Consider the following 46,706-nt stretch of genomic DNA (forward strand, 5'->3'; position numbering starts at 1 on the left):
GTCACGGCATATTCCCCGGGTTGCGGCGTAAACGCCTTACCCGGGCTACGGGTTAACAGCAATCTGCGGCCCTGTAGCCCGGCTAAGCGCAGCGCAAGCCGGGAAGAAGCCGCAATAATACCCCGTCGCGGAATATTCCCCGGGTTGCGGCGTAAACGCCTTACCCGGGCTACGGGTTAACAGCAATCTGCGGCCCTGTAGCCCGGTAGCCCTACTCCTCGCTCACGACCGGCTTAACTCTTACCGCAAACAGCACTATCACCATGGCGCTGACCAGCAGCACGCCGCTGCCGACAAAAACGCCGCTCGCGCCGTTGAGATCGAATACCGCACCGCCGCCAGCCGCACCGGCGCTAATCGCCAGCTGAATAGACGCCACCAGCAGGCCGCCCGCGCTTTCAGCTTCATCCGGCACCGTAGTGGCAAGCCAGGTCGACCAGCCCACCGGCACCAGACCAAAAGCAAAGCCCCACATCGCCACCAGCAGACCGTCCAGCAGCGCGACGTGGCCGAACGTTACCATCATCAGCGCCAGCACGCTCATTGCCAGCGGCACCAGCGCCAGCGTCAGGCGCAGGCTTCGGGCCAACAGATGTCCGGCAATCGAGGTGCCGATAAAGTTCGCTACCCCAAAACCGAGCAGGATCAGAGAAACCCCTTCGACGCTGGCCTGCGCCACGGTTTCGAGGAACGGACGCAGATAGGTAAAGAAGGCGAAGTGGCCGCTGAAAATCAGAATTGTCGCGAGCATGCCGCCAATCATACCTGGCCGACGCAGCACCTTAAACAGGGTAGCGAAGCTGCCGACGCTCTCCGGACGCATGGAAGGAAGAACCCACAGCTGCCAGAGCAGCGCAACCACACTCGGCAGCGCACAGATAAGAAATACGTTGCGCCAGCCGATCAGCGCGCCGAAATAGCTGCCCAGCGGCGCGGCAACCACCGTCGCGATGGAAACGGCGGAAAAGATAATCGCCAGCGCTTTCGGCACCATCGCCGCCGGAACCAGACGCATGGTGGTCGCGGTCGACATCGACCAGAAGCCGCCGATGGCGATCCCCAGCAGCAGGCGCCCAAGCAGCAAAAACTCCAGCGAACCGGCGAAGGCCACCATCATGCTGGAGATAATTTGCAAAACGGAGAAGAACATCAGCACCCAGCGGCGGTCAATATTTCGCGTCGCGGTGGTGATCAGCAGCCCGGTAACTAACGCCACCAGCGCCGTCGCGGTCACCGCCTGCCCCGCCATACCTTCGCTAACGCCCAGGCTTGCCGCCATCGGCGTTAACAAACTGGCAGGAAGAAACTCGGCGACAATCAGGCCAAACACCCCCAGCGCCAGCGCATAGACGGCGCGCCACGCGGGCCTGGCGTTGGTCTGGCTCTCTTCAGCTGCAATGCAGGAACTCATAAACATCTCTCCAGAACAATTAACATTTCGTTAAGGTTAGGCGGTTCTGTTCGGACGATCTATGATGCATACTCCTTGATTATTGATAATTCGTCCGGGAATGATGTTATGACTCAGCACGCCCTCGATCTCACCAGCGAACTTCTGCGCGGCATGCGCCTTTCCGGCGTCAACTACCGCCGCATCGAAACCTCCCGTCCTTTTGGCGTCGAATTCGGCTTCGTACCTGGTAAAGCGCAGTTCCACTTTATCAGCCGGGGACCGGTACTGCTGCGCATGGTCAGCGGTCAGCGCCTGATGCTGCAGAGCGGCGATGCGCTGTTTATTCCGAACGGCGATGGTCACGTGCTGCTCTCCGATGACCAGGCAACGGTGGTTAACTTGTCCAGACTGCCCAGCGAACCGGTTTGCGGCTCGGTAAGCTGCGTCAAAAACGCCTGCGACGACGCGAAAAGCGACAGCGCCATTATCTTCAGCGCCTGTATGGACTTTGAGCTGGGCGGTATGCAGCCGCTGGTCAAAGCGATGCCCGAAGTGATGCTGGTCAGCAGCCTGCTGACCAGCCGTCCGGAGATCCCGCCGATGCTGGCGGCCATGGAACGCGAAAGCCTCACTCGACAGGCGGGCTACGCCGGCATTCTGGCGCGGCTGGCCGATGTGGTCGCCGCGCTGATTGTCCGCGGCTGGGTGGAGTGCGGCTGCGGCAACGCCACCGGCTGGGTACAGGTGCTGCGCGATCCTAAGCTGGCTAAAGCCATTTACGTTATGCATCAGCAGCCGGGCATTAACTGGAAAGTCGAGGATCTGGCCCGAGAGGCGGGAATTTCACGTTCGGTATTTGCTGAACGCTTCCTCTCCGCCACCGGCACCACGCCCGCCCGCTATCTCACCGAGCTGCGTATGCGCCTCGCGGTGCAGTACATTTCCCATGAGGGTCAGGCGCTGGAAAAAGTGGCCTTCAGGCTGGGGTACAGTTCTCATGCCGCCTTCAGCCGCGCCTTTAAACGCATTATCGGAAAGGCGCCGGGCGCGCTGCGCGATCTGTCGCGGGAAGAAGGATTTTAGCACTGTCCCAGTTCACGGGTGCGCCTGACCGCCGCCAGTACGCTGCGCTGAAGCCCAGCGGCAAAATCGCTGTTGTTCAGCTCATACAGACCGTGGATCCCGACGCCCGCCGGGGAGTTGTTGATATCCAGAAGCTGGCGCGGATGCTTTTGGCTTTGGCGCAGCATCTCGACCGCGCCGAGCAGGTTTTCCAGCACCACCTCCGTTGCCTGGGGCCGCGGCAGCCCCGCCAGTACGCCGGCATCGGTAAGGGACTCAATAAAGTAGTAAATATAGTTAGGGCCCGCGACGCCAAAGCCGGTAAAGATATCGATCAACCGCTCAGGCAGATACAGCACTTTGCCAAAGCCGCGCAGAAACGGCTCGATCTCAGCCGCGCTGGCGTGGGGGTTTAAGGTCACGCCGCTATAGCCAAATCCGGTATCGGTCAGGGTATTGGGGATCGCCCTGGCAATCGGCGTTGCCGCACCAAACAGGGAGGCCAGCTTTTCCAGGGTCACCCCCGCGATCAGAGAAACCACCGTCGTCGAGCCGTTTAGCTGCGGGCGCACGCGGTTCGCCACCCCCGCCAGATCGTCCTGCGGACGGATCCCCAGCACCAGCAAAGCGGCTTCGTTTACGCCACCGTCGCCCGACAGCCGATAACGGGCGCGCAGAGCCTCGACTCGCGCGCTGTCGATATCCTCCAGCGAGATCGCGTCCGCCCGCAGCGCACCGTGGCTTAATGACGCGCGAATAATCGCCTCCGCCATCTGTCCGGCGCCAAAAAAATGGACCCTGGTCATGAGTCTTACTCCTTATTCAAAAAGATATTCGCCGTTGCCAACGCGAAAGCGTCGGCCTTTGAGCGCCGGGTCAGCAACGCGAAACACCAGTTCAGTCAGTTGGTTCGCCGCGCCCTGACGGAAAAGAAACTCTCGACCGCCCACCGCCAGCCCCTGCTCGCCTTGCGGGGCAAAGCCAAACAGCAGCTGCCAGCGGTCGCGCACCGCCTGAGGATGCTGTACCGTGAAAACCGCGCGCTGCAGTTCAATCTCCCCCAGAGGATGCGGCGCAGCGAGACCCTGTGCCTGCAGGCGGCTCAACCGGGCGTCATCCTCTTCCCCCCATTGCAGAATAAAGGGATAGACCAGGCCGTCAAAATCGCCGTCAATGGTGAAGATCCGCCAGCGGATAACGTTGCCCTGCGGATCGTCGCGCTGGCCGTTGACGATCGGCGAAACCCGCAGGCCCTGCTCGTGCAACTCCGCATGCGTGCGCTCAATATCGTCGCTACGCAGCGCCACCCGATACAGCGCTTCATTATCCGGCAGCAGCCGCGACGCATCCCGGCAGAGTAAAAACGTCTCCGCGGCGGAAAGCAGCTCTGCATCATCGGCAATCGCCAGAAATTCGATATAGGTCAGGCCGAAATAGCTCAGCGCATTCCTGGTCCCCCAGCCCGGGTGGCGCCCACCGGCCACCGCGTTGAGCTTTTGCCCGCTCAGCGCCTGAATCGCCGCTTCCGGCTGATTAACAAACTGGACCGCGTGGTCCCACGTTAAGGTTGCCATTCGCCCTCCCGCTCCTCTGCCTGATAAAAACGCAGCCGACAGGCGGCATCGCCGCGAGCCAGCGCGGTCTGCACCTCTAAATGCAGCCCCGGAAACGCGTCGGTTAGCGCACGATCGCCTTCCATGCAGATATCGCACAGCGTCTCAATTTCGCTGGCGCCTCGCCCCTGCTGCCGCCAGCAGTTGACATAGGGACAGTAGTGAAACAGGACGATAAATTCGTCCCGGCTGGCGCTAACGGGCTCCATCTCATAAACCTGAGATTCCAGACCGCGGGTAAACAGCCCGGCAAACTCCTGCAAATCTTTTCGATCGCGCATTTGCGCGCGCAGCTTATGCCCGATATCGCGGCCATAGTGGCGTATTGCTTCACGGACAGAATCATCCGCGATATGGCGTTGTCGGCTTTCGTCCAACAGGTAACCGATCGTTGCCGCGCGTTTTTCAGTAATGGCGCGCAGCGCCAGGGTTACCTCATCGTTTAAGGTGGCGGCGTTATGCGCCGGTTCCGAGTTTATTTGCGTCATGCGCTTATTCCCAGTCGGTATTCACTTTCACGTCGCTGGCGCCCGGCAGGGCATACACATCTTCGGCGTACCATTTCCGCGAGAGCTCAGCGAGCGTGCCGTCCTTTTTCAGGGCGACCAGCTGCGCGTCAATCGCTTTGATTAGCTGCGGATCGGTATTTTTTTTATACAAATAGACGTTAGGAAACAGGCCGACAGAATCCGACGCTTTCAGATTAAGATTTAGCGCCTTATTTAACGCCAGCAGCGCGCCAATGGGGTAAATCGCCGCATCGTATTCCCCGGAGGCTACCGCTTTAAAGATATCGGCGGCGGACTGCTCGCCGTTGGGCTGCAGGTTAATTTGTTGGCCTGGATGTTTTTTATTGTAGTTTTCAATCACCGTATAACGGGCGTCGGAGGTATGAATCGGCACCAGCTTTTTCTTCCCGCTGGCGAGATCGCCGAGATTATGTATATCGTTCTCATCGTTACGCACAATCAGGCGCAAATCGCTGATCCCTGTCGGCTCGCCGGAGTGGTCGTATTTTTCCGCCCGCTCTTTGGTGAGATAAAAGTGATCCGCCGCGAGGGTATAGGCGCCGGTCGATAGGCCGACGATCATCGCATCGCGCGAGACCGCATTGAAATGAAACGTATAGTCGGTTAAACGCTGGTCCAGCACCTTTAACAGGTCGCCATCGTAACCGGTAATATTGTTGTTATCGTCAACAAAGCTAAAGGGAAAACCGTTAGCATTGACGACAACCTCAACCGTTTTCGCGTTTGCGCTTTTTTCAACCGCCTGCGCGGCGTTCATTCCGATTGCCAACGCCAGCGCACTCACCAGTAAAATTTTATTTTTCAAAATACCTTCCCCAAAATGATAACCGTGAAACACTCTTTTCTGCGTTTCCTTGCCAGCGGGCGCTCAGAAACCTTTCTGCACTGCGCAATGCTCTGGCAATCGCCAGGCACAGCACGATATAAATCACCAGCACGACGCAGTAGGCTTCGACAAAATGAAACCCGCGCGCGGCGGCGATATTGGCTTTCGCCATCAGATCAACAACGGTGATGGTGTAAACCAGCGAGGTGTCTTTAATCAGATCGATCAGCACGCTGGTAAAGTTCGGCAGCGCGGATACCGCCGCCTGTGGAAAAATAATGCGTCGGAACTGCGTGAATCCGCTTAGCCCGATTGACCATGCGGCCTCGCGCTGCCCCTTATCAACCGCATTCCATCCCGCGCGAAAGGTTTCGGCGAAATAAGCGCTGAAGATCAGCGACAGCGCGGTGACCGCCGCCGCCAGCGGCGAGAGTTTATAGCGGTACATCGTGTCCTGCGGGCCGCCGAACAGCCCGGCGGCAATCCACGGCCAGACGTAAAAAAAGAAATACAGCATCACCAGGACCGGGACCGAACGGCCAAAGGAGAGGAATACCCTCGCCAGCCATTGAACGCCGGGTACCTGACGAATAATCGCCCACGCCAGCGCTGCGCCCAGCAAAGTGGAAAACAGTAAGGATAATAACGTTATCGTCAGGGTGACCGGCAGCGCGCTTAAAATAAACGTAAAATTGTCGCGAATGAACGCCAGGCTAAACATGTTAATTTATCACTCCAGCAGGAACTGATATTTCTTTTCAATACGAGTGGTAAAATAGAGAATAATACTATTCAGCACCCAGTAGACGATAATAACGCTAATAAATGCCGCGACTTGTTTCGCCCCGTAGCTATTTTGCGAAATCTTTTGTGCCCGCCCAAAAACATCCACAATACCAATAATATTGACCAGCGAGGTCATTTTCACGAGATTAATTAAAAGATTGCCAAAGACGGGAATAGCAATAATAAGCCCTTGGGGGAAAATAATCCGCCGTATTCCCTGATGCCAGGGAATATTCAGGCTGATAATGGCCTCTTTCTGGCCACTATCCACCGCGCGCCACGCTGAACGCATCATTTCTGCAAAGTAGGGACTGATGCTGACCGAAATAGACAGCACCGCAAAGGTGGTATCGCTAATCCACAGCGGCGGCAGCGCCAGCGCGGTCAAAATTAATTTGCCGCCGAAGAAAAACAGCAGGATCAGCAGCGCCAGAGGCGCGCCGCGCAGAATGTCGGTATACCCATTTGCCGCCGCGCTGAGCGGCCTAAAGCGGCTAAACTGCAGCAGCACAATCAGCAGCGCGATCGTTAAACCAAGCAGCAGCGACGCCAGCGTTATACCGAGGGTCACGGGTAAATTTTCCAGCAGCTTCGGCACTATTCCGGCGATATCCGGCCAGCTAAACAGCGGGTTATTGTTCATCATCAGCCTCAGGCATGATAGTGCAGTTGTGCAAGAAACGCCCGGGTTCGGCCCTGCTGCGCCGCGCCAAATATCTGTTCCGCCGGGCCCTGTTCAACGATTTCGCCGTTTTCCATAAATACCACCCGGGAAGCGACCTGACGGGCGAACGCCATTTCGTGGGTCACGATGATCATCGTCTGGCCCGCGGCGGCAATGGTCTGAATAAGCTCCAGCACTTCACCGACTTTTTCCGGATCCAGGGCTGAGGTCGGTTCATCCAGCAGCAGAACGGCGGGGTTAATGGCCAGCGCCCGCGCAATACCGATACGCTGCTTTTGGCCGCCGGAGAGACTGTGCGGATAGTGGTCTTTTTTATGCAGCAACCCCACCTGCTTTAAGAGTCGTTCAGCAATAGCCAGCGCCTCCTGCCGCGGGCGTTTTTTAGCGTATATCAGTCCTTCGGTAATATTTTGCAGTGCGGTGAGGTTATGAAAAAGATTCCACGATTGAAAAACCATAGCGGTTTTTGAGCGTAGTTTTTCAATCTCCTTTTTTCCCGCTTTTGCACAATCCAGCGCCACATCATCTATTCTTATTTGCCCGCTATCGGCAGGCTCTAAGAAATTAAGCGTACGTAATAGCGTGGTTTTCCCCGAGCCGCTGGGGCCAATAATGCAAATAATCTCGCCGGAATGAATGCTGAGCGATACCTCTTTTAGCACTCTTTCACCGGAGAAGCTTTTACTGATCTTATTGAGCGTTATCATAATGAGATATTCGTGAATAATGATTATTTGCCGCACACCGGCATTTATTGCTGTACAAAAACTATATTGCCGCCGTTCAGATGATAGCAAACAAGAAAATCATCTATCGAAAGTCAAAAAATAACTTTTTATATATTTGTTATGACAATGAGGCTTGATTGTAATCAAACCTTATTTGCAAAACAGGATTGCGGTAACCGATACTTCATTCAAATTTATTGAATAATGAGAGCAAATTGTTTCGATTTTAATCATCGCGTCGTCGACCTATCATTTATCACATCGGGGCAACAACGCTCCAACACTAACAAAACGTTTAAGGAATACGACCATGAAATCCATCAAAACTTTCGTTGCAGTTGCCGCACTCTCTATGATCTCTTTCGGTACGTTTGCGCAGAGTATCAGCGCCAGCGCTTCCACACTGGACCGCGCAGAAGCCAAAATTGCCGCTCAGGCCGCAGAGCAAGGCGCCTCTTACAAAATCACCAGCGCTCAGTTCAATAACCGCGTGCATATGACCGCAGAACTGACGAAATAAAATTTGAAACATTGCCGGGCCGCCGGAAGACACAGGCGACAGCGACAACACGATGAAATAAGGAACAAAATATGAAAAATATCGGCGTAGTCACCGCACTGCTGTTAGCCGCTACACTTTCGTCCGGGGCGATGGCCGCAGAGAATAGCTTTGCGCGTCCGGAGGCAGGTTCAAATATCGACACGTCCGTGCATCAGAATCATATTGATGTCAGCCATGCCTTTGATAAAGAGAGCCTGACCGCAGGCAATCTTCAGTAACACACAGCCCAGGGCGCGCGTGGAATTATCCGCTGCGCGCCCTACTTTTTCTGCCAGTGTGCCCACGGATTATCCGCCGGCGCTTCCGCTTTTGCCGTATCGGTATCGGACAACGAATCGATATACAGCGCTTCCACTTCTTTACGCGCCCACGGCGTGCGGCGTAAAAACTTCAGGCTCGACTTAATACTCGGCTCGCTTTTAAAGCAGTTGATGTTGATGCGTTTCGCCAGTTCGGCCCAGCCATATTGCGCGACCAGCGCGTTTAACAGCGCTTCCAGCGTGATGCCGTGCAGAGGATCGTTTGGGTGCTGCATTGCGTCTCTTTACCTGAATTAAAAATTTCGCTCACCATACTGGCTCCCGACGCCAATCGCAACAGCCCCGCCTCCCCCTTATCCAAAATTCGCAAAAGCACAGAACCCTCCACGGTCATAAATTAGAAAAGAACGTTATTGGTTGATTATTTTCGCTTAAGGCAAGCTGGCTTCAACCACCCGACTGAGGAATCGATCATGCGCTGTTGTTGTCCCCGAACCCTGAATCTGAATCGACGAAAACACCTGAATACCGCCTTCGGAGAACACAATGAACGCGACAACCTTACCGATACTGGATCTGGCCCGCTACGCGGACCCCGCTGAAAAAGCGGCGTTTCTCGCCGACCTGCGCCACGCCGCCCGCGATATCGGTTTCTTTTATCTGATCAACCACGGCGTCGATGAGTCGCTGCAGCAGGCCGTGCAGCAGCAATCCCGCGCCTTTTTTGCCCTGCCCGACGATCAAAAGCAGAGGGTGGCAATGATTCACTCTCCGCATTTTCGCGGCTACAACCGCGCCGCTTCTGAATTAACCCGCGGTCAACCCGACTGGCGCGAGCAGTTCGATATCGGCGCCGAGCGCCCGGCCCTGCAGCTTAGCGAACGCGCGCCGCGCTGGCAGCGCCTGCAGGGGCCGAATCTCTGGCCAGAGGCGTTGCCCTCGCTCAAACCCACATTACTGACCTGGCAACGGGAAATGACCCAGGTTGGGATCACCCTGCTGCGCGCCTTCGCCGAAGCGCTGCGCCTGCCGCTGGATGCCTTCGATGGCCTGTATGGCGATAAGCCCAATGAACATATCAAGCTGATCCGCTATCCCGGCCAGCAGGAGACCCAGAGCGCCCAGGGCGTTGGCGCGCATAAGGACTCCGGCTTCCTCAGCTTCCTGCTGCAGGATGAGCAGAAAGGATTGCAGGTCGAAGTCTCCCCTGACCGCTGGATTGACGCGACCCCGCTGGCGGGCAGCTTTGTGGTGAATATCGGCGAGCTGCTGGAGCTGGCAACCAACGGCTATCTGCGGGCAACGGTGCACCGGGTCGTTTCGCCGCCTGCCGACCAGCAGCGGCTGTCGATCGCTTTCTTCCTCGGCGCCCAGCTGGATGCCGTGGTCCCCGTCTACACGCTGCCCGACGAGCTGGCCCGCGAAGCCCTCGGACCGGATAGCGACCCGCAAAACCCGCTGCTGCGCGAGGTGGGCTGGAATTACCTGAAAGGGCGTCTGCGTTCGCATCCTGATGTCGCCGAGCGCTACTACCAGGATGTTTTTCGCGAACGCGCCGAGCAATTGATCGTGTAGACCCTAAATAATTCGGGTTGCAGGCAGGCGGCAAGTCAGTGAATCCCGATGAGCTTACTCTGGTAAGTGATTCGGGTGAGCGCGCGCAGCCAACGCACATGCAACTTGAAGTATGACGGGTATAAACATAACAACAACACAAGGAATAAGATGATGAAATATGCCGCATTTAAACTGGCAGGGGTTGCACTGTCTCTCTCTCTGGCATGGAGTTCCGCCCAGGCCGCCGCGCTGCGCGTCGCCGCGGACCCGGTGCCGCACGCCGAGATCCTTAACTACATTAAGAAGATCGATCCCAGCCTCGACCTGAAAATCGTCGAACTCACCAGCGGCGTTAACGCCAACGAACTGCTGGCCAACGGCGATGTCGATGCCAACTACTTCCAGCACGTCCCCTATCTGAAAGATCAGGAGAAAGCGCTGGGCAAAACCTTCGCCGTCGCGGCGACCGTCCATATTGAGCCGCTGGGGATCTATTCGCGCAAGCATAAAGATTTTAAATCGCTGCCCGAGAACGCCACCGTGGCGGTACCGAATAACACCACTAACCTGAGCCGCGCGCTGTTCCTGCTGCAAAATCAGGGTTTGATTAAGCTGGCGGCAAAATTTACCGACCCGGCGACCACCCTGGCGACGCCGAAAGATATCGTGGAAAACCCGAAGCACCTGAAAATCCTTGAGATTGAATCACCGCAGATCCCGCGGTCGCTGGATGACGTTGACCTGGCGGTGATAAACGGCAACTACGCGCTGGAAGCCGGGCTGGTGCCGGCCAAAGACGCGCTGGGTCTGGAGAGCGCGACCAACAACCCGTACGCCAACATTCTGGTGACAACGCCGGCGCTGGCGAACGATCCGCGCATCAAGGCGCTGGCCAAAGACCTCACCTCGCCGCAGGTCGCCGAATTTATTCGTAAGCAGTATAACGGCTCGGTGATCCCGGTAGCTCCTCAGTCATGATTGAGATTGTCGGGCTGAGTAAAACCTATGCCGGAACAGGCCGACCGGCGCTAAACGATGTCTCTCTGCAGGTGCCGAGAGGAGCCGTTTACGGCATCCTCGGCCGCAGCGGTGCAGGCAAAAGTACGCTGATACGCTGCCTGAATCTGCTGGAGCGGCCCACGTCGGGCCGCATTATTGTGAACGGGAACGATATTACCCGGATGGATAAAACCGCGCTGCGCGAGTACCGGCTGCGTACCGGCATGATCTTCCAGCACTTTAATTTACTTCACGCCCGCAGCGTCGCCGACAATGTCGCGGTGCCGCTGGAGATAGCCAAAGTGCCGAAAGCCGCCCGCCAGGCGCGGGTGGCGGAACTGCTGGAACTGGTCGGGCTGGCGGATAAAGCCGCCGCCTTTCCGTCACAGCTTTCCGGCGGGCAAAAACAGCGCGTGGGGATCGCCCGCGCACTGGCCGCGCGGCCGGATGTGCTGCTGTGCGATGAGGCCACCAGCGCCCTCGACCCCGAGACCACGGCCTCGGTGCTCAGCCTGCTGGCGGATATCAACCAAAAGCTGAACCTCACTATCGTGCTGATCACCCATGAGCTGGAAGTGGTGAAAACCCTCTGCGACCACGCGGCGCTGCTGGAGCACGGGGAGATTATTGAAAGCGGCAGAATTGCCGATTTGCTGGTGGCGCCATGGTCGCGGCTACGGCAGTCGCTGCTGCACGATCCTCAGGCAGAGCGGGATTTCCTCGCTCGCCACGGTTTTCACGGGAGGCCATTATGCGGAGTAGCATGAGTTGGGAAGATCTCTGGCCGCTGCTGCTTCAGGGCACGGTAGATACCGTTTATATGGTCGGCCTGGCGGCGCTGTTTACCGTGCTGCTCGGGCTGCCGACCGGCGTGCTGCTGTTTGTTTCACGCCGCAACGGCCTGGCGCCGATGCCGAAGCTCAACGCCGTGCTGGGCGCGATTATCAACTTTGGTCGTTCGCTGCCGTTTATCGTGCTGCTGATCGCGCTGATTCCGTTCACCCGGCTGATTATTGGCACCACTCTCGGCAGTACCGCCGCGGTGGTTCCGGTCACCATTGGCGCCTTTCCGTTCTTTGCGCGGCTGACGGAGAACGCGCTGGATGAAGTGGATTACGGGCGTATCGAGGCGATTTTATCGATGGGCGGCAATATCTGGCACGTGATCTTTAAATCGCTGCTGCCGGAAGCGCTGCCGACGCTGCTGGCAGGCATCACGCTGACCATCGTTATGCTGATCGGCTTCTCTTCGATGGCGGGCGTGATTGGCGGCGGCGGACTGGGCGATCTGGCCATTCGCTACGGCTATCAGCGCTTCAATAACGAGGTGATGTTCGGTACCGTGCTCATTCTGGTCGCGCTGGTGCAGGGCGTGCAGATGGCCGGCGACCGTCTGGTCCGCGGCCTCGCCCACCGTCGTTAACAATAAGCGGGTGGCCGCGCGCCATCCGCGATTAAAACCCGCTTTCGCGCACCAGGGTGCGTATCAGCTCCGCTGCCGGCAGCTCGCGAATCAGGCTCACTCCCTGCCCGGCCCAGTGCGCACCGTACTGACGATCTCCCTGCGCTTTCGCCGCCGATGCCAGCGCCTTCCCGGCGTCATAAGCCACGGGATAAGCCGGAATCAGCGGCGGATCGTTTATTTCACGCCAGCCGTTAACCAGACATCTCGCCGGGCGTCCGGAAATGGCCGAGGTTAAAACCGTTTGCCCATCAGACGCGCTTTTAAGGGCCTCACGGTATCCGCCATCCGTGGACGATTCAGGGCACAGCAGAAACGCCGTCCCTAGCTGCGCCCCGTCTGCGCCCAGGTTCATTACGCTGTTAATTCCCGCGCCGTCCATCACGCCGCCAGCGGCGATAAGCGGAATATCGGTATGCCGTCTTATCGTCTGAACCAGAGTAAAGGTGCTCATCTGCCCGTCGGGCGCCAGCGGATCAAAGATGCCGCGATGGCCGCCGGCCTCGTAGCCCTGCGCCACCACCATATCGATTCCCTGCTCTACGGCCAGCAGCGCCTCTGCCACGCTGGTCGCGCTCGCCAGGGTGACGATCCCCTTTTCCCGCAGTCGGCGAAGGGTTTCACGATCCGGCACGCCAAAATGAAAGCTCACCGCCGCCGGAGTCAGGTCGAGCAGCAGCTCGGCCATCCGCGGCTGCTGCTGAAAACTGAGATAAATTTCCGCCAGCGTCTCCGGCGGCAAGCTGCCAAAGCGCGCAAATTCCGGGCGCAGCCGCGCCAGCCACCGGGCTTCACGCTGCGGATCCCTTACCGCCGGGGCGTGGCAAAACAGATTGACGTTAAACGGACGGGTAGTTAAGCGCCGGGTCCGGTTAATCAGCGTTTCAGCCTGCTCTACGGTTGACGAGCCCAGCCCCAGCGAGCCGAGCGCGCCGGCCCCGCTGACCGCTGCCGCCAGTTCCGGCGTCGACACGCCGGCCATCGGCGCCTGAATAATGGGGTAATCAATATCAAGCTGCTGCGTAAGCCTGTTGCTCATGGTTTGCCCTGTTGAAATTTGTGCGTTCGGGCCATTAAAATCTCTTTTAGAGATGATAAGATCAACATTATTTTCAAATTAAGAATAAAAATATGAACCACACCACATTAGAGATTTTTAAAACGGTGGCGCAAGAGCGCAGCGTCACCCGCGCGGCAAAGCGGCTGGGGCGCGCCCAGTCCAATATCACCACCCGCATTCACCAGCTGGAAGAGGAGCTGGGCGTGGAGCTGTTTGCCCGCGGCAATAAAAGGATGCTGCTGTCCCCCGCCGGTGAACATTTTTTGGGCTACGCGCTGAAGATCCTCAGCCTGGCCGAAGAGGCCAGACAGGCGCTGCATCCGGCGACGCCGGGCGGCAATTTACGCATGGGGGCGATGGACGCCACCGCCGCCAGCCGCCTGCCGCCGCTGCTTCCCCGGTTTCGCGCGCTGTGCCCGGAGGTGACGCTCACCCTCAAAACCCAGCCCACCCGTCAGCTGACCCAACAGGTGCTGGACGCCGCGCTGGATTGCGCGCTGGTGAGCCTGCCGCAGGGAACGCCTCCGCCCGATGATCTGGAGTACGTATCCATCTTTAAAGAACAGCTGTTGCTGGTGCTTCCCGCCAGCCCACAGCGCTTTCGCTTTGCCGCCTTTGCGCAGGGCTGTACCTACCGGGCGATGGGCGAAGCGTTTCTGGCGCATTCAGAGGAGGTGGAGAGCGAGATCCAGGACGTCGGCTCCTATCACGCGATGCTCGCCTGCGTCGCCTCCGGCGGCTATGCCGGTATCGTGCCGCAGAGCGTGCTCGATACCCTGACGCTGCCCGAAGCCAGCCAGCTGCGGCCGGTTGGCCAGGCGATCACCCAGCTTATCTGGCGCAAAGGCTACGCGTCTCCCGCTCTCGAGAAAATGCGCCAGCTTCTGGAGTCAGCCTCCGACCTTTGACGCTCGCCCCGCCCCTGCCGCCACCAGCGCGGCGGCAGCCAGCAGCGCAATGGCGGCCGCGCTCAGCGAAGGATTAAACGACCCGCTGCGGTCATACAGCGTTCCGGCAACCAGCGGGCCGACGATTTGCCCGATGCCGTAGGTCGCGGTCATGGCGGCAATCATATTGAACGAAACCAGATGATTAAGCCGCCGCCCCTCGGACAGCGCGATGGTCACGGTGCCCAAAAAGGTGCAACCCACCAGCAGCGCGCTTAATATGCAAAACGGTAACGCGTGGCTCCACGCCGGGAGAATGACGCCGATTGCCTGAATCAGCAAATTAAGGGTAAACGCGCGGCGGTAGCCGAGCTTGATGACCAGCCGGTGCCAGATAAAGCAGGAGGGAACGGCGGCGAGGCCGAAAATGGCCCAGATCTGCACCGGATCGATAATGTTCAGCGAACCGCTGAGAAACAGCGGAAGATAGGTGGCGGTAATAATGTAGCCGAAGCCGGCCAGGCCATAAATCAGCAGCAGTTTCCACGCCTCCCGCACCCGCCCCTCGCCCTCCTCGCGGTGTGCGGTCGCGGCGGGTTGATAAGCGATAAGGTAGTCGGCGGGGCTCAGCAGCAGACGCAGCGCGAGAACAAAAAGCACGCCAGAGCTTATCGCGCATATCAGCCATATCTGCTGGCTGGAGAGCGCCAGCGCCTTCCCCAGGGAGATAAATTCCGCCGACAAGAATATCCCCATTCCGACGCCAGAAAAAAGCACCGGCGCGCCGTTAGGGTGCTTCATATGCTGCAGTAGCCAGAGGGAGGCGGCGATCAGCGTCACCGCGCTGAGTAATCCGGCAATTCCGCGCACCACAATAATCGCCAGGGGGGAAACCAGGAACGCCAGTAAGGCCAGGCACACCAGCGTCAACAGTGCGGAAAGCAGGCTTAGCCACCTGGCGTCCGCGGGCCTGGCTTTCGCCAGCAGCAGCGCGCCGGCCAGATAGCCGGCATAGTTCGCCGAAGCGGCAAGATTACCTTCACGCAGCGTCAGCAGCTGCTCATTGAGCATCAGCGGCAGGATCCCGGTATAGGCAAACCGGCCATAGCCCATGCCAACGATCAGCACGACCGAACCGGCCAGCGCCAGCAGAAAGGCCTTCCATTCCGGCCTGGTTGCAAAAACGTTCACCCACTCCCCTCCATTATTATTCTCAAATAGAGAATTATAACTAACAATAATTCTCTATTTATTATGATTTCGCTTACCACGATACGCAAGCAGCGCCATGCGGCAGCGCCCGGCCTGCGGGGAGAAACTTTACGGCAACGGCCGGGGGATGCTTCGGCGAGTAACGAAATGTGGAGTGAGGCGCTGGACATCCTTGTCCAGAGGGATTTAACGGTGGCTAAAAGCCAGTTTGGCAGCAAATAACATAAAGAGGCCGCCGGTTGCGCGGTCCATCCACCGAATAAATAGCGGCGTCTTTAATAGCCGAGCGGCAGAACGGCTGGTCAGGATTAACGTTAACGACCAGAGCGTCCCGATCGCCACATGGATGGCGACCAGCAGGAACGTCCAGACGATGGGCGAGTGGCCGGCCGGAATAAACTGCGGCAGGAAAGAGACGTAAAAGATCCCCATTTTCGGATTGAGCACATTGCCCATCATCCCTTTTAAAAACCAGTTACTTGCCGGCGCCGCCGCCCTGTCCTGATGAACAAAATGGCCGCGCGGCTTGAGAATTAACTGAATGCCCAGCCAGCATAAATAGGCGGCCCCGCACCATTTGAGCAGGTCATAAGCCAGCTCCGATGCCGCCAGTAGCGCCCCAAGACCGAAGGCGACCGCAGCCCCCCAGATAAAACATCCCGTATCAATGCCCAGCGCCGCCTGAAAGGCTTTTTTTCCGCCTTCAACGGTCGCGGTTCGCAGGATTAAAGCGGTATCCAGGCCTGGGGTAAGGGTGAGCAACAGGGCAGCAAAAGAGTAAGCAAGAAGGGAATCAGCAACGGACATTTTCTCTCTCCGAAAGCGAAGATTCTAGATAAAACCCGCCGCAGAGACAATCGAATAAATTCGCTTTGCCGGGCGCGTTAAAAGCTCTTTGTGACAAATGGCCGCCGCAAAAGCGGATACAGTCAATCGACCAAACCTTTATCGATACAGGCTGTTATGACGCTTAACGCTATCCGCATCGCCAGGCCGGTCACCGACCTTTCACTCAGTAGCCACATGTACTGCACAGGCCTGGGGCTGGAGCAAATCGCGCAGTTTGCCGATCATGACGGCTTTAGCGGCGTGATGGTCGGACGCCGCGATCTCGGCTGGCATCTTGAATTCACCCTCTGCCATCATCATCCGGTGAAGCCCTCTCCGGGCGAGGAAGATTTGCTGGTGCTTTATTACCCGGAAGCCGCGGAATGGCGGGAACAGTGTGCGAAAATGCTGACCGCCGGTTTTGCGCCGGTCAGCGCGTTCAATCCGTACTGGAATGTGAACGGTAAAACCTTTGTCGACGGCGACGGTTATCGCGTGGTGCTGCAAAACAGAAGCTGGCCATAGACGCTACTCCATAAGCCGGACGTCAGGATGGCGCGGGCTTGCCGCTTCGTGAAAAATATCGCCCAGCCAGCCGGGAATTTCCGCCTCCGGGAGATCGTCCGGGATGATGATCCCACGCAGCGGCGAACATTTCTGCTCGTTCAGATCGACGCGGAAAAGTAGCCAGCGTTCGCCCTGGCGCTGGACGCCAATATGGCGCCCGAATACGTCATAAATCAGCATTCCATCACCCTGCCGATCGCAGGGGATGATGGGCGGCTCATGCATGCCATTAGGCTTTGTCCTCGCGCAGCCACGGGGTCACGGTAATCCCTGTCAGCAGCCCTTCCGGGCTCAGCAGCCGCGTGACGGTTTGCCCCCACGGCTCAATGCGGTTGTCCACCAGCAGACGATAGCCTCTGGCCTTCAGCGCGTCGGTGGCGGTGTTGATATCGCGCACTTCAAACTCGACCCACGCCTGCGGCACCGGCAGATAGTCAGGCCAGAGATCGGCGTCAAAGCAGGAGCGCGCCGCCTGCGCCAGCGGCCACAGGGCAAAATGTTTTACCCCGCCGATGGCGTCATGTTCGGTCAGCAGATACTCTTCGTTACCGGGCATCGGTTTTAGCGGCAGGCCCAGCGCAGCCACATAAAACTCCCTGCTGGCCGGCGTCGATTGCGTTATCGGCCCAAAGCCGGCGACAAAAAGCACATCCATACCGTCTAAATCGTATTCCATACTCTCTCCTGTCATTATCCGTGATGCGTTAACAGATTTTATACTCTGCCGCGCACGACTTGCCCAGAATCCTCTTTTCTCATGACTATTTTTAGTGCGTTTGCCTGAATCATTGAGAAAACGCATGCTCTGCTCGTTGCGCCCGACGGCGCTGCGCTATGCTTAGCTTCCCTTTGGTTTTCAATACTTCGCGTTATGACCACTTCCGCCAGCACCACTCAGCTTAATCTGCGTATTATTTCTATCGTTGTTTTTACCTGTATCTGCTATCTCTCTATTGGCCTGCCGCTCGCCGTACTGCCGGGCTATATCCACTATCAGCTGGGCTATAGCCCCTTTATCGCCGGCGTGGTCATCAGCCTTCAGTACATCTCAACCCTGATCAGCCGCCCGCATGCGGGCCGCTACACCGATATCTGGGGGCCGAAAAAAGTCGTCAGTCGGGGGATTGTTTGCTGCCTGCTCAGCGGTCTCTTCACGCTGCTCGCGGTCTTGCTGCAATCCTCGCCGCCGCTGGCCGTTGCCGCGCTGTTGGTGGGGCGCATTTTCCTCGGCGTCGGGGAAAGTTTTACCGCCACCGGCGCGACCCTGTGGGGGATCAAAACCGTCGGTGCGATTCACACTTCGCGAGTGATCTCGTGGAACGGCGTGGCGACCTACGTCGCCATGGCGGTCGGCGCCCCGCTGGCTGTCATGCTTAACGGCTATTTTGGCATCAGCGGATTTGCCACCGTGGTGATCCTGGCGGCGGCGGTTGGCCTGCTCTATGCCCGTACGCGGCAGGACGTCAGCGTGACGGCGGGGATCAGAGCGCCGTTTCATGTGGTGGCGCGCAAAATCTGGCCCTACGGGCTGGGGCTGGCGCTGGGTACCGTCGGTTTTGGGGTTATCGCAACCTTTATTACCCTCTACTTCTCCGCCCATAGCTGGCAAGGCGCGGCGTTTACCCTCTCCCTGTTCAGCATCGGTTTTATCTGCATCCGCCTGATCCTGGGCAACACCATTACCCGCTACGGCGGCGTGCGGGTATCGTTAATCTGTTTTGCGATCGAATGTATCGGCCTGCTGATCATCTGGTCGGCCTCCTCGGCGTGGATGGCCGGAATGGGCGCCTTTCTCACCGGCTCGGGCTTTTCGCTGGTCTTCCCGGCGCTTGGCGTGGAAGCGGTGAAACAGGTTGAAGAACAGAATCAGGGCACCGCGCTGGGCACCTATTCGGCCTTTCTCGATCTGGCGTTGGGATTAACCGGCCCGGTCGCCGGGTGGGTGGCCGGTTATTACGATCTGGAGACTATTTATTTGTTGGCGGCGGCGGTGGTCGCACTGGCATTTATCTTGATTTTGCGCATTTACCTGCAACAACGCGCTGCTTTACCGCGAACCTGAGGAAGCATCGTCGAAAGATAACCGGCGCAAATATGGGTAAAAAATTAATCAATAATTGACGGCAATTCAGCTTCCGTGCCACCATCGCCTCAGCGTCCGGCAAGCGGCGCGATGGTGGTACGGGTGAATATCAGAGACCGCATGTTTAAGGTCCATGCCCGTCCGCAACCTGATTCTGGCGGGAATAAAGACATGCACCAAAGTTTTAATCAGCGCGTTCATTTCTATTACTGCATTCTGGTGGCGCTGAAAATACACGCAAAATCGAAGAAATCAGGCGGTGTCCGCGGGAAAAATAATTTCCTGCTCAAGTGGCTGCGTAAAGCGCAGGACAACAATATATTCCACCCGGATATTACCAGCGAGATCGAATGGCTGCGCGGCAAAATCATTCAGGCCGGCTACGATACCGACCTTGAACCCATGCTCGATTTTGTCTACGCCACCGCCAAACGCGCGGAAGATCTTAAGAACGCCGACTGATTCACGCCCGAGCCGCCTGGCCCGGGCGTTGTACTTTAGCGTTTGTTACGGTGCGTCAGGAGATAGACTGCCGGGATCACCAGCATCGAGAGCAGCGGCGCGGTGATCATCCCGCCGATCATCGGCGCGGCGATACGCTGCATCACCTCCGATCCGGTGCCCCCTCCCCACATAATCGGCAGCAGTCCGGCCATGATTGTCGCCACGGTCATCACTTTCGGGCGCACGCGCAGCACGGCCCCTTCATGAATAGCCTCGTTGAGCGCGCGATCGTTCAGCTCGGAGCGGCGTTTCGCGATCGCCTGGTTCAAATAGAGCACCATAATCACCCCGAACTCCGCCGCCACGCCGGCAAGCGCAATAAAACCCACGGCGGCGGCTACCGACAGGTTGTAGCCCAGCAGCCAGAGCAGCCAGACGCCGCCGATCAGCGAAAACGGCAAAGTTCCCATAATCAGCAGAGCGTCTTTAACGCGGCTGAAAGTGACGTAAAGCAGGATAAAGATAATCATCAGGGTAAACGGCAGCACGATTTTCAGCTTCGCGGTGGCGCGCTCAAGGTACTCATACTGCCCGGACCAGGTCAGCGAGATGCCTTCCGGCAGCCTGACCCGTTTGCCGACCTCGCTCTGCATTTCATCAACTGCGGATTTTAAGTCGCGCCCGCGAATATCCACGTAGATCCAGTCCGACAGGCGGGCGTTTTCGCTTTTCAGCATCGGCGGGCCGTCGGTAATGGTGATGTCCGCCAGTTCCGAGAGCGCTACCTGCGCCCCGCCGCTGGTCACTACCGGCAGATCGCGCAGCTTTTGCAGCGAGTCGCGCATTTCTCGCGGGTAGCGGACGCCGATCGGGTAACGTTCTCGCCCCTCGATGGTTTCGCCGATGTTATCGCCGCCGACGACGCTGGCGACGATTGACTGCAGCTCCTTCACCGACACGCCGTAGCGGGCGGCTTTCACCCGGTCGATAGCGATATCGATATAGCGGCCGCCGTCGAGGCGTTCCGCCAGCGCCGACGTCACCCCCGGTACGCTACGCACGATGCGCTCAATCTCTTCGGCGGTCTTTTCGATCTCCGCCAGATTGTTACCGTTCACTTTGATGCCGACCGGGCTTTTGATGCCGGTCGCCAGCATGTCCAGGCGATTACGGATCGGCGGTACCCAGACGTTGGCTATCCCCGGTACCTTCACCGTATTGTCGAGCTCCTCGATCAGCTTATCCATGGTCATGCCGGGCCGCCATTCGCTTTTCGGCTTGAACTGAATCGTGGTTTCCAGCATGGTCAGCGGCGCCGGGTCGGTAGCGCTGTCCGCCCGCCCGGCCTTGCCGAATACGCTTTGCACTTCAGGAATGGTCTTGATCAGACGGTCGGTCTGCTGCAGCAAGCGTCCCGCTTCGCGGCTGGAGATCCCCGGCAGCGTGGAGGGCATATACAACAGGTCGCCCTCGTCAATTTGCGGCAGAAATTCGCTGCCGAGCTGCGCCAGCGGCCACAGCGTGGCAACCAGCAGCAGGCCCGCCGCCGCCAGCGTCGCCTTCGGCCACTGCAAAACTTTATCCAGCAGCGGCTCATAGGCGCGAATCAGCCAGCGGTTGAGCGGATTGGCGGTTTCATCAGGAATTTTGCCGCGAATAAAGTAGCCCATCAGCACCGGCACCAGGGTGATCCCGAGTCCGGCGGCCACCGCCATCGAATACGTTTTGGTGAAGGCCAGCGGCGAGAACATCTTGCCCTCCTGCGCCTCGAGGGTGAACACCGGAATAAACGACAGGGTGATAATCAGCAGGCTGCAAAACAGCGCAGGCCCCACTTCCGACGCCGCGTGCTGGGCAATCTGCCAGTAGTCGGCGGAGGACGGCTGGCGTTCAGGGTGCTCGTGCCGCCACTGCTCCAGTACCTTATGCATATTTTCTATCATCACGATTGCCGCATCGACCATGGCCCCGATGGCGATCGCAATCCCGCCTAGCGACATCATATTGGCGCTGACGCCCTGATAGTGCATCACAATAAACGCGCCAAGGATCCCCAGCGGCAGCGTGATCATCGCCACCAGAGCGCTGCGGAAGTGGAACAGAAACAGCGAGCAGACTACCGCCACGACGATAAACTCCTCAATGAGCTTATGGGTCAGGGTCTCGACGGAGTTTTTAATCAGCTGCGAACGATCGTAGACCGGAACAATCTCCACGCCTGCGGGCAGGCTTTTTTGCACTTCCGCCAGTTTGGCCTTTACCGCGTTAATGGTGCTGAGCGCGTTTTTACCCGAGCGCATAATGATTATCCCGCCCGCCACCTCGCCCTGGCCGTTGAGCTCGGCGACGCCGCGCCGGATCGCCGGTCCCCGGCGCACGCTGGCGACGTCGGAGAGCAGCACCGGCACGCCGCTGCGCGCAGCGATAACCACCTGGTTAAAGTCGTCGATGGACTTCAGGTAGCCGGTGGTGCGCACCATATATTCGGCTTCGCCCAGTTCGAGCACCGAACCGCCCCCTTCCTGGTTGGCGCTCTGGATCGCGCTAATCACCTGCTCGTGGGTGACGTTCAGCGCCCGCAGCCGGTCAGGATTAAGGATCACCTGATACTCTTTGACCATTCCGCCGACGCTGGCCACCTCCGAAACATCCGGCACGGTTTTCAGTTCATATTTGAGGATCCAGTCCTGAATCGCCCGCAGATCGCCGAGGCTATGCTGGCCGCTTTTGTCGGTAAGCACATATTCAAACACCCAGCCGACGCCGGTGGCATCCGGCCCCAGCGACGCTTTCGCTTCCGGCGGCAGGCTGCTCTGGACCTGGCTCAGGTACTCCAGCACGCGGGAGCGCGCCCAGTACGGGTCCGTTCCATCATCAAACAGCACATAGACATAAGCATCGCCGAACATCGAAAAGCCGCGCACGGTTTTCGCTCCCGGCACCGACAGCATGGTGGTGGTCAGCGGGTAGGTCACCTGATCTTCGACAATCTGCGGCGCTTTCCCCGGATAGCTCACGCGAATGATCACCTGGGTATCAGAGAGATCCGGCAGCGCGTCCAGCGGCGCCTGCTGTACCGACCAGACGCCCCAGGCGGCCATAATCAGCGTCGCCAGCAATACCAGCAGACGGTTGCGCAATGACCAGCGGATAACGGCGGCAATCATGGCTGCTCCTTAGCGCCGTTCAGCGGCATCATTGAGGTGACTCGCGCCCCTTCATCGGTCAGGACGAAGTGAAACATCACCGACTCGCCGGGCCGCATCTGTTCCCGCAGCTGCGGCGTAATAGCAAAATCCATGATCATTGCCGGCCATTTCAGCGCCGGTACCGGCTGGTGCGCAATGGTTACCGCCTCATCGCTCACGGCCTTAATAACGCCCTGCGCTGAGTAGCTTTTTGCCTCCTCCTCTTGCCCGGCCATTTGCGGCAGCGCGCTGCGCAGGCTGGCTTCGGAGTCAATCAGGAACTGCCCGGAAGTCACCACCTTTTGGCCCGCTTCGAGGCCGGATTTAATCTCAACCAGACCATTCTGCGTTCGCCCTGCGGTCACCTCAACCGGACGGAAATGCCCTTCGCCGTCGGCGATCAGCACCCGATTGCTGGTGCCGGTGGCAATTAATGCCTCTTCCGGAATAGCCAGAACAGCGCTCTCCTGCTGCGCCTCAGCCAGCTCAACGTTCAAATACATGCCCGGCTTGAGCCGATGCTGCGGATTATTCAGCACTACGCGGGCTTTCAACGTACGGGTGGTGGCTTCGAGGTCGGGAAGCAGTTCGCTGACGGTTCCCTGAAACGCCATACCGGGCCAGCTGCCGGTGGTGGCCGTCACCTTACTGCCTTCGCGCAGCAGGCTGGCCTGGCTTTGCGGGTAATCAATCACGATCCAGACCGGATCGAGGCTGGCCAGCTCGAACAGCGGTTGGGCTGTCGTGACCTGCGCGCCGGTGCGCACATCCAGCTTGCTGACGTATCCATCGTGCGGCGCGCGCACCGTCATGCGGGTTTGCGGTTGACCGCTGCGCTCAACGCTACGGATAACCGCTTCCGGCATAAACTGCAGCCGCAGGCGGTCGCGGGCCGCGGCGGTCAGCCCGCTATCGCCCAGCCGCCTCACCGCCAGATACTCCTGCTGCGCCGCCGCCCACTGCGGGATCCACAGCTCCGCCAGCGCCTCGTTCTTTTTCACAAACTGCTGGGAGGCGTTGACGTAAAGTTTCTCAATCAGACCGCTGGCCAGCGCCGGTACCGTTTCAACGCCCCGCTCATCAATGGCCACGGTAGCAAAAGCATTGAGCTTCAGCGCCAGCGTCTGGCGGGAGACGTTCGCCGTACGGACGCCAAGGTTTTGCTGCTGGCGGGCGCTAATCTGCACGCCCCCGGCGTCTTCTCCCGCGCCTTCATCGGCGAAACGCGGCACCAGATCCATATCCATAAACGGCGATTTACCCGGTTTATCAAAGCGCGTAGCGGGGGCCATTGGATCATACCAGTACAGCACTTTGCGACCCGTTTCCGCCTGGCCGCCGCCAGCGGAGGGCATCGGCGCGCTTCGCGAACCCAGCCAGTAGCCGCCCGCGGCGGCAAGGGCGACGGCCAGCGCCACAAGGGTAAGAGCAGATTTAAGCTTCATTATTTAACATCCTGTGGAATAAGGTAGCGAATAGCGGCCCACGCATCGGCAAGCGCTTTCTCCGCATTGTTGCTGGCAATTTCTCCGCTCAGGAGATCGCGACGGGCGGCGAGCAGCTCAGGCAGCGCGGAGCTACCGCCCCGATACTGGGCATTGACGAGACTCACCTTCTTGCGCAGCAGCGGCAGCACCTCGCTTTGCTGGCGATCGTAAATGGCTTTCGCGGCGTTATATTGCGAAATCAGCTGATACTGCTGCGCCTGATGTTCGCGCATCAATAACGTCAGCCGATCGTTGGCTTCATAGGTACGGGAGACGTCCGCTGCGTGGTCTTTGTCCTGACGTTTGCCCTGAAAAATAGGCATATCGACGGTAAACATGACCCCCACCATGTCGTCATAATCATCACCGCGTCGGGCGTAATAAACCTCAACGCCCACGTCGGGGATCGCCGCGACTTCCGACTGACCTGATTTCGCTTTCGCCAGATCGGCTTCTCTGGCGGCCTGGATCACTTCCGGGTGAAGTTTAATCCCGGCCATTAAGTCGGCTTCGTCGGCAGGCAGACGTTCAATGCGCGGCAGCGGGCCGGAGATATCGCGGACCTCCTTCCCGGTGAGCTGCAATAGGCGTGCCTGGGCGATCTGTACATCGCGGCGGGCATTATCCTGCTCATTTTTCATCGCATTCAGCGCCAGCTGAACGTCCAGCACGCTGCTGGGACTGGCGCTGGCGCTGCTGACGCCGGCCTTTTGTACGTCGATTTGCCGGGACGTTTCGCTAATCAACGTCTGCACCGAGCGCAGCGACTTCTGCGCCAGCGCCAGCGCCAGCCACGCCTGGGCGGTTTCCCGCTGCAGCCGGGCACGAATCACATCGGCATTAGCGGCGGTCTGGCGCGCCTCGGCGGTAATGGAGTCGGCTTTCCGTTCACGCTTGGTACTGCTGACGTAGTCCTGCATCACGCCAACTCTTTGCATGGTCATCCCCTCGCGGGTGAGACGGCCGGCGTTATTGCCGCCCAGCGGGACGTTTTCAATACCAAATTTCAGCTTCGGATCGGGGAGCTGCATCGCAGAATCCGCCATATTCTTCAAAGCGTTAACCTGATGATCGTTGGCGGAGAGCTCGGCGGAGTAGTTTTCCGCCGCCGACAGGGCCTCAGAAAGCGTCGTTGCCCAGCCGTTGGTGGACATCAGCGACAGTAAAAGAGGCAGCCCGCAGGCCGCCTTATTGAAGATGTGCATAATGACTCCGGAATTATCGCGCGGTAATTGAAACGATCGCGTAGCCGGAGTCGGTCTGGCGGAAGGTGAAATCGACCTGCTCTCCCACCGCCAGCTTTTTATCGTGGTTATCAGCGAGCGCAAAGCTCATGGTCATCGCCGGCCAGTTCAGCTCGGTAACCGGAGAGTGGGCAATCACGACGGCATCGTCGCGCCAGGCTTTAATGACCCCGCTGGCCGAATAAAGCGTGGCGGAATCATCCGCCTTCTTCATCTCCGGCATATCCGCCATGGAGGACATGGTGTGATGGTGCATCGCGGCGTCTTCCGCGCTGGCGGTAAATGCGCTGAAGGAAAAGGTCAGTACGCTGGTAATAAGCAGAAAAATAGAGGTCGAACGCATAATAAAGTCTCCGAAAAAAACATAAAGTCGCCCGCAGACCGGGCAGATCTGATGGATGTTTTTAACGGTGCGTTATTCCCTGAAACGGCAGAAGCGTATCTCAACCGGCGGACCGGTGACCGGCGGCGTGCGCCAGTCCATACGTTCAGCGCAGGTCTCCTGCTGCGGGGAAACCACGAGTAGCGCGGTTTCGGAGGGGAGCGCGTTCAGCTGTAGAGAGGTTAAGGAGTTAGGCTGCGCGGTATCGGGGTCGCAGTGCTTCTCACAGATAACTTTCTGGCCGACGTTTTCCATGCCGGGCATGTTCATCATGCCATCGACAATATGGTGAATCTGCACCTGCGGCGCCGCGGGCTGCTGCTGGCCGCCATGGTGCGCCGCGACGGCGAGCTGAAGGTTGAGCAGTAACCAACAGGCAATAACAAGCCCTGCGCGGATACGAAGCCGGCGCCGGGTTGCTTGTTTAAATAATGCCTGTAGTGACTGAATCATAGTGATATTCGCAATTAGACGACCGCTGGATTAAATCATACTCACTGCAAGAATTAAACGATATTTCAAAGAGAAAACTCCAGGTTAAATAGAATGAAGTTTCTCTATAAATATTTACACCAAAAAGGGATATCAGTATTTGACCTTCCCCTTGGGGGAAGGTGTATAGCCGGCGGATAATGTATTTAATAAATAGCAAAAATGTTATTTATATGTAATTAGCAAAAGTGAACGCGATTATTATTCCAGCACCAACGTATCGCCGGTTGCCGGCGCGCTACTCTCCGCTAGCCACCAGCGCCCCCATGAACCGGTGCAGTGGCAGGCCATCACCTCCTCAACCTTCTGCTGGCGCAAGAATTGTCTAAGCTGACGAATTGCCCACGGCGGCGCGCTGCGCAGATGAAGACCGCCGATGATGGCGTATACCTGCTGGATGCCGGTGATCTTCTGGCAGTGGCGAACGGTATTGATCAATCCGCGATGTCCGCAGCCGCAGATAATGACTAACCCTCGCGTCGAGCGGTAGATCAGGACGCCTTCATCGACAATATAGTCCTCACCCTGGGATTGACCCGTCAGGAGGCCATAGGCACGCGGGTGAGCGACCGTAATCTCACCGGACCACAGCAGTCGTTCGCCGATCGCCACCGGCTCGCGGCTGTACTCCATGCGGTGGCGGGAGTAGTCGATATCTCGCGACAGCTTTTTGACTTTCCAGTTGCGTCCTGCGAGAGATAACGCCGAGTAGCGGGTGAGTCCAATCTGCGGATGACAAATAATACGGCTGTTGTCCGGTAGCCACGGCACCCCGCCGCAGTGATCGTAATGTCCATGGGAGAGCACCGTGGCGGTAAGGTCAGATAAAGAGACGCCCATACGCTGCGCATTATGAAGAAACGTGCCGTCTGGCCCGGTATCAAACAGCACGCGGCTGGTTTCATCCTCCACAAGCAGGCTTAATCCGGGTTTCGCCTGCAGCAGGCTGTCCTGCCCCTTGCCGAGCCGGTTTTCGAGTAACACCTTAATGATTAACGCCATTTAATGACCATCCCCCTTGGTTTGCGACGCCTACTGTAGCCAACCGCTGGCGGGGATGCCGTGATGAACCCTGCATAAGATAAAGTGACAGCGTCACAACAAAGTAACATATTGATTCTGTTTAGTTGCCAGATAAGCATTGCCGTCTATGCTGATGAACGAGTTTCTCTTAACCGGAGCGCGCTATGGCAGACTGGAATCCTTCACTTTATTTGCAGTTCGGCGCTGAGCGTACGCGGCCCGCCGCCGAGCTTCTCGCCCGCATCGCCCACCATCCCGCCACGCTGGCCGTTGATCTGGGCTGCGGACCTGGCAACAGTACCGCTCTACTGCGCGATGCCTGGCCAGATGCCACGATTATCGGCGTTGATAATTCTCCGGCCATGCTGGAAGAGGCCTCCCGGCGGCTACCGGACTGCCGGTTCGTCGAGGCGGATATCACTGCGTTTCGCCCCGAGCGGCCGGCGGACGTGATTTATGCCAATGCTTCGCTGCAGTGGCTCACGGATCATCAGCGCCTTTTCCCTCATCTGGTCAGCAATCTTGCGAAAAACGGCGTACTGGCGGTGCAAATGCCGGTGAACTGGCAAGAGCCCTCGCACGTGCTGATGCGTCAGGTTGCTGAAGAGCTGGGGCATCCGGCCAGTGGGCGGCAGCCGCTGCCGGATGTGTCGGAGTATTACGATATGCTGACCACCAGCGGCTGCGAGGTGGATATCTGGCGCACCACCTACCATCACCCGCTGGCATCGCACCAGGCCATTATTGAATGGCTACAGTCAACGGGCCTGCGACCGTTTTTACAACCGCTTGATGAACAGCAGCGCCAGGCGTTTCTCGGACGCTATCTGGAGCGGCTGAAACAGCACTATCCGTTACAGTGTAACGGAAAGGTACTGCTGCGATTTCCGCGCCTGTTTATCGTCGCGCGCCGCTAGCGCCATCGGAGTGTAAAAAGAGGGAGAGAACGCTACGGCGCAGGAAGCAGGCGCCGTAGGCCAGGTTTACCAGGACAGATGATGGACCAGAGAGAGATCCCATGCGGTGGCCAGCAGCGAAAGAAACATGATGAGGTTCACAACCGTCTCTATGCGTTTTTCCATTTTGTTACTCCTGAGTCGTTTCCCCTGTTTTACAGGGGAAATCTTAATAACTTCTTAATCTCAGATTTTCAGAGCGTCACGCGGTAACGAACATAGTCATCGGCGGGCGTAAATTCATCATACAGACGCCGGGCCGGATTATCAGTACGAGTGTGCCAGTACAGCCGCGACCACCCTTTCTCTTTCCCTTCCGCTTGCAGCGCCTGCATCAACGCCCTGGCGATGCCTTTTCCGCGCATCGGCGGGGCAACAAACAGATCTTCCAGATAGCAAACAGGCGTCTTTACCCAGGTGCCTTCGTGAAGGACACAAATCGCAAATCCAGCGATGTTGCCATCCGCCAGGGCAACCCGGCCCAGCATGGGAGAAGCGGAATCAAGCATCCGCTGCCAGGTATATTCCGTGACGTCGGATGGCTGCGGGCTACCGTAGAAACGGGTATAGCCTTCCCAAAGCTGTAGCCACTGCGCTTTGTCCTGCTGGCTCACTTCACGAATTTCAATGACCATGGGTCTCATCCCTCGTTTGGATAAGCCATTATTTTCCAGTCAGATAATTAGTTCAACCGCCGGGGGCACAATTCATCTTTTTCTCTTAATTGCCCCTGTTTCCGCTGCCGGACGAAATGGGCACAATCTTTCAGACCTGCGTTTATAAAAAAACACGTAAGTATGTTGTAACTAATTAGAGTGCCAAACTAACCCGGCAGCTGCCGGGTTGAGAGTGATGCTCCATCGCTTCAGGAATGTGCCCGGATGAGTGCCGGGCGGCGGCTGACGCCTTACCCGGCCGACACAATCGACGCTATTCTGGTCGTCCGTCAGCGGGCTTTAGAGTATCAGCATAATGGCTTAACGGCGGCGCGCATGCCGTCGCGCAGAATAGCATCCAGATCCTGCGTGACCCGATCAACCAGACCCGGCACTTTCGTCAGGTCCTGCTCCCAGTGGGATTCAACGGACAGTACGGCTTTTACCAACTCGCCGGTGGTGATTTGCGCATCCCGATGCTGGGCCCATAGCGCCTTATAGCTCTCCATCCATTCGGCATCATCCTGAACCGGATAGTTCTCACCGTTACGCTCGCCGCGATAAAAGGCGATCAGCGCCGCCAGCGCAAAGGTCAGGCGCGTCGGGAGAGCCCCCTCTTTCTTCTGGCCCGCCAGCAGCTGCGGCAGAATGCGGGTACGATATTTAGTCATGCCGTTCAGCGCGATAGACAGCAGCTGATGCTTGATGTACGGGTTACGGAAACGACCGGTTACCGCGCTGGCGAAGGACGCCAGCTCATCGCGCGGCAGATCGAGAACCGGAATAATCTCCTGATAAATCGCCTTCTCGACGAATGAGCAGATTTCCGCATCGTTCATCGCTTCGCCCACCGTATCCAGGCCTGCCTGGAAGGCGACCGGCACCAGCGCGGTGTGCGCGCCGTTAAGAATGGCCACTTTACGCTCTTTGTACGGTTTAATATCGTCAACAATCAGCACATTAAGCGGTAGCTTATCGAGGCGCAGCTCGGCGGCCAGGGATTTCGGCCCCTGAATGACAAACAGGTAGAAATGTTCGGCGGTATCGAGGAAGCCGTCTTTATACCCCAGTTGCTCTTCAATCTGCGCGGCTTCATCGCGCGGATAGCCGGTCACAATACGGTCTACCAGGGTGGAGCAAAACGCGTTGGCTTCATCCAGCCATGCCACAAACGCTTCCGGCAGCGCCCACTCCTGCGCATAGCGCAGCACCAGTTCCCGCAGCGCTTCACCGTTATAATCAATCAGCTCGCAGGGAACGATGACCCAGCCTTTATCCGCCGCGCCGGAGAAATGGCTGTAGCGTTCAAACAGCAGGCGGGTCAGTTTTGCCGGATAGCTTACCGCAGGCGCATCGTCGAAGCGGTCGCCCGCGTGGTAGCTAATACCCGCTTCGGTGGTATTGGAAAACACAAACCGCATATCCGGGTTGTGCGCCAGCCGCAGCAGTTCATCGTAATCCGCATAGGCGCTGATTTCGCGGTTTACCGAGCGAATCAGACGCGCATCGCTGACCGCTTCCCCTTTCTCGTTCAGGCCGCGAATAATCGTGGTGTAGAGGCCATCCTGGGTGCTGAGCGACGGCGGGAATGAGCTCTCAATCGGACGCACGATCACCACCCCGGCATTCAGGTCGGTATGCTCGTTCAGCAGATCGATCTGCCAGTCGATAAACGCGCGCAGGAAGTTACCTTCGCCAAACTGAATGATACGTTCAGGGTACTGCGCGCCCGGGAAATCGCGACGGTTTAGTGTTTTCACAAGGGTTCCCTCATAGAGTAGTCATACAACCTGAGTAATTGGTCCAATAAGTTATCAGGTTTTTACGCAAGTGAAACCCTGTTTTGATCAAAGCTGTATGCAATATAAAATTTATGACAGAAATTTATAGAACAGCGATGTTGCCGTCAGCTCGCCGTCGGGCATCAGCGCATAGCGTGGAATTTCCCCGGCTTTTTCCCAACCACACTGTACATAAAAGTTTTCTGCTCCGCTGCCGGTCGCCGTATCCAGCACCAGAACGCTCTTACCCTGCTCGCGCGCGATGGCTTCCAGTCGGGACATCAGCGCATTCGCCAGCCCCTGACGCCGCGCATTTTGGTGAACCAGAAGTTTGGCGACATCGGCGCGGTGCGGCTGGTTTTCCGGCTGGTCGGTAATCAGCTGCACCGTACCAACAAGCCGCTGCTGCGCATCCGCTGCGGCGAGAACAATGCGCTCACCGGCGGCGACGCTCTGCGCCATTCGCAGCCAGAACGCCGTCGCGGTTTCCGGGGAAAAAGGCAGCATAAAGCTCACCGAGGCCCCGCCGTTGACGCAGCTGACGAGAATGTCGGTTAATTCAGGAAGGTGTTCAAGAATATCGTCACGCGACAGCGTGCGCAGAGAAAAGGATGTGGTCATAGGTAACTCCTTGAAATTGACCACATCACTATGTTTTTAACTTATATTTAACACAAGCGGAATTACCATCGTATTTTCTTATGTACGATTCAGACCATTTCTTGCGTAAAAATACGATTGCGTCCGGCTTTTTTTGCCCGAATCATAGAATCATCGGCGACCATGAGCAGCTGGTTGAACAGATCCGTTATTCTGGCTGAACCCGGCGCCCGGCTCTCCAGCCCCATGCTGATGGTCAGCTGGATCCTGTTTTGCCCCCAGGTGAAGGTTTGCGACTCGATGCCCTGGCGAATTTTTTCCGCCAGCAGCACTCCGTCTCGCGCGGATGAGGTCAGCGCCGCGACGGCAAACTCTTCCCCACCAATACGCGCCACCATGCCCTCTTCACCCACCAGCTGCCGCACCTGCTGCGCAAACTGGGCCAGCATACAATCGCCGCACTCGTGGCCCCAGCGATCGTTAACCTGCTTGAAGCCGTCGATGTCGAGCACCATCACGGTGAGCAGCTCGTTTTCCGCGATCGGCTGACGTTTCAACGCTTCGCTTAGCCCGGAGCGAGAATAGACCCGGGTCTGGAAGTCGAAATCAGCGCGCAGGGCCAGCTGTTTGACCAGGTTATTAATCGCCTCAACGCTGGAAGCGACGATGATGGGGCTGATCAGCATCGCAGCAATCCCCAGGCGCGTTGAAAACAGCTGCCACGGCTGCATCCGGGTATCGGGGGAGAGATGGATAAGCGAGTTCGCCACCAGCAGAATTTCGCTAATCCCGGTAATAAAGGTCAACAGGCAGGTTAACGGTAGCGGATAGCGAATCGCGCACCAAATCAGCGCCGGTAACGGGAAGGTTATGCTCCCGGCCCCGCCCACCGCCACGCCGAGCACAATCGACAGCACCAGCGCAATCGCCGGCAACAGCTGACGCAGGCGAAAACGCCCGAACGCCGAAGGGAGCGTGAGGGTTAAAATGAACGGCAGGATCAGCACAGCAGTCGAAAACTGTTCGCTAAACCAGTCCGCCAGTTGGGGAATAAACGTGGCGCGTTCCACATCTACCGAACCCAGCGCCCCGACGGCCGCGCAGAGCAGCGCCGCCAGCAGACAGTAGCAAAACAGGCTTAGCGCATTTATCGGTCCCGGCATCGAATCAGCCCGGCGCTTATCCCACAAAATGAGCTGCGCCAGGGTGACGATAAAAACGATATTGGAGAAGTTGATCAGAAAGGAGGCGAACCCCATTCCCCAACGAGATGTTAAACCGTCATATACCAGCATGGCGGCAAAACAAACGGCGTAAAAATAGCTGCGATTTAGCCAGATATAACGCGCAAAAATCCCCGCCATTACCGCGTTCAGCGGCCAGAAGAACGACAATTCTTGTACCAGACGCAGCATCGCGCCAAAGAAATGCAGTAGTAGCGTTAAAGTGAACAACACCAGCGCATCACGCACGGGCTGTTCCTCACGAAACAGCGTGAATGACCGAATCGACAGTGGAGACATTCATGATTATCCGTCTAATTGTTTCAGGCAATTATTATGTTAATAATTAGTAAGCGGTTCATCATATCATGAGAATAATTATCAGGCATATACCGCCGCCCGATGAATTACGGTCTGCTGCGGTCCGGCGAATTCATCTGGATCACCAGCCAGTGGTGAATCACCTGCACCACGTAGCGCTGCTCTTCGTCGCTGAGGCCGCGCCCCCGCGGGATCGCGTGCCACTTTTCCAGACAGCCGCGACAGCAGGTCGCGGTGGCATGCTGGGCGATAAACACCGGATGTCCGCGCATCGGGGTCTGCTTACCGTCGTTAGGAATTTGCGCAGGGGCCAGCCGACTGGCGATAAAGTCCGCCGCGTGCTGGTCGATAACCTCCGCGCCCTTATCATAACAATACTTCCGTTCTTTCACGCCGAGGCGAAAACGGGAGCGAAAAGTGGAGCGCTGCAGGCGGGCAAACAGGTTTTCTATGGGCACCATCAGAATACCGACCTCCCCAGTTTTTGAGTGAGTTTTTCCAGTAAAGCGATCCCGGCCAGCGAGTTCCCGGCGTCATCGAGCTCCGGGCTCCAGACCGCAATCGCCATCTCCTGCGGAACGATGGCCACAATCCCGCCGCCGACGCCGGATTTCGCCGGTAAACCGACGCGCCACGCAAACTCACCGGCGTTCTGATACATGCCGCTGGTCATCATCAGCGCGTTGACCTGCCGCGACTGAATGGGGGCGATAACCGGCGTCTCAAGGTGCGGAGCGATACCTCGGTCGGCAAGAAACAGAAAGGTGCGCGCCAGCTCTACGCAGCTCATCTCCAGCGAACAGTAGTGGAAATAGTTTTGCAGCACCGTGGCGACATCGTTATGGAAATTACCGAAGGATTTCATCAGCCAGGCTATCGCGGCATTGCGCGCCGAATGGTCGAACTCCGAGCGGGCAACCACCGGGTCATAGGCGATATCGCCCACACCGCTCAGACGACGCACGATTTCCAGCATCCGCTGGCGAGGCGCGCTGAGACGACTTTGCAGCATATCGCAGACCACCAGCGCCCCGGCATTAATAAACGGGTTGCGCGGTTTGCCTTGTTCAATTTCCAGCTGCAACAGCGAGTTGAAAGGCTGGCCGGAGGGATCTTTACCCACCCGCTGCCAGATCTCCTCTTCCTGATAGTGGTTCATCGCGACCACCAGGCTCAGGACTTTCGAGATAGATTGGATAGAGAAGCGCTCGTGCGCGTCGCCGGCGCTGTAGTGCTGACCGTCGACCGTACAGATAGCCACGCCGAGCTTATCGCCGCTGACGCTGGCCAGCGCCGGAATATAGTCCGCCACTTTACCGCGACCAATTAGCGGCCTGACTTCAGCCAAAATGGCATCGAGCATTGCGTTATTCATTACCGTCGCCACGCGCGGCTCCTTGCCAACAACAAAATTCGGGCGGTAATTATAGGCGCACGGGACGCGAAGAAACAGCCTCTTTCTCGCCCTCGCGTCGCCAGGGGGATGGTTCGCTCGTCAGCGGGGCGCCTGCCCGGGCTACCAAACCCGCAAATCGCACGAATCGGTAGCCCGGGAAAGGCGTTAACCGCAACCCGGGGATTTTTCCGCAGGCTAGCGGCGATCTCTCCAGACGGTCTGCACGTTGCAGAATTCATGCAGACCAAAATGGGAGAGCTCGCGGCCAAATCCGCTTTTCTTCACGCCGCCGAACGCCACGCGGGCATCGCTGGCGCAGTAGCCGTTGATAAACACTCCGCCGCACTCCAGCTCATCGGCAAAACGCTGGGCCTGCGCTTCACTGGTGGTGTAAACCGTTGCTGAAAGGCCAAATTCGCTGTCATTAGCCAGCGCCAGCGCGTGATCGGCATCGCGGGCTTCGGTAATCGTCGCCACCGGGCCAAACAGCTCCTCGCGGAAACCGGTCATCTCCGCGGTAACGTTTCCGAGCACCGTCGGCGCGTAGTAGTTGCCGGCGCCTTCGATTTTTTCCGCCCCCAGCAGCAGGGTCGCCCCCTCTTTTAGGGTCGCGCTCACCTGCTCGTGCAGCTCATCGCGCAGATCGAACCGCGCCATCGGCCCAATATAGTTCTGCTCATCGCGCGGGTCGCCCATTTTCAGCGCGGCAGCAGCGGCGACAAATTTCTGCGTAAAGGCCTCGGCGATGCCCGCTTCGACGATAAAACGCTTCGCCGCGGCGCAGACCTGACCGGTATTCTGGTAGCGACCTATCACCGCCGCTTTCACCGCCTCGTCAAGGTCGGCATCGTTAAGCACGATAAAGGGATCGGAGCCGCCCAGCTCCAGCACGCATTTTTTCAACGCCGCGCCGGCCTGTGCGCCAATGGCCTTCCCGGCGCGCACGCTGCCGGTGACGGTCACCGCGGCGATGCGCGGATCGTTAATCATTTGCGAAACACCATCGTTGGTGGCGTTCACCCAGCCAAAGACGCCATCCGGCACGCCCGCAGCGGCAAAAATTTCGCCGATCATCGCCGCGCTGCCCAGCACGTTTGGCGCATGCTTAAGCAGATAGCTGTTGCCCGCCAGCAGAATGGGCACCGCGCCGCGCAGCACCTGCCACACCGGGAAGTTCCACGGCATGACAGCGAGGATAGCCCCCATCGGGCGGTACTCAATCACCGCTTTATTGTCTTCAACCAGCGTCGCCTCGGTATTGAGCATCGCCGGGCCGTGTTCAGCATACCAGTCACAAAGATTGGCGGATTTAGCCACTTCGCCGCGCGCCTGGGCAATCGGTTTACCCATTTCGCGACTAATCATTTGCGCCAGCGCTTCGCCACGGGCGCGCATCGCGCTACCGACGTTACGCAGCGTCGCCGCGCGCTCCGCCACGCTGACGTTGCGCCACTGACGATACCCCTGTTCCGCAAGGGCAATGGCCGCATCGACCTGCTGTTCGCTGGCCCAGGGCACAGACGACAAAGTTTCACCGGTGGTCGGACTCACGGAAATCGCATGAGTAGCAGATAAATTCATCGTTTTTCTCTCTGTGTTGATTGCGAAGTGACCTTATTCTGGCTTACCCTTCCTTTCATTAAAAATGAATAATATTAAGCAACCCATTCACAAAAGAAGAACGCTATGGATCTGACCCAGCTTGAGATGTTCAACGCCGTCGCCAGCACCGGCAGCATTACCCAGGCCGCGCAGAAGGTGCATCGCGTGCCGTCAAACCTGACTACACGCATCCGCCAGCTGGAGGCGGATCTCGGCGTCGAACTGTTTATTCGCGAAAATCAGCGGCTGCGGTTGTCCCCCGCCGGGCACAGCTTTTTACGCTATAGCCAGCAGATCCTCGCCCTTGTTGATGAAGCGAGGATGGTGGTCGCCGGAGATGAACCTCAGGGGCTGTTCTCGCTCGGCTCGCTGGAGAGTACCGCCGCCGTGCGCATTTCCCCTACCCTGGCGCACTTTAATCAGCGCTATCCCAAGATTCATCTGGCCCTCTCCACCGGTCCTTCCGGTACCATGATCGACGGCGTACTTGAGGGAAATCTGAGCGCGGCGTTCGTTGACGGTCCGCTGGTGCACCCGGGGCTGGAAGGGTTACCGGTGTTCCCGGAAGAGATGATGATCGTCGCGCCCTTTGGCCACCCGCCCATTGCCCGCGCCAGCGAAGTGAACGGCGCCAGCGTCTACGCATTTCGCGCCAACTGCTCCTATCGCCGTCATTTTGAGAGCTGGTTCCACGCCGATCGCGCCACCCCGGGGCGGATCCATGAGATGGAGTCCTACCACGGGATGCTGGCCTGCGTCATTGCAGGCGCCGGACTGGCGCTGATGCCGCGCAGTATGCTGGAGAGTATGCCGGGCCATCAGCAGGTATCCGCCTGGCCGCTGGCCGAAGAGTGGCGCTGGCTGACGACCTGGCTGGTCTGGCGGCGCGGGGCGAAAACTCGCCAGCTCGAGGCGTTTATAGCGCTGCTGAACGAAGATCGACAAGCAGCAGCTTCTCCATAAAAATGCTTAACGGATCCGGCTGATACGGCGCAAAGGCGCTGCGGGTCTGGTAGCCATTGCGCGTGTATAACGCGACGGCGGCGTGCTGATGGATGCCCGTTTCCAGGCGTACGGTATGGCATTCGCGATTTATCGCCTCTTTCTCCAGCGCCGCCAGCAGTTTTTCCCCCAGCTGCTGGCCGCGATGGGCCGGGTGAATAAATACCCTTTTCATCTCGCCAACCCCCTCTTCGCCGAGCACGATGGCCCCACAGCCGACGGCCCGGTGCTGCGCATCGCGGATAATGAGCGCGATGACCGACGCCGCCGGTAGCGCGCTCAGGTCGATAAGATGATTGCTTTCCGCCGGGTAGAGCGTCTGCTGGTATGCGTCCAGCTCGGCAATTAAGGCGGTCAGATCCGGGTGATTTAGCGGGGTCGCGGCGATAGTGTACATAAAGAAGCTCCTTTTTTGAGCGTACTGTAGCGCGGGGCGTCCGCGGAGCCGCCATAGCATTAACTTATAGCTTCTGACCCGACTTGCGCTCCCCCCTTGAGAGGCAGTAATTTTGCGACATAACGTCTTTTATCAGGAAAATACGATGAATACCAAAGCGCGCAAGGTGATGATTATCGGGGCCGGAAACGTCGGCGCCTCAGCGGCCTACGCCCTGTTAAACCAGAATATTTGCGAGGAGCTGATCCTTGTCGATCTCAATAAACCACGCGCCGAAGCGCACGCTCAGGACCTGAGTGACGCTGCCGCCTACATGCCGGGCATGATGACGATTTCCACCCGGGAAGCCAGCGACTGCGCCGATGTCGATATCGCGGTCATCACCGTTTCCGGCGGCGCGCTCAAGCCGGGTCAAACCCGACTGGACGAACTGACCAACACGGCAAAAATCGTTAAAAGCATCGTCCCGCAGATGATGCGCGGCGGCTTCAACGGCATCTTTTTGGTTGCCACCAACCCCTGCGACATCATCACCTGGCAGGTGTGGCAGCTTTCGGGCCTGCCGCGCGGCCAGGTGCTGGGTACCGGCGTCTGGCTGGACACGACGCGCTTACGCCGGGTACTGGCCCAGGCGCTGGATATCGGCGCGCAAAGCATCGACGCCTTTATTCTTGGCGAGCATGGCGATACCCAGTTTCCGGTGTGGTCACACTCGGCGGTTTACGGCTCCGCCATCGCCGATGTTTACCACAAACATACCGGCCAGGCTCTCGACCGGGAGCTGATTGCCGAAAAAGTGCGCAAGCTGGGGTTTGAGATTTACGCCGGCAAAGGCTGCACGGAGTACGGCGTCGCCGGAACCATCGCCGAAATCTGCCGCAATATTTTCACCGGCAGCCATCGCGCGCTGGCGGTGTCGTGCATTCTTGACGGGGAATATGGCGTAACCGGCGCGGCGGCTGGCGTTCCCGCGGTGCTGACGCAAAGCGGCGTGCAGCAGATTATTGAGCTGCAGCTGGCCGATGATGAAGCGGAGAAATTCCGCCACTCTATCGAAGTGATTAAAGCCAATATCGCCCGTCTACCGTGATGGTCTATTTTCCCTGCGGGTTTCGCAGAAATAGCGCGCAGGATAAGTTTGCCGTGTAACCCACTCGGATTCGGGATCGGCGGGTCTGTTGCCGATCCCGTTTTATGATGAAGGGTGAGCTAGCGTAGCGTTATTACGCCATTTAAATAGGTCACCGCCTGGCCGCTCATCAATACGCGTTTTCCTTTCAGCTCGCAGCGCATATCGCCGCCGCGCGCGGAAACCTGACGCGCCAGCAGCTGAGTTTTACCCCGCTTTGCGCTCCAGTAGGGGATCAGCATAGTATGCGCCGAACCGGTTACCGGATCTTCCCACACCGCTTCACCGGGTGAGAAAAAGCGGCTAACGAAGTCATATTCCCCGCTGCCCGCGGCGGTCACGGTCACTTTATGTTCGCCAGGCGTCATCGCAGCAATATTCGGCCGCAGGGCTTCGACCTGCTCACGGGAGGCCAGTTCGATAAGCCATGCGCGCCCCTTGCGGGCATGCAGGTAGCGCTCAATCCCCAGCGCGGAGAGCATCTCCGCGGGCGGCTCGCGCTCTTCCGTTTCTCCCGCCGGGAAATCCAGGGTCAGCCAGTCGCCCTCGCGGCTCACGGTCAGCCGACCAGAAGCGGTCGCAAAGTGAATCAGCGCATCAGGATAATCCAGGTGATGAAATATCACGTGCGCGCTGGCAAGCGTGGCGTGGCCGCAGAGATTGACCTCATTGCGGGTGGTAAACCAGCGCAGCGCAAAACCATCGCTCTCAGGTACCACAAACGCGGTTTCCGACTGGTTGTGCTGCTGCGCCATTTTGAGCAGCAGCTCATCCGGCAGCCACTTTTTAAGCAGGCATACCGCAGCCGGGTTGCCGGAGAAAGGCTGGTCGCTGAACGCCGCCACCAGATAAAAAGGAATTTCCGTCACCGTCCCTCCTTAACGAAGCGTAATCGTGCCGATTAAGTAGGTGGTCGCCTGACCGCCGATCAGAACCCGGTCGCCCCGCCACTGGCAGCGCAGGTCGCCGCCGCGGGCCGACACCTGCCGCGCCTGCATATCCGTTTTGCCGAACTTCTCGCCCCAGTAGGGAATCAGCATACTGTGCGCCGAGCCGGTGACCGGGTCTTCCGCCACCGCCTCGCCCGGACAGAAGAAACGGCTGACAAAGTCATACTCTTCGTCCGGGGCGCTGATACAGATCATTTTGCCGAGGCGCTCAAGCAGCTGCATATCCGGACGCACCGCCTCCACCTGCTGGCGGTCGGCTAAAACCACCAGGTAATCACGCGCCACGCGGACTTCCACCGCGTCGCTCAGCCCCAGCCCGGCCAGCAGCTCCGCAGGCGGCTGCTCAACGGCGGTCGTCGCCCAGGCTGGGAAATCCAGCGTCAGCCAGTCGCCGCTGCGCGTGACGCGAAGCTCACCGACAAAGCGGGTACTAAATACGATTGTCGATGAGGGGTGGTCAAAATATTCAAAAATGACGTGCGAGGCCGCCAGGGTCGCGTGGCCGCAGAGGTTGATTTCGTACAGCGTGGTAAACCAACGCAGCTCATACCCCTCATCCGTACGCACAAAAAACGCGGTCTCCGACTGATTGTGCTGCTGCGCCATTTTCAACAGCGTTTCGTCCGGCAGCCATTCGGTCAGCGGGCAAACGGCCGCCGCGTTGCCGCCAAAGCTCCGATCGCTGAAGGCATCAACCAGATAAAAGCTAATTTCCTGCATTATTCTGTCCCTCTGTTTTTTTACTTATCGATAACATGACATAAACGTGAGAAATCCACACGTTTAATAGAAAAATTAATCCGTTAGTGCCGAAAATCTGGCTGAAGAGAAAATGAGATGTAGATCACAAAATGGTTGTATTTTCAGCAGCAATCGTTTTAAGATCGTCCCACTTCTTTCCTCTTTGTAACCAGCCCTGAACTTATGATGACAAATACGGTTTCACGCAAGGTCGCGTGGCTGCGCGTAGTCACGCTTGCGATTGCGGCATTTATCTTTAATACCACCGAATTTGCGCCCGTGGGCCTGCTGTCGGATATCGCCGACAGCTTTGGCATGGAAACGGCGCAGGTTGGGATTATGCTGACGATCTACGCCTGGGTTGTCGCCCTGATGTCGCTGCCCTTTATGCTGCTGACCAGCAAGATGGAGCGCCGTCGCCTGCTGGTTGGCCTGTTTATCCTGTTTATCGCCAGCCACGTGCTGTCGTTCCTGGCCTGGAACTTCAACGTGCTGGTGATCAGCCGTATCGGTATCGCCTTTGCCCACGCGGTGTTCTGGTCGATCACCTCGGCGCTGGCTATACGAATGGCGCCTGCGGGTAAACGCGCGCAGGCGCTGAGCCTGATTGCCACCGGTACCGCGCTGGCGATGGTCTTCGGTATCCCGATTGGCCGTATCGTCGGGCAATACTTTGGCTGGCGCACCACGTTCCTGGTCATCGGCCTCGGTGCGCTGGTTACCATGGTGTGCCTGATCAAGCTGCTGCCTAAGCTGCCGAGCGAGCACTCAGGGTCGCTGAAAAGCCTGCCGGTGCTGTTCCGTCGCCCTGCGCTGCTGAGCATCTATTTACTGACGGTGATTGTGGTGACCGCGCACTATACCGCCTACAGCTACATTGAACCGTTCGTTCAGACGGTCGCCGGCCTGAGCGGCAACTTCGCTACCGTGCTGCTGCTGACCCTGGGCGGCGCGGGCATCGTCGGCAGCATCCTCTTTGGTAAGCTCGGCAACCTGCATGCGTCCGGGTTAATTAACGCGGCGATTGGCCTGCTGCTGGCGTGCCTGCTGCTGCTGCTGCCCGCCTCGCACAACGCCAACCACCTGATGCTGCTGAGCGTCTTCTGGGGCGTGGCGATCATGATTATCGGTCTCGGTATGCAGGTCAAAGTGCTGGCGCTGGCGCCGGACGCGACCGACGTGGCGATGTCGTTATTTTCGGGGATCTTTAATATCGGCATCGGCGCGGGCGCGCTGGTGGGCAGCCAGGTCAGTACCCATCTGTCAATGGCGTCCATTGGCTATGTCGGGGCGATCCCTGCGGTCGTCGCGTTAGTGTGGGCGGTGATGATTTTCCGCCGCTGGCCGGTGTCGCTGGAAGATCAGCAGCCGCATCACTCCTGATCGTGCTGCTAAAAAAAACCTGCCGGTCGTGAGATCGGCAGGTTTTTTTACGTCTGGTATCAGGACGACGATGACCATCAGGCGTGATAAGTGGAAATAATCTCCAGCACGCCGTTAATAATAAACTGCACGCCCATACAGACCAGCAGGAAGCCCATCAGGCGGGAAATCGCCTCAATGCCGCCCTTCCCGACCAGACGCATGATTGCCCCGGAACTGCGGAGACAGCCCCACAGGATAATCCCGACCAGGGCAAAAATAATCGGCGGCGCGACCAGCACAACCCAGTCCGGGAAGCTCGCCCCGTGCTTTACCGTAGACGCTGAGCTGATAATCATCGCGATTGTCCCCGGCCCTGCGGTGCTTGGCATCGCCAGCGGAACGAAGGCGATATTCGCCGTCGGTTCATCCTCGAGCTCTTCCGATTTCAGCTTAGCTTCCATCGAATCATGGGCTTTTTGCTGGGGAAAGAGCATGCGGAAGCCGATAAAGGCGACGATCAGGCCGCCGGCAATACGCAGACCGGGAATCGAAATTCCGAAGGTGTTCATCACCACCTGGCCGGCATACCAGGCGACCATCAGGATGGCGAACACATAAACCGAGGCCATCAGCGACTGACGGTTACGCTCGGCGTTATTCATATTCCCGGCCAGGCCAAGGAACAGCGCCACGGTAGTCAGCGGGTTCGCCAGCGGTAGAATCACTACCAGTCCCAGGCCTATCGCTTTAAAAAGATCCATCATAGTGAATTAAGGTCCTGTCAATATTGGATTATCAAAAAAATGACGCGTGCTGAGTATATCGTCTGTTGCCAGATTGTACCCGTTCTCCTCAGGACGCATTCACCCTTCCTTCAAATCATAAGATAACAACGTGAAATAGAGTGACCTGCCTCACAACAATTCGTTTTAGCAAATCGTGGCATCGGGTAATTCATCAGGTTGACTTATATTTGCCTAGGCAATAATATCTCCCGCAACTAAGTCATTGCCTGGGCAACCATTGTGAAAAGTACAAGCGACCTGTTTAACGAAATGATCCCTCTTGGCCGCTTGATCCAGATGGTTAACCAGAAAAAAGATCGCCTGCTCAACGACTATCTCTCGCCGATGGATATTACTTCCACCCAGTTCCGGGTGCTCTGTTCCATTCGTTGCGAAGTGTGTATTACCCCCGTTGAGCTGAAAACCGTGCTTTCGGTCGACCCAGGCGCAATGACGCGCATGCTCGACCGCCTGGTCTGTAAAGGCTGGATTGAACGGTTACCCAACCCGACTGACAAGCGTGGCGTGCTGGTACAGTTAACGCCAGACGGCGCAGCCCTTTGTGAGCAATGTCATCAGGTTGTGGGTCAGAAATTGCACCAGGAACTAACAAAAAATCTGTCGACGGATGAAGTGGCCACTCTTGAGTGTTTACTCAAAAAAGTTCTGTCGTAATAAGAAGAGGTAAGATGATGTCCAGACGCAATAACGACGCCATCACTATCCATAGTATTTTGTCGTGGATCGAGGATAACCTGGAATCGCCCCTGTCGCTGGAGAAGGTTTCAGAGCGCTCAGGTTACTCCAAGTGGCACCTGCAAAGAATGTTCAAGAAAGAGACCGGTCACTCGCTGGGACAGTATATCCGCAGCCGTAAGCTGACCGAGATCGCGCAGAAGCTGAAGCAGAGCAACGAGCCTATCTTATACCTGGCCGAACGCTATGGCTTTGAATCGCAGCAAACGCTGACGCGAACTTTTAAGAACTATTTCGATGTTCCGCCGCACCAGTATCGTATTACCAACGTGCCGGGCGAGTCGCGCTACCTGCTCCCATTAAATAACTGTTGTTAACCGCCTGCAAAAAGACGTATTGAGGAAATCATGAAACTATTCGCTTCCGCCGCCATCGTGCTATTGGCGCTGGTCTCGAGCCAAAGTTATGCGGAGCAAACCAGCACCCCGGTTCGCCACAACAACCGGGATGCGATGATTATTCCTTCCGAACATAATGATTCGCCTTTTGATTTCAATCACATGGCCTCTGGCAGTGATAAATCAGATGAACTGGGCGTGCCCTATTACAACCAGCAAAGCCTGTAAAATCCCTTTAGCCCCGTGACCGGGGCTTTTTTTACCCCCGCGCCATGCCCGGACGCACGATCCGCAGGCCAAATACGTTGATATACAGCCCGGCCATAATCAGTACCGCGCCCAGCAGCTGCAGGCTATTCAGCGTCTCGCCGAGCAATAAGGCCGCGCTGGCCATCCCGACCACCGGCACCAGCAGCGACAGCGGCGCCACGCGCCAGGTTTCATAGCGGCCGAGCAGCGCCCCCCAAATACCATAGCCGACGATAGTGGCAATAAACGCCAGATAGAGCAGCGACAGGATCGTCAGCAGGTCGATATGCAGCAGGCTTTCCGCCATGACCTGCGGGCCGTCGAGGATCCACGACGCCAGCATAAACGGCAGCACCGGGATCAGCGCGCTCCATACCACCAAAGACATAATCGGCGGCCGGCTCGCATGCGACATAATTTTCTTGTTGAAGATATTGCCGCAGGCCCAGCTCAACGCCGCGGCCAGCGTCAGCATAAAGCCCACCAGCGGGACATGCTGGCCGCCGAGGCTGGCTTCGACCAGCACCAGTACGCCGAAAATCGCCAGCGCAATCCCCGCCAGCTGTTTCCCCTGCAAACGTTCGCCGAAAATAAACGCCCCGAGAATGATGGTGAAAAAGGCCTGCGCCTGCAGCACCAGCGATGCCAGTCCGGCAGGCATGCCGAGGCTAATCGCGCAGAACAAAAACGCAAACTGACCGAAGCTAATCGTCAGGCCGTAGCCCAGCAGCAGGCTCAGCGGAATTTTTGGCCGCGCGACGAAGAGCAGCGCCGGGAAAGCCACCAGCAAAAAGCGCAGTCCGGCAAGCATCAGCGGCGGCATATTATGCAGCCCCACCTTGATCACCACGAAATTCAGCCCCCATACCACCACCACCAGCAATGCCAGCAGCCCGTCTTTACGCGTCATACCCGCCTCGGTTGTTATTGGAATTTTTGCGAACAAAATCAAACTACCGAATAATTCGTCCGCCGCATAGATCATTATTTTCGGTAGGGCGCTGGCGTGCTTTTCATCCCCCCCGGGAACTATACAAGCCCCGGTTAGCGTGCTATTTGTGATCGTGACAACAAAAATAACATCACATCAGGCAAGGAAAAAATGATACCGACTCTCAGGCGCTCAACCGCAGCGCTGCTGGCTTCGTCGTTGCTGTTAACCATTGGCCGCGGCGCAACGTTACCTTTTATGACGATCTACCTCACCCGCCAGTACCAGCTGGAGGTGGATAAAATCGGCTACGCGCTGTCGAGCGCGCTGATCGTCGGGGTGCTGTTCAGCATGGGTTTTGGCATTCTCGCCGATAAGTTCGACAAAAAGCGCTATATGACGCTCGCCGTGCTGGCGTTTATTGGCGGCTTTATCGCTATTCCTCTGGTCAATAGCGTCGCGCTGGTGGTGTTTTTCTTCGCGCTGATTAACTGCGCTTACTCCGTCTTCTCTACCGTGCTGAAAGCGTGGTTTGCCGACGTGCTGTCGCCGGAAAAGAAGGCGCAGATTTTTTCCCTTAACTACACCTTTCTCAATATTGGCTGGACCGTTGGACCGCCTATCGGCACTCTGCTGGTCATGCACAGTATTAACCTGCCGTTCTGGCTGGCGGCCGGCTGCGCCGCCCTTCCGCTGGTATTTATTCAGCTGTTTGTGCAGCGCACCAGCGCCGCGATTGCTCAGGATAACGCGGTCCAGTGGTCGCCGTCGGTGCTGCTGCGCGATCGCGCTCTGCTGTGGTTTACCCTTTCCGGCCTGCTGGCCTCCTTTGTCGGCGGCTCTTTCGCTTCCTGCATATCCCAGTATGTGCTGGTGGTAGCGGACAGCGATTTTGCCGAAAAAGTGGTTGCGGTGGTACTGCCGGTTAACGCGGCCGTGGTGGTGGCGCTGCAGTATGCGGTTGGTCGTCGCCTTACCGCCCGCAATATTCGCCCGCTGATGACCTTTGGGACGGTCTGTTTTGTGCTCGGGCTGGGCGGTTTTGTTATTTCCGATAACAGCCTGCTGCTGTGGGGCATCTCCGCCGCCATTTTTACGCTCGGAGAGGTTATCTACGCGCCGGGGGAATATATGCTGATCGATAACATTGCGCCGCCGGGCATGAAAGCCAGCTACTTTTCCGCCCAGTCGCTGGGCTGGCTGGGGGCGGCGTTTAACCCGATGTTGACCGGGACGATTCTGACCCATCTGCCGCACTGGTCGCTGTTTGTGATATTGATGCTGGCGATTATCGCCGCATGGCTGATGATTTTCCGCGGCATGAACGTTCGTCCGTGGAACGGTAGCGCGGTCGCCCGCGCCTGATGCCAGGCGCCGTGCGGCTGTCAGGTTGCTGTCGCGTCCCTGTCGGGTTTCGATCGTGGTGCCCGACAGCCCGCTCGATGATACTCCATCTCAGGTTTTCACCCGGAGATAGAAACAATGAATAGTAGTCATCAGGTTAAACAATTACGTTTGCAGCGCGCCTGGTCGCAGGAGCAGCTTGCCGAACTGGCCGGCGTCAGCGTGCGCACCATTCAGCGCATCGAGAACGGCGACCGTCCCGGCCTCGAGACGCTCAGCGCGCTTGCGGCGGTATTTGAAGTTAACGTCGCCGAGATTAGCGGCGAATCGCCGGCGGGCCACGAAGCGTCGCTGGATTTACGTATTGAGGAAGCCAAAGCGCGCGTCGAACGCGAGAGCCGTTTTTACCGTTCATTGACGGTGGCCGTCGTCGTTTGCGTTCTGCTGGCGCTGCTGAACTGGCTGAGCGGCGCAGAGAGCTACTGGTCCGCATGGGTGGCGATCGTCTGGGGAGCGCTGCTGGTGGTTAAAGGGTTGCGTCTGTTTGTTTTTGGCGAATGGATTAATCGCTGGCGTCAGGCGCGCCTGCAGCGGCTGCTGCACAAATAGCCCTCTGCGCGCTTTTCCCGGGGGCGGCGCTGTCGTGCCTTGCCCGGGCTACGGGTCCATCGCCGTCTGCGAGCGGTAGCCCGGACAGATGCGCAGCATCGCCTCCGGGATACCATATCTAGTGCGGACTATGGCGATCTCCCCGGGGGCGGCGCAAAGCGCCTTGCCCGGGCTACGGGTCCATCGCCGTCTGCGAGCGGTAGCCCGGACAGATG

Annotated in this window: 52 protein-coding genes; 20 read left to right on the forward strand and 32 right to left on the reverse strand. The window is 57.9% G+C overall.

The genetic code is table 11. The features are described from left to right. Nucleotides 1-211 precede the first annotated feature (211 nt). Entirely contained in the window at nt 212-1,411 is a 1,200-nt protein-coding gene (locus ABLU96_RS20840) for an MFS transporter (protein ID WP_014229454.1), read from the reverse strand. Nucleotides 1,412-1,519: 108 nt separating this feature from the next. Between ABLU96_RS20840 and ABLU96_RS20845 the strand changes: the two genes are divergently transcribed. After that, entirely contained in the window at nt 1,520-2,476 is a 957-nt protein-coding gene (locus ABLU96_RS20845) for an AraC family transcriptional regulator (RefSeq protein ID WP_064406368.1), read from the forward strand. Here ABLU96_RS20845 and ABLU96_RS20850 read toward each other — a convergent pair. From ABLU96_RS20850 to ABLU96_RS20880, 7 genes are read right to left on the reverse strand one after another with little or no spacing between them, the layout of a single operon-like run. Continuing rightward, complete coding sequence (locus tag ABLU96_RS20850; RefSeq protein WP_032749054.1) at nt 2,473-3,261, reverse strand: pyrroline-5-carboxylate reductase dimerization domain-containing protein; 789 nt, start codon at nt 3,259-3,261, stop codon at nt 2,473-2,475. The two genes, ABLU96_RS20845 and ABLU96_RS20850, sit on opposite strands and share 4 nt — an antisense overlap. Before the next feature lie 12 nt (nt 3,262-3,273). Further along, complete coding sequence (locus ABLU96_RS20855; RefSeq protein ID WP_047723777.1) at nt 3,274-4,029, reverse strand: VOC family protein; 756 nt, start codon at nt 4,027-4,029, stop codon at nt 3,274-3,276. Continuing rightward, nucleotides 4,017-4,556, reverse strand: a complete 540-nt coding sequence (locus tag ABLU96_RS20860; protein WP_064406370.1) for an L-2-amino-thiazoline-4-carboxylic acid hydrolase — start codon at nt 4,554-4,556, stop codon at nt 4,017-4,019. Before ABLU96_RS20860 ends, ABLU96_RS20855 begins: the two co-directional genes overlap by 13 nt. A gap of 4 nt (nt 4,557-4,560) precedes the next feature. Beyond that, entirely contained in the window at nt 4,561-5,403 is an 843-nt protein-coding gene (locus ABLU96_RS20865; protein WP_064406372.1) for a transporter substrate-binding domain-containing protein, read from the reverse strand. Further along, nucleotides 5,393-6,145 (reverse strand): amino acid ABC transporter permease, encoded by a 753-nt coding sequence (locus ABLU96_RS20870; RefSeq protein ID WP_038424548.1) that lies wholly within the window; start codon nt 6,143-6,145, stop codon nt 5,393-5,395. The genes ABLU96_RS20865 and ABLU96_RS20870 overlap by 11 nt, the downstream gene beginning before the upstream one ends. Before the next feature lie 9 nt (nt 6,146-6,154). Continuing rightward, a complete protein-coding gene (locus ABLU96_RS20875; protein ID WP_032749050.1) occupies nt 6,155-6,853 on the reverse strand; it encodes an ABC transporter permease subunit in 699 nt (232 codons plus the stop codon). A gap of 8 nt (nt 6,854-6,861) precedes the next feature. Continuing rightward, nucleotides 6,862-7,602 (reverse strand): amino acid ABC transporter ATP-binding protein, encoded by a 741-nt coding sequence (locus tag ABLU96_RS20880; RefSeq protein WP_004102264.1) that lies wholly within the window; start codon nt 7,600-7,602, stop codon nt 6,862-6,864. Between the two features lie 331 nt (nt 7,603-7,933). Between ABLU96_RS20880 and ABLU96_RS20885 the strand changes: the two genes are divergently transcribed. After that, entirely contained in the window at nt 7,934-8,143 is a 210-nt protein-coding gene (locus ABLU96_RS20885; protein WP_004102265.1) for a YdgH/BhsA/McbA-like domain containing protein, read from the forward strand. Between the two features lie 71 nt (nt 8,144-8,214). Continuing rightward, nucleotides 8,215-8,403, forward strand: coding sequence for a hypothetical protein (locus tag ABLU96_RS20890; RefSeq protein ID WP_004134116.1), 189 nt, complete (start codon nt 8,215-8,217; stop codon nt 8,401-8,403). Nucleotides 8,404-8,444: 41 nt separating this feature from the next. On the opposite strand, the gene ABLU96_RS20895 is transcribed toward ABLU96_RS20890, so the two are convergent. Next, nucleotides 8,445-8,720, reverse strand: coding sequence for a VF530 family protein (locus ABLU96_RS20895; RefSeq protein WP_025105728.1), 276 nt, complete (start codon nt 8,718-8,720; stop codon nt 8,445-8,447). A gap of 271 nt (nt 8,721-8,991) precedes the next feature. Here ABLU96_RS20895 and ABLU96_RS20900 point away from each other — a divergent pair, with 271 nt between their 5' ends. From ABLU96_RS20900 to ABLU96_RS20915, 4 genes are all read left to right on the forward strand, one after another. Then, on the forward strand, nt 8,992-10,020 hold the full coding sequence (locus ABLU96_RS20900; RefSeq protein ID WP_004851112.1) for an isopenicillin N synthase family oxygenase: 1,029 nt from the start codon (nt 8,992-8,994) through the stop codon (nt 10,018-10,020). Between the two features lie 153 nt (nt 10,021-10,173). Then, nucleotides 10,174-10,980, forward strand: a complete 807-nt coding sequence (locus tag ABLU96_RS20905) for a MetQ/NlpA family ABC transporter substrate-binding protein (protein WP_032719155.1) — start codon at nt 10,174-10,176, stop codon at nt 10,978-10,980. Next, a complete protein-coding gene (locus tag ABLU96_RS20910) occupies nt 10,977-11,768 on the forward strand; it encodes an ATP-binding cassette domain-containing protein (RefSeq protein ID WP_014229467.1) in 792 nt (263 codons plus the stop codon). Before ABLU96_RS20905 ends, ABLU96_RS20910 begins: the two co-directional genes overlap by 4 nt. Then, on the forward strand, nt 11,765-12,424 hold the full coding sequence (locus ABLU96_RS20915; RefSeq protein WP_009654800.1) for a methionine ABC transporter permease: 660 nt from the start codon (nt 11,765-11,767) through the stop codon (nt 12,422-12,424). The genes ABLU96_RS20910 and ABLU96_RS20915 overlap by 4 nt, the downstream gene beginning before the upstream one ends. 31 nt (nt 12,425-12,455) lie before the next feature. On the opposite strand, the gene ABLU96_RS20920 is transcribed toward ABLU96_RS20915, so the two are convergent. After that, nucleotides 12,456-13,502 (reverse strand): nitronate monooxygenase, encoded by a 1,047-nt coding sequence (locus ABLU96_RS20920; RefSeq protein ID WP_014229469.1) that lies wholly within the window; start codon nt 13,500-13,502, stop codon nt 12,456-12,458. Between the two features lie 92 nt (nt 13,503-13,594). Between ABLU96_RS20920 and ABLU96_RS20925 the strand changes: the two genes are divergently transcribed. Continuing rightward, the gene (locus ABLU96_RS20925) at nt 13,595-14,431 is read left to right on the forward strand and encodes a LysR substrate-binding domain-containing protein (protein WP_048263428.1); all 837 of its coding nucleotides are present in this window, start codon (nt 13,595-13,597) and stop codon (nt 14,429-14,431) included. On the opposite strand, the gene ABLU96_RS20930 is transcribed toward ABLU96_RS20925, so the two are convergent. Continuing rightward, complete coding sequence (locus tag ABLU96_RS20930; protein ID WP_049070746.1) at nt 14,414-15,601, reverse strand: YbfB/YjiJ family MFS transporter; 1,188 nt, start codon at nt 15,599-15,601, stop codon at nt 14,414-14,416. The genes ABLU96_RS20925 and ABLU96_RS20930 overlap by 18 nt on opposite strands. A gap of 207 nt (nt 15,602-15,808) precedes the next feature. Then, complete coding sequence (locus tag ABLU96_RS20935; RefSeq protein ID WP_032694356.1) at nt 15,809-16,429, reverse strand: LysE family translocator; 621 nt, start codon at nt 16,427-16,429, stop codon at nt 15,809-15,811. A gap of 156 nt (nt 16,430-16,585) precedes the next feature. Between ABLU96_RS20935 and ABLU96_RS20940 the strand changes: the two genes are divergently transcribed. Continuing rightward, entirely contained in the window at nt 16,586-16,975 is a 390-nt protein-coding gene (locus ABLU96_RS20940) for a VOC family protein (RefSeq protein ID WP_042945239.1), read from the forward strand. A gap of 3 nt (nt 16,976-16,978) precedes the next feature. On the opposite strand, the gene ABLU96_RS20945 is transcribed toward ABLU96_RS20940, so the two are convergent. Next, nucleotides 16,979-17,197 (reverse strand): hypothetical protein, encoded by a 219-nt coding sequence (locus ABLU96_RS20945; RefSeq protein WP_025105738.1) that lies wholly within the window; start codon nt 17,195-17,197, stop codon nt 16,979-16,981. Between the two features lie 49 nt (nt 17,198-17,246). Next, on the reverse strand, nt 17,247-17,693 hold the full coding sequence (locus tag ABLU96_RS20950; RefSeq protein ID WP_064378169.1) for a hypothetical protein: 447 nt from the start codon (nt 17,691-17,693) through the stop codon (nt 17,247-17,249). Nucleotides 17,694-17,888: 195 nt separating this feature from the next. On the opposite strand from ABLU96_RS20950, the gene ABLU96_RS20955 reads away from it, so the two are divergent. Then, a complete protein-coding gene (locus ABLU96_RS20955) occupies nt 17,889-19,079 on the forward strand; it encodes an MFS transporter (protein ID WP_064406373.1) in 1,191 nt (396 codons plus the stop codon). A gap of 192 nt (nt 19,080-19,271) precedes the next feature. Next, complete coding sequence (locus ABLU96_RS20960; protein ID WP_025105740.1) at nt 19,272-19,562, forward strand: hypothetical protein; 291 nt, start codon at nt 19,272-19,274, stop codon at nt 19,560-19,562. A 35-nt stretch (nt 19,563-19,597) separates the two neighbouring features. Here ABLU96_RS20960 and ABLU96_RS20965 read toward each other — a convergent pair whose 3' ends face one another. The 6 genes from ABLU96_RS20965 to ABLU96_RS20990 form a co-directional block, all read right to left on the reverse strand. Beyond that, the gene (locus ABLU96_RS20965) at nt 19,598-22,711 is read right to left on the reverse strand and encodes an efflux RND transporter permease subunit (RefSeq protein WP_014229476.1); all 3,114 of its coding nucleotides are present in this window, start codon (nt 22,709-22,711) and stop codon (nt 19,598-19,600) included. Continuing rightward, nucleotides 22,708-24,177 (reverse strand): efflux RND transporter periplasmic adaptor subunit, encoded by a 1,470-nt coding sequence (locus ABLU96_RS20970; protein WP_064406377.1) that lies wholly within the window; start codon nt 24,175-24,177, stop codon nt 22,708-22,710. The genes ABLU96_RS20965 and ABLU96_RS20970 overlap by 4 nt, the downstream gene beginning before the upstream one ends. Beyond that, the gene (locus tag ABLU96_RS20975; RefSeq protein WP_032694361.1) at nt 24,177-25,424 is read right to left on the reverse strand and encodes a TolC family protein; all 1,248 of its coding nucleotides are present in this window, start codon (nt 25,422-25,424) and stop codon (nt 24,177-24,179) included. The genes ABLU96_RS20970 and ABLU96_RS20975 overlap by 1 nt, the downstream gene beginning before the upstream one ends. Nucleotides 25,425-25,437: 13 nt before the next feature. Beyond that, the gene (locus ABLU96_RS20980) at nt 25,438-25,806 is read right to left on the reverse strand and encodes a copper-binding protein (protein WP_014229479.1); all 369 of its coding nucleotides are present in this window, start codon (nt 25,804-25,806) and stop codon (nt 25,438-25,440) included. Between the two features lie 72 nt (nt 25,807-25,878). Further along, nucleotides 25,879-26,298, reverse strand: coding sequence for a hypothetical protein (locus ABLU96_RS20985; RefSeq protein ID WP_004851141.1), 420 nt, complete (start codon nt 26,296-26,298; stop codon nt 25,879-25,881). A gap of 240 nt (nt 26,299-26,538) precedes the next feature. Then, nucleotides 26,539-27,339, reverse strand: a complete 801-nt coding sequence (locus tag ABLU96_RS20990; RefSeq protein ID WP_032694364.1) for an MBL fold metallo-hydrolase — start codon at nt 27,337-27,339, stop codon at nt 26,539-26,541. Nucleotides 27,340-27,524: 185 nt separating this feature from the next. Here ABLU96_RS20990 and tam point away from each other — a divergent pair, with 185 nt between their 5' ends. Next, nucleotides 27,525-28,277 carry a trans-aconitate 2-methyltransferase gene (gene tam, locus ABLU96_RS20995; protein ID WP_064406381.1) on the forward strand — a complete coding sequence of 251 codons (753 nt, stop codon included), beginning with the start codon at nt 27,525-27,527 and terminating at the stop codon, nt 28,275-28,277. Nucleotides 28,278-28,510: 233 nt separating this feature from the next. Here tam and ABLU96_RS21000 read toward each other — a convergent pair whose 3' ends face one another. The 7 genes from ABLU96_RS21000 to sad all read right to left on the reverse strand — a co-directional run bounded on the left by ABLU96_RS21000 (nt 28,511) and on the right by sad (nt 35,874). After that, entirely contained in the window at nt 28,511-28,951 is a 441-nt protein-coding gene (locus ABLU96_RS21000) for a GNAT family N-acetyltransferase (RefSeq protein ID WP_025105746.1), read from the reverse strand. A gap of 329 nt (nt 28,952-29,280) precedes the next feature. Further along, nucleotides 29,281-30,732 (reverse strand): tagaturonate reductase, encoded by a 1,452-nt coding sequence (locus ABLU96_RS21005; protein ID WP_038424556.1) that lies wholly within the window; start codon nt 30,730-30,732, stop codon nt 29,281-29,283. Nucleotides 30,733-30,843: 111 nt separating this feature from the next. Beyond that, nucleotides 30,844-31,374 (reverse strand): GNAT family N-acetyltransferase, encoded by a 531-nt coding sequence (locus ABLU96_RS21010; protein WP_004851153.1) that lies wholly within the window; start codon nt 31,372-31,374, stop codon nt 30,844-30,846. An 89-nt stretch (nt 31,375-31,463) separates the two neighbouring features. Then, the gene (locus ABLU96_RS21015; RefSeq protein ID WP_004851155.1) at nt 31,464-32,876 is read right to left on the reverse strand and encodes a GGDEF domain-containing protein; all 1,413 of its coding nucleotides are present in this window, start codon (nt 32,874-32,876) and stop codon (nt 31,464-31,466) included. A gap of 107 nt (nt 32,877-32,983) precedes the next feature. Next, entirely contained in the window at nt 32,984-33,358 is a 375-nt protein-coding gene (locus tag ABLU96_RS21020; RefSeq protein ID WP_064406383.1) for a DUF4186 domain-containing protein, read from the reverse strand. Then, on the reverse strand, nt 33,358-34,284 hold the full coding sequence (glsB, locus tag ABLU96_RS21025) for a glutaminase B (protein ID WP_014229486.1): 927 nt from the start codon (nt 34,282-34,284) through the stop codon (nt 33,358-33,360). The genes ABLU96_RS21020 and glsB overlap by 1 nt, the downstream gene beginning before the upstream one ends. Nucleotides 34,285-34,488: 204 nt before the next feature. Continuing rightward, nucleotides 34,489-35,874, reverse strand: a complete 1,386-nt coding sequence (sad, locus tag ABLU96_RS21030) for a succinate-semialdehyde dehydrogenase (protein WP_025105750.1) — start codon at nt 35,872-35,874, stop codon at nt 34,489-34,491. Nucleotides 35,875-35,979: 105 nt separating this feature from the next. Between sad and ABLU96_RS21035 the strand changes: the two genes are divergently transcribed. Continuing rightward, the gene (locus ABLU96_RS21035) at nt 35,980-36,858 is read left to right on the forward strand and encodes a LysR family transcriptional regulator (RefSeq protein WP_004851166.1); all 879 of its coding nucleotides are present in this window, start codon (nt 35,980-35,982) and stop codon (nt 36,856-36,858) included. Here ABLU96_RS21035 and ABLU96_RS21040 read toward each other — a convergent pair. Beyond that, nucleotides 36,812-37,294: a GNAT family N-acetyltransferase gene (locus ABLU96_RS21040; protein WP_032749021.1), complete on the reverse strand. Its 483-nt coding sequence runs from the start codon at nt 37,292-37,294 to the stop codon at nt 36,812-36,814. The two genes, ABLU96_RS21035 and ABLU96_RS21040, sit on opposite strands and share 47 nt — an antisense overlap. Before the next feature lie 145 nt (nt 37,295-37,439). On the opposite strand from ABLU96_RS21040, the gene ABLU96_RS21045 reads away from it, so the two are divergent. After that, the gene (locus ABLU96_RS21045; protein WP_048263402.1) at nt 37,440-38,384 is read left to right on the forward strand and encodes an L-lactate dehydrogenase; all 945 of its coding nucleotides are present in this window, start codon (nt 37,440-37,442) and stop codon (nt 38,382-38,384) included. Between the two features lie 119 nt (nt 38,385-38,503). Here the strand turns inward: ABLU96_RS21045 and ABLU96_RS21050 are convergent, their stop codons facing one another. Both ABLU96_RS21050 and ABLU96_RS21055 read right to left on the reverse strand, forming a co-directional pair. Beyond that, entirely contained in the window at nt 38,504-39,292 is a 789-nt protein-coding gene (locus tag ABLU96_RS21050; protein WP_064406386.1) for a PhzF family phenazine biosynthesis protein, read from the reverse strand. A 9-nt stretch (nt 39,293-39,301) separates the two neighbouring features. Beyond that, on the reverse strand, nt 39,302-40,093 hold the full coding sequence (locus ABLU96_RS21055; RefSeq protein WP_064357363.1) for a PhzF family phenazine biosynthesis protein: 792 nt from the start codon (nt 40,091-40,093) through the stop codon (nt 39,302-39,304). A gap of 204 nt (nt 40,094-40,297) precedes the next feature. On the opposite strand from ABLU96_RS21055, the gene ABLU96_RS21060 reads away from it, so the two are divergent. Beyond that, entirely contained in the window at nt 40,298-41,497 is a 1,200-nt protein-coding gene (locus ABLU96_RS21060) for a sugar transporter (protein ID WP_025105754.1), read from the forward strand. Nucleotides 41,498-41,574: 77 nt separating this feature from the next. Here the strand turns inward: ABLU96_RS21060 and ABLU96_RS21065 are convergent, their stop codons facing one another. After that, a complete protein-coding gene (locus tag ABLU96_RS21065; protein ID WP_004119839.1) occupies nt 41,575-42,243 on the reverse strand; it encodes a MarC family NAAT transporter in 669 nt (222 codons plus the stop codon). 261 nt (nt 42,244-42,504) lie between these two features. Here ABLU96_RS21065 and marR point away from each other — a divergent pair, with 261 nt between their 5' ends. From marR to marB, 3 genes are read left to right on the forward strand one after another with little or no spacing between them, the layout of a single operon-like run. Then, nucleotides 42,505-42,939 (forward strand): multiple antibiotic resistance transcriptional regulator MarR, encoded by a 435-nt coding sequence (marR, locus tag ABLU96_RS21070; protein WP_004102349.1) that lies wholly within the window; start codon nt 42,505-42,507, stop codon nt 42,937-42,939. A 17-nt stretch (nt 42,940-42,956) separates the two neighbouring features. Further along, on the forward strand, nt 42,957-43,337 hold the full coding sequence (gene marA, locus ABLU96_RS21075) for an MDR efflux pump AcrAB transcriptional activator MarA (protein ID WP_004102351.1): 381 nt from the start codon (nt 42,957-42,959) through the stop codon (nt 43,335-43,337). Between the two features lie 30 nt (nt 43,338-43,367). Then, nucleotides 43,368-43,586 (forward strand): multiple antibiotic resistance protein MarB, encoded by a 219-nt coding sequence (gene marB / locus ABLU96_RS21080; protein ID WP_004851184.1) that lies wholly within the window; start codon nt 43,368-43,370, stop codon nt 43,584-43,586. A 31-nt stretch (nt 43,587-43,617) separates the two neighbouring features. On the opposite strand, the gene eamA is transcribed toward marB, so the two are convergent. Then, the gene (gene eamA / locus ABLU96_RS21085) at nt 43,618-44,517 is read right to left on the reverse strand and encodes an O-acetylserine/cysteine exporter (RefSeq protein WP_014229493.1); all 900 of its coding nucleotides are present in this window, start codon (nt 44,515-44,517) and stop codon (nt 43,618-43,620) included. Between the two features lie 192 nt (nt 44,518-44,709). Here eamA and ydeE point away from each other — a divergent pair, with 192 nt between their 5' ends. Together ydeE and ABLU96_RS21095 are read left to right on the forward strand one after the other, a co-directional pair. After that, nucleotides 44,710-45,903, forward strand: coding sequence for an efflux MFS transporter YdeE (ydeE, locus tag ABLU96_RS21090; protein WP_064378168.1), 1,194 nt, complete (start codon nt 44,710-44,712; stop codon nt 45,901-45,903). Between the two features lie 117 nt (nt 45,904-46,020). After that, entirely contained in the window at nt 46,021-46,491 is a 471-nt protein-coding gene (locus tag ABLU96_RS21095; protein ID WP_064406388.1) for a helix-turn-helix domain-containing protein, read from the forward strand. The last annotated feature ends 215 nt before the right edge of the window (nt 46,492-46,706 follow it).

This window comes from Klebsiella sp. CN_Kp106 (assembly GCF_040064575.1).
Classification (GTDB): domain Bacteria; phylum Pseudomonadota; class Gammaproteobacteria; order Enterobacterales; family Enterobacteriaceae; genus Klebsiella; species Klebsiella michiganensis.

Coding starts and splice junctions, on each gene's coding strand:
- ABLU96_RS20840 (WP_014229454.1), bottom strand. CDS start 1,411: ATGAGTTCCTGCATTGCAGCTGAAGAGAGCCAGACCAACGCCAGGCCC.
- ABLU96_RS20845 (WP_064406368.1), top strand. CDS start 1,520: ATGACTCAGCACGCCCTCGATCTCACCAGCGAACTTCTGCGCGGCATG.
- ABLU96_RS20850 (WP_032749054.1), bottom strand. CDS start 3,261: ATGACCAGGGTCCATTTTTTTGGCGCCGGACAGATGGCGGAGGCGATT.
- ABLU96_RS20855 (WP_047723777.1), bottom strand. CDS start 4,029: ATGGCAACCTTAACGTGGGACCACGCGGTCCAGTTTGTTAATCAGCCG.
- ABLU96_RS20860 (WP_064406370.1), bottom strand. CDS start 4,556: ATGACGCAAATAAACTCGGAACCGGCGCATAACGCCGCCACCTTAAAC.
- ABLU96_RS20870 (WP_038424548.1), bottom strand. CDS start 6,145: ATGTTTAGCCTGGCGTTCATTCGCGACAATTTTACGTTTATTTTAAGC.
- ABLU96_RS20875 (WP_032749050.1), bottom strand. CDS start 6,853: ATGAACAATAACCCGCTGTTTAGCTGGCCGGATATCGCCGGAATAGTG.
- ABLU96_RS20880 (WP_004102264.1), bottom strand. CDS start 7,602: ATGATAACGCTCAATAAGATCAGTAAAAGCTTCTCCGGTGAAAGAGTG.
- ABLU96_RS20885 (WP_004102265.1), top strand. CDS start 7,934: ATGAAATCCATCAAAACTTTCGTTGCAGTTGCCGCACTCTCTATGATC.
- ABLU96_RS20890 (WP_004134116.1), top strand. CDS start 8,215: ATGAAAAATATCGGCGTAGTCACCGCACTGCTGTTAGCCGCTACACTT.
- ABLU96_RS20895 (WP_025105728.1), bottom strand. CDS start 8,720: ATGCAGCACCCAAACGATCCTCTGCACGGCATCACGCTGGAAGCGCTG.
- ABLU96_RS20900 (WP_004851112.1), top strand. CDS start 8,992: ATGAACGCGACAACCTTACCGATACTGGATCTGGCCCGCTACGCGGAC.
- ABLU96_RS20905 (WP_032719155.1), top strand. CDS start 10,174: ATGAAATATGCCGCATTTAAACTGGCAGGGGTTGCACTGTCTCTCTCT.
- ABLU96_RS20910 (WP_014229467.1), top strand. CDS start 10,977: ATGATTGAGATTGTCGGGCTGAGTAAAACCTATGCCGGAACAGGCCGA.
- ABLU96_RS20915 (WP_009654800.1), top strand. CDS start 11,765: ATGAGTTGGGAAGATCTCTGGCCGCTGCTGCTTCAGGGCACGGTAGAT.
- ABLU96_RS20920 (WP_014229469.1), bottom strand. CDS start 13,502: ATGAGCAACAGGCTTACGCAGCAGCTTGATATTGATTACCCCATTATT.
- ABLU96_RS20925 (WP_048263428.1), top strand. CDS start 13,595: ATGAACCACACCACATTAGAGATTTTTAAAACGGTGGCGCAAGAGCGC.
- ABLU96_RS20935 (WP_032694356.1), bottom strand. CDS start 16,429: ATGTCCGTTGCTGATTCCCTTCTTGCTTACTCTTTTGCTGCCCTGTTG.
- ABLU96_RS20940 (WP_042945239.1), top strand. CDS start 16,586: ATGACGCTTAACGCTATCCGCATCGCCAGGCCGGTCACCGACCTTTCA.
- ABLU96_RS20945 (WP_025105738.1), bottom strand. CDS start 17,197: ATGCTGATTTATGACGTATTCGGGCGCCATATTGGCGTCCAGCGCCAG.
- ABLU96_RS20950 (WP_064378169.1), bottom strand. CDS start 17,693: ATGGAATACGATTTAGACGGTATGGATGTGCTTTTTGTCGCCGGCTTT.
- ABLU96_RS20955 (WP_064406373.1), top strand. CDS start 17,889: ATGACCACTTCCGCCAGCACCACTCAGCTTAATCTGCGTATTATTTCT.
- ABLU96_RS20960 (WP_025105740.1), top strand. CDS start 19,272: ATGCACCAAAGTTTTAATCAGCGCGTTCATTTCTATTACTGCATTCTG.
- ABLU96_RS20965 (WP_014229476.1), bottom strand. CDS start 22,711: ATGATTGCCGCCGTTATCCGCTGGTCATTGCGCAACCGTCTGCTGGTA.
- ABLU96_RS20970 (WP_064406377.1), bottom strand. CDS start 24,177: ATGAAGCTTAAATCTGCTCTTACCCTTGTGGCGCTGGCCGTCGCCCTT.
- ABLU96_RS20975 (WP_032694361.1), bottom strand. CDS start 25,424: ATGCACATCTTCAATAAGGCGGCCTGCGGGCTGCCTCTTTTACTGTCG.
- ABLU96_RS20980 (WP_014229479.1), bottom strand. CDS start 25,806: ATGCGTTCGACCTCTATTTTTCTGCTTATTACCAGCGTACTGACCTTT.
- ABLU96_RS20985 (WP_004851141.1), bottom strand. CDS start 26,298: ATGATTCAGTCACTACAGGCATTATTTAAACAAGCAACCCGGCGCCGG.
- ABLU96_RS20990 (WP_032694364.1), bottom strand. CDS start 27,339: ATGGCGTTAATCATTAAGGTGTTACTCGAAAACCGGCTCGGCAAGGGG.
- tam (WP_064406381.1), top strand. CDS start 27,525: ATGGCAGACTGGAATCCTTCACTTTATTTGCAGTTCGGCGCTGAGCGT.
- ABLU96_RS21000 (WP_025105746.1), bottom strand. CDS start 28,951: ATGGTCATTGAAATTCGTGAAGTGAGCCAGCAGGACAAAGCGCAGTGG.
- ABLU96_RS21010 (WP_004851153.1), bottom strand. CDS start 31,374: ATGACCACATCCTTTTCTCTGCGCACGCTGTCGCGTGACGATATTCTT.
- ABLU96_RS21015 (WP_004851155.1), bottom strand. CDS start 32,876: ATGTCTCCACTGTCGATTCGGTCATTCACGCTGTTTCGTGAGGAACAG.
- ABLU96_RS21020 (WP_064406383.1), bottom strand. CDS start 33,358: ATGGTGCCCATAGAAAACCTGTTTGCCCGCCTGCAGCGCTCCACTTTT.
- sad (WP_025105750.1), bottom strand. CDS start 35,874: ATGAATTTATCTGCTACTCATGCGATTTCCGTGAGTCCGACCACCGGT.
- ABLU96_RS21035 (WP_004851166.1), top strand. CDS start 35,980: ATGGATCTGACCCAGCTTGAGATGTTCAACGCCGTCGCCAGCACCGGC.
- ABLU96_RS21040 (WP_032749021.1), bottom strand. CDS start 37,294: ATGTACACTATCGCCGCGACCCCGCTAAATCACCCGGATCTGACCGCC.
- ABLU96_RS21045 (WP_048263402.1), top strand. CDS start 37,440: ATGAATACCAAAGCGCGCAAGGTGATGATTATCGGGGCCGGAAACGTC.
- ABLU96_RS21055 (WP_064357363.1), bottom strand. CDS start 40,093: ATGCAGGAAATTAGCTTTTATCTGGTTGATGCCTTCAGCGATCGGAGC.
- ABLU96_RS21060 (WP_025105754.1), top strand. CDS start 40,298: ATGATGACAAATACGGTTTCACGCAAGGTCGCGTGGCTGCGCGTAGTC.
- ABLU96_RS21065 (WP_004119839.1), bottom strand. CDS start 42,243: ATGATGGATCTTTTTAAAGCGATAGGCCTGGGACTGGTAGTGATTCTA.
- marA (WP_004102351.1), top strand. CDS start 42,957: ATGTCCAGACGCAATAACGACGCCATCACTATCCATAGTATTTTGTCG.
- marB (WP_004851184.1), top strand. CDS start 43,368: ATGAAACTATTCGCTTCCGCCGCCATCGTGCTATTGGCGCTGGTCTCG.
- eamA (WP_014229493.1), bottom strand. CDS start 44,517: ATGACGCGTAAAGACGGGCTGCTGGCATTGCTGGTGGTGGTGGTATGG.
- ydeE (WP_064378168.1), top strand. CDS start 44,710: ATGATACCGACTCTCAGGCGCTCAACCGCAGCGCTGCTGGCTTCGTCG.
- ABLU96_RS21095 (WP_064406388.1), top strand. CDS start 46,021: ATGAATAGTAGTCATCAGGTTAAACAATTACGTTTGCAGCGCGCCTGG.